The 57,671-nt window shown below is 36.8% G+C and carries 57 protein-coding genes (2 of these 57 running past the window's edge); 39 read left to right on the top strand and 18 right to left on the bottom strand.

All coding sequences use genetic code 11. The features are described from left to right. The 28 genes from rfbA to DRF61_RS16310 form a co-directional block, all read left to right on the top strand. Window positions 1-85 carry the end of a glucose-1-phosphate thymidylyltransferase RfbA gene (rfbA, locus tag DRF61_RS16445; RefSeq protein ID WP_111958994.1) on the top strand. 779 nt of this gene lie to the left of the window's left edge, so the window shows 85 of its 864 coding nt (coding positions 780-864); the start codon falls outside the window, past its left edge; its stop codon occupies window positions 83-85. 200 nt (window positions 86-285) lie between these two features. Continuing rightward, window positions 286-699 (top strand): sugar 3,4-ketoisomerase, encoded by a 414-nt coding sequence (locus tag DRF61_RS16440; protein ID WP_111958992.1) that lies wholly within the window; start codon window positions 286-288, stop codon window positions 697-699. Window positions 700-752: 53 nt separating this feature from the next. Continuing rightward, a complete protein-coding gene (locus DRF61_RS16435) occupies window positions 753-1,280 on the top strand; it encodes a GNAT family N-acetyltransferase (RefSeq protein WP_111958990.1) in 528 nt (175 codons plus the stop codon). 4 nt (window positions 1,281-1,284) lie between these two features. Further along, on the top strand, window positions 1,285-1,515 hold the full coding sequence (locus DRF61_RS16430) for an acyl carrier protein (protein ID WP_111958988.1): 231 nt from the start codon (window positions 1,285-1,287) through the stop codon (window positions 1,513-1,515). 10 nt (window positions 1,516-1,525) lie between these two features. Then, on the top strand, window positions 1,526-2,497 hold the full coding sequence (locus DRF61_RS16425) for a 3-oxoacyl-ACP synthase III family protein (RefSeq protein WP_111958986.1): 972 nt from the start codon (window positions 1,526-1,528) through the stop codon (window positions 2,495-2,497). A gap of 18 nt (window positions 2,498-2,515) precedes the next feature. Further along, the gene (locus DRF61_RS16420) at window positions 2,516-3,616 is read left to right on the top strand and encodes a DegT/DnrJ/EryC1/StrS family aminotransferase (RefSeq protein ID WP_111958984.1); all 1,101 of its coding nucleotides are present in this window, start codon (window positions 2,516-2,518) and stop codon (window positions 3,614-3,616) included. Between the two features lie 258 nt (window positions 3,617-3,874). After that, the gene (locus DRF61_RS16415; protein WP_111958982.1) at window positions 3,875-4,720 is read left to right on the top strand and encodes an ABC transporter permease; all 846 of its coding nucleotides are present in this window, start codon (window positions 3,875-3,877) and stop codon (window positions 4,718-4,720) included. A gap of 39 nt (window positions 4,721-4,759) precedes the next feature. After that, entirely contained in the window at window positions 4,760-5,995 is a 1,236-nt protein-coding gene (locus tag DRF61_RS16410; RefSeq protein WP_111958980.1) for an ABC transporter ATP-binding protein, read from the top strand. A 6-nt stretch (window positions 5,996-6,001) separates the two neighbouring features. Next, window positions 6,002-7,324, top strand: coding sequence for a glycosyltransferase (locus DRF61_RS16405; protein WP_111958978.1), 1,323 nt, complete (start codon window positions 6,002-6,004; stop codon window positions 7,322-7,324). Next, window positions 7,314-9,170 (top strand): DCC1-like thiol-disulfide oxidoreductase family protein, encoded by a 1,857-nt coding sequence (locus tag DRF61_RS16400; protein WP_111958976.1) that lies wholly within the window; start codon window positions 7,314-7,316, stop codon window positions 9,168-9,170. Before DRF61_RS16405 ends, DRF61_RS16400 begins: the two co-directional genes overlap by 11 nt. A gap of 38 nt (window positions 9,171-9,208) precedes the next feature. Continuing rightward, on the top strand, window positions 9,209-10,330 hold the full coding sequence (locus DRF61_RS16395; RefSeq protein ID WP_111958974.1) for an ATP-grasp domain-containing protein: 1,122 nt from the start codon (window positions 9,209-9,211) through the stop codon (window positions 10,328-10,330). Between the two features lie 50 nt (window positions 10,331-10,380). Continuing rightward, window positions 10,381-11,013, top strand: a complete 633-nt coding sequence (locus DRF61_RS16390; protein WP_111958972.1) for an acetyltransferase — start codon at window positions 10,381-10,383, stop codon at window positions 11,011-11,013. A 4-nt stretch (window positions 11,014-11,017) separates the two neighbouring features. After that, complete coding sequence (locus DRF61_RS23130; protein WP_111958970.1) at window positions 11,018-12,157, top strand: acyltransferase family protein; 1,140 nt, start codon at window positions 11,018-11,020, stop codon at window positions 12,155-12,157. Then, window positions 12,154-13,305, top strand: coding sequence for a dTDP-4-amino-4,6-dideoxygalactose transaminase (gene rffA / locus DRF61_RS16380; protein WP_111958968.1), 1,152 nt, complete (start codon window positions 12,154-12,156; stop codon window positions 13,303-13,305). The genes DRF61_RS23130 and rffA overlap by 4 nt, the downstream gene beginning before the upstream one ends. 11 nt (window positions 13,306-13,316) lie before the next feature. Beyond that, a complete protein-coding gene (locus tag DRF61_RS16375; RefSeq protein ID WP_111958966.1) occupies window positions 13,317-13,931 on the top strand; it encodes a DapH/DapD/GlmU-related protein in 615 nt (204 codons plus the stop codon). 3 nt (window positions 13,932-13,934) lie between these two features. Next, complete coding sequence (locus DRF61_RS16370) at window positions 13,935-15,059, top strand: glycosyltransferase WbsX family protein (RefSeq protein WP_111958964.1); 1,125 nt, start codon at window positions 13,935-13,937, stop codon at window positions 15,057-15,059. After that, the gene (locus DRF61_RS16365) at window positions 15,052-15,906 is read left to right on the top strand and encodes a glycosyltransferase family 2 protein (RefSeq protein ID WP_111958962.1); all 855 of its coding nucleotides are present in this window, start codon (window positions 15,052-15,054) and stop codon (window positions 15,904-15,906) included. Before DRF61_RS16370 ends, DRF61_RS16365 begins: the two co-directional genes overlap by 8 nt. Next, complete coding sequence (locus DRF61_RS16360; protein WP_111958960.1) at window positions 15,906-16,772, top strand: glycosyltransferase family 2 protein; 867 nt, start codon at window positions 15,906-15,908, stop codon at window positions 16,770-16,772. Before DRF61_RS16365 ends, DRF61_RS16360 begins: the two co-directional genes overlap by 1 nt. A gap of 14 nt (window positions 16,773-16,786) precedes the next feature. Then, on the top strand, window positions 16,787-17,713 hold the full coding sequence (locus tag DRF61_RS16355; protein WP_111958958.1) for a glycosyltransferase: 927 nt from the start codon (window positions 16,787-16,789) through the stop codon (window positions 17,711-17,713). A 75-nt stretch (window positions 17,714-17,788) separates the two neighbouring features. Beyond that, the gene (locus DRF61_RS16350) at window positions 17,789-18,457 is read left to right on the top strand and encodes an NAD-dependent epimerase/dehydratase family protein (RefSeq protein ID WP_111958956.1); all 669 of its coding nucleotides are present in this window, start codon (window positions 17,789-17,791) and stop codon (window positions 18,455-18,457) included. 7 nt (window positions 18,458-18,464) lie between these two features. After that, window positions 18,465-19,385 carry a glycosyltransferase family 2 protein gene (locus tag DRF61_RS16345; protein WP_111958954.1) on the top strand — a complete coding sequence of 307 codons (921 nt, stop codon included), beginning with the start codon at window positions 18,465-18,467 and terminating at the stop codon, window positions 19,383-19,385. Window positions 19,386-19,417: 32 nt separating this feature from the next. Then, complete coding sequence (locus DRF61_RS16340) at window positions 19,418-20,344, top strand: glycosyltransferase family 2 protein (protein ID WP_111958952.1); 927 nt, start codon at window positions 19,418-19,420, stop codon at window positions 20,342-20,344. A gap of 48 nt (window positions 20,345-20,392) precedes the next feature. Then, entirely contained in the window at window positions 20,393-21,181 is a 789-nt protein-coding gene (locus tag DRF61_RS16335; protein WP_111958950.1) for a class I SAM-dependent methyltransferase, read from the top strand. 5 nt (window positions 21,182-21,186) lie between these two features. Next, window positions 21,187-22,785, top strand: coding sequence for a hypothetical protein (locus tag DRF61_RS16330; RefSeq protein ID WP_111958948.1), 1,599 nt, complete (start codon window positions 21,187-21,189; stop codon window positions 22,783-22,785). 5 nt (window positions 22,786-22,790) lie between these two features. After that, window positions 22,791-24,593, top strand: coding sequence for an asparagine synthase (glutamine-hydrolyzing) (gene asnB / locus DRF61_RS16325; protein WP_111958946.1), 1,803 nt, complete (start codon window positions 22,791-22,793; stop codon window positions 24,591-24,593). Next, window positions 24,593-25,741 (top strand): glycosyltransferase family 4 protein, encoded by a 1,149-nt coding sequence (locus tag DRF61_RS16320; RefSeq protein ID WP_111958944.1) that lies wholly within the window; start codon window positions 24,593-24,595, stop codon window positions 25,739-25,741. The genes asnB and DRF61_RS16320 overlap by 1 nt, the downstream gene beginning before the upstream one ends. Continuing rightward, window positions 25,738-26,673: a glycosyltransferase family 2 protein gene (locus DRF61_RS16315; protein ID WP_111958942.1), complete on the top strand. Its 936-nt coding sequence runs from the start codon at window positions 25,738-25,740 to the stop codon at window positions 26,671-26,673. Before DRF61_RS16320 ends, DRF61_RS16315 begins: the two co-directional genes overlap by 4 nt. A 2-nt stretch (window positions 26,674-26,675) precedes the next feature. Continuing rightward, complete coding sequence (locus tag DRF61_RS16310; protein WP_111958940.1) at window positions 26,676-27,614, top strand: glycosyltransferase family 2 protein; 939 nt, start codon at window positions 26,676-26,678, stop codon at window positions 27,612-27,614. A 71-nt stretch (window positions 27,615-27,685) separates the two neighbouring features. Here the strand turns inward: DRF61_RS16310 and DRF61_RS16305 are convergent, their stop codons facing one another. From DRF61_RS16305 to DRF61_RS16275, 8 genes are all read right to left on the bottom strand, one after another. Next, entirely contained in the window at window positions 27,686-28,612 is a 927-nt protein-coding gene (locus tag DRF61_RS16305; RefSeq protein WP_228452684.1) for a hypothetical protein, read from the bottom strand. Window position 28,613: 1 nt separating this feature from the next. Then, entirely contained in the window at window positions 28,614-30,032 is a 1,419-nt protein-coding gene (locus tag DRF61_RS16300; RefSeq protein WP_111958936.1) for an MBOAT family O-acyltransferase, read from the bottom strand. Continuing rightward, a complete protein-coding gene (locus DRF61_RS16295; protein WP_111958934.1) occupies window positions 30,032-30,412 on the bottom strand; it encodes a VOC family protein in 381 nt (126 codons plus the stop codon). The genes DRF61_RS16300 and DRF61_RS16295 overlap by 1 nt, the downstream gene beginning before the upstream one ends. After that, window positions 30,412-30,651, bottom strand: a complete 240-nt coding sequence (locus DRF61_RS16290; protein WP_111958932.1) for an acyl carrier protein — start codon at window positions 30,649-30,651, stop codon at window positions 30,412-30,414. Before DRF61_RS16290 ends, DRF61_RS16295 begins: the two co-directional genes overlap by 1 nt. A gap of 7 nt (window positions 30,652-30,658) precedes the next feature. Then, window positions 30,659-32,386 carry an HAD-IIIC family phosphatase gene (locus DRF61_RS16285; protein ID WP_111958930.1) on the bottom strand — a complete coding sequence of 576 codons (1,728 nt, stop codon included), beginning with the start codon at window positions 32,384-32,386 and terminating at the stop codon, window positions 30,659-30,661. Window positions 32,387-32,394: 8 nt separating this feature from the next. Beyond that, a complete protein-coding gene (locus tag DRF61_RS23025) occupies window positions 32,395-32,526 on the bottom strand; it encodes a hypothetical protein (RefSeq protein ID WP_262510837.1) in 132 nt (43 codons plus the stop codon). A 30-nt stretch (window positions 32,527-32,556) separates the two neighbouring features. Then, window positions 32,557-33,585, bottom strand: coding sequence for an acyltransferase family protein (locus DRF61_RS16280; protein WP_111958928.1), 1,029 nt, complete (start codon window positions 33,583-33,585; stop codon window positions 32,557-32,559). Window positions 33,586-33,714: 129 nt separating this feature from the next. Continuing rightward, a complete protein-coding gene (locus DRF61_RS16275; RefSeq protein WP_111958926.1) occupies window positions 33,715-34,485 on the bottom strand; it encodes a class I SAM-dependent methyltransferase in 771 nt (256 codons plus the stop codon). Between the two features lie 105 nt (window positions 34,486-34,590). Here DRF61_RS16275 and DRF61_RS16270 point away from each other — a divergent pair, with 105 nt between their 5' ends. The 3 genes from DRF61_RS16270 to DRF61_RS16260 are packed head-to-tail and all read left to right on the top strand — an operon-like array spanning window position 34,591 to window position 37,145. Continuing rightward, complete coding sequence (locus DRF61_RS16270) at window positions 34,591-35,133, top strand: acyltransferase (protein WP_111958924.1); 543 nt, start codon at window positions 34,591-34,593, stop codon at window positions 35,131-35,133. A gap of 6 nt (window positions 35,134-35,139) precedes the next feature. After that, window positions 35,140-35,979, top strand: coding sequence for a glycosyltransferase family 2 protein (locus DRF61_RS16265; RefSeq protein ID WP_111958922.1), 840 nt, complete (start codon window positions 35,140-35,142; stop codon window positions 35,977-35,979). Beyond that, complete coding sequence (locus DRF61_RS16260) at window positions 35,979-37,145, top strand: glycosyltransferase (RefSeq protein ID WP_111958920.1); 1,167 nt, start codon at window positions 35,979-35,981, stop codon at window positions 37,143-37,145. Before DRF61_RS16265 ends, DRF61_RS16260 begins: the two co-directional genes overlap by 1 nt. Here DRF61_RS16260 and DRF61_RS16255 read toward each other — a convergent pair. Genes DRF61_RS16255 through DRF61_RS16245 form a run of 3 tightly spaced genes read right to left on the bottom strand, consistent with a single transcriptional unit; the run spans window position 37,142 to window position 39,138 of the window. Then, entirely contained in the window at window positions 37,142-37,900 is a 759-nt protein-coding gene (locus tag DRF61_RS16255) for an SDR family NAD(P)-dependent oxidoreductase (protein WP_111958918.1), read from the bottom strand. The genes DRF61_RS16260 and DRF61_RS16255 overlap by 4 nt on opposite strands. After that, window positions 37,900-38,133, bottom strand: coding sequence for a hypothetical protein (locus tag DRF61_RS16250; protein ID WP_111958916.1), 234 nt, complete (start codon window positions 38,131-38,133; stop codon window positions 37,900-37,902). Before DRF61_RS16250 ends, DRF61_RS16255 begins: the two co-directional genes overlap by 1 nt. Before the next feature lie 30 nt (window positions 38,134-38,163). Next, window positions 38,164-39,138 (bottom strand): 3-oxoacyl-ACP synthase III family protein, encoded by a 975-nt coding sequence (locus DRF61_RS16245; protein ID WP_111958914.1) that lies wholly within the window; start codon window positions 39,136-39,138, stop codon window positions 38,164-38,166. Window positions 39,139-39,182: 44 nt separating this feature from the next. Here DRF61_RS16245 and DRF61_RS16240 point away from each other — a divergent pair, with 44 nt between their 5' ends. From DRF61_RS16240 to DRF61_RS16205, 8 genes are all read left to right on the top strand, one after another. Next, a complete protein-coding gene (locus DRF61_RS16240; protein WP_111958912.1) occupies window positions 39,183-39,746 on the top strand; it encodes a DapH/DapD/GlmU-related protein in 564 nt (187 codons plus the stop codon). Continuing rightward, window positions 39,747-40,898, top strand: coding sequence for a glycosyltransferase (locus tag DRF61_RS16235; RefSeq protein ID WP_111958910.1), 1,152 nt, complete (start codon window positions 39,747-39,749; stop codon window positions 40,896-40,898). A gap of 11 nt (window positions 40,899-40,909) precedes the next feature. Continuing rightward, the gene (locus DRF61_RS16230) at window positions 40,910-41,461 is read left to right on the top strand and encodes a serine acetyltransferase (protein WP_111958908.1); all 552 of its coding nucleotides are present in this window, start codon (window positions 40,910-40,912) and stop codon (window positions 41,459-41,461) included. Window positions 41,462-41,898: 437 nt separating this feature from the next. Next, window positions 41,899-46,830 (top strand): T9SS type A sorting domain-containing protein, encoded by a 4,932-nt coding sequence (locus DRF61_RS16225; RefSeq protein WP_111958906.1) that lies wholly within the window; start codon window positions 41,899-41,901, stop codon window positions 46,828-46,830. A gap of 349 nt (window positions 46,831-47,179) precedes the next feature. Then, on the top strand, window positions 47,180-47,848 hold the full coding sequence (locus tag DRF61_RS16220; protein ID WP_111959041.1) for a carbonic anhydrase: 669 nt from the start codon (window positions 47,180-47,182) through the stop codon (window positions 47,846-47,848). Window positions 47,849-47,869: 21 nt separating this feature from the next. Next, the gene (locus DRF61_RS16215; RefSeq protein ID WP_040993425.1) at window positions 47,870-48,169 is read left to right on the top strand and encodes a hypothetical protein; all 300 of its coding nucleotides are present in this window, start codon (window positions 47,870-47,872) and stop codon (window positions 48,167-48,169) included. A 138-nt stretch (window positions 48,170-48,307) separates the two neighbouring features. Continuing rightward, window positions 48,308-49,900, top strand: coding sequence for a SulP family inorganic anion transporter (locus DRF61_RS16210; RefSeq protein ID WP_111958904.1), 1,593 nt, complete (start codon window positions 48,308-48,310; stop codon window positions 49,898-49,900). Between the two features lie 43 nt (window positions 49,901-49,943). Then, window positions 49,944-50,579, top strand: a complete 636-nt coding sequence (locus DRF61_RS16205; RefSeq protein ID WP_111958902.1) for a carbonic anhydrase — start codon at window positions 49,944-49,946, stop codon at window positions 50,577-50,579. Window positions 50,580-50,712: 133 nt separating this feature from the next. On the opposite strand, the gene pth is transcribed toward DRF61_RS16205, so the two are convergent. The 7 genes from pth to mfd form a co-directional block, all read right to left on the bottom strand. Further along, complete coding sequence (pth, locus tag DRF61_RS16200) at window positions 50,713-51,276, bottom strand: aminoacyl-tRNA hydrolase (protein WP_111958900.1); 564 nt, start codon at window positions 51,274-51,276, stop codon at window positions 50,713-50,715. 85 nt (window positions 51,277-51,361) lie between these two features. Beyond that, the gene (locus DRF61_RS16195) at window positions 51,362-52,294 is read right to left on the bottom strand and encodes a hypothetical protein (RefSeq protein WP_111958898.1); all 933 of its coding nucleotides are present in this window, start codon (window positions 52,292-52,294) and stop codon (window positions 51,362-51,364) included. A 98-nt stretch (window positions 52,295-52,392) separates the two neighbouring features. After that, window positions 52,393-53,265 (bottom strand): hypothetical protein, encoded by an 873-nt coding sequence (locus DRF61_RS16190; RefSeq protein ID WP_111958896.1) that lies wholly within the window; start codon window positions 53,263-53,265, stop codon window positions 52,393-52,395. Between the two features lie 151 nt (window positions 53,266-53,416). Continuing rightward, window positions 53,417-54,160, bottom strand: a complete 744-nt coding sequence (locus DRF61_RS16185) for a hypothetical protein (protein WP_111958894.1) — start codon at window positions 54,158-54,160, stop codon at window positions 53,417-53,419. 7 nt (window positions 54,161-54,167) lie between these two features. Further along, window positions 54,168-54,983 carry a hypothetical protein gene (locus DRF61_RS16180; protein WP_111958892.1) on the bottom strand — a complete coding sequence of 272 codons (816 nt, stop codon included), beginning with the start codon at window positions 54,981-54,983 and terminating at the stop codon, window positions 54,168-54,170. 5 nt (window positions 54,984-54,988) lie between these two features. Beyond that, window positions 54,989-55,807: a hypothetical protein gene (locus DRF61_RS16175; protein ID WP_111958890.1), complete on the bottom strand. Its 819-nt coding sequence runs from the start codon at window positions 55,805-55,807 to the stop codon at window positions 54,989-54,991. A 355-nt stretch (window positions 55,808-56,162) separates the two neighbouring features. Beyond that, window positions 56,163-57,671, bottom strand: the 3' end of a protein-coding gene (gene mfd, locus DRF61_RS16170) for a transcription-repair coupling factor (protein ID WP_111958888.1). Its footprint extends 1,860 nt past the window's final position; only the last 1,509 of its 3,369 coding nucleotides appear in the window; its start codon lies beyond the right edge, outside the window; it ends in the stop codon at window positions 56,163-56,165.

The raw sequence follows: 57,671 nt of genomic DNA, 5'->3' as shown, positions 1-57,671 counted from the left end.
CAACGAAGAAAAATTGCTTGAAACTGCTGAAAAATATGGCAAAAGCGGCTACGGCGAATACCTTAAGAAGCTCGTCAGAAAGTAACATTATCATATTCTGAACTTCATAACAACTATTGGCTTTATAGCCGATAGTTTTTTAATGTAAAAAATCTTATATTTTCTTTAATCCGAAAGACTTATTTGATGTAAATTTTCATACATAATTACATAATATTAACAGGCTGTACTCCGATAGTAATTTTATAATTAACTTTGAGGGCTTAAAGAATTTTTATAACATTAATGGAATACAATAAACCGCAAATTATTACATTCGATAAAATAGGATCATCCCATTTGGGTTATATTACTATAGCAGAGACTCAGAAAAATGTTCCTTTTGAGATAAAACGTGTCTACTGGACATATTATACGCCTCATGATGTAACAAGGGGAGGACATGCCCATAAGGCACTGCAGCAGTTCATATTTGCTGTTTCAGGAACCATCATCTTTAATACTGAGGATAAAGATGGCCATAAGGAAACTTTTACTTTAGACCACCCTACAAAAGGTTTATATATCCCCAAACTGGTATGGCGAGATATTCAGTTTTCCCATAATGCAGTTCTGTTGTGTTTGGCTTCGGAAGTATATGACGAAGAAGATTACTTCAGGGACTATGAAAGCTTTAAGGAAGCAGCGAAGAAGAAATAAGCTATCCTACACTTCACCTGGATGGTGGCGGTACTAAATATAAATAACATACGATGGTAATTGAATATAAAGGAATTAAACTAAGATTTGTTGAAGCTGATGATGCTTCATTTATAGTATCCATCAGGAATAATGAAAAAAAATCCAGATTTATCTCAAAAACTTCTCAGGATGTAGAAGCTCAGAAACAATGGATCTCGGATTATAAAAAACGGGAACAGCAGAAAAAAGAGTTTTATTTTATTGCAGTTGATGAAAACAATGAAGATTATGCAACCTACAGGGTTTATAAAATAGATTCCGGACTTCCCGAAATTGGCAGCTGGGTTTCCAAACCGGACTATTCCAACATCAAAAATTCAATAAAAGTAGATATTGCGGTGAAAGACTTTGTGCTGAACGAATTAAATTTTGACATCTTGCAATTTGAAGTAAGAAAACAAAATGCTTCAGTCAACAGCTATCACAAACTCTTTCAGCCGGAGCTGATAAGAAGCGACGATGAAAATAATTATTATTTATTAAAAAGAGACACCTTTAATACAATACTTCCAGATATTCTGAAAAAATTTAAAATATAAACTTATGTCAATAAATGAATTTATAAAGAACTTCCAGTCACAGCTGGAAAATACAGATACAGTTATAGAACCTGAAACAGCATATAGCCAAGAAAGCTACTGGGACTCGCTTACCGCAATGGTGATCAAAGTAATGATAGAAGACGAATATGGTGTAGATGTTGAGCCTGAACAGATTACCTCCTTCAAAGATATCAACGAACTATATTCTTTTATTGTTGAGAAAAAACAGTAAATATTAAATAATGGCTTTTATAAAACATATTTCAACATATATTCCTGAGAAGGTCATTTCCAATGAGGAAATTTCAAAAAAATTTCCTGACTGGGAAAGTGATAAAATTCTTGAAAAAATAGGGATCAGAAACAGGAATATTACCGGAGAGGATGAATTCACTTCAGATATTGCTGTTAAAGCTCTTAATAAACTTGTTGAAGAACATCAAATTGATAAGTCTGCGATAGATTATCTGATCGTATGCACGCAGAGTCCGGATTATTTCCTTCCCGCAACAGCCTGCCTTGTACAGGCTCAGGCCGGCTTAAATACAACCTGCGGAGCCATAGACATCAATCAGGGATGTTCAGGATATATTTACGGACTATCTCTAGCCAATGCCCTTATTGATTCTAAGATGATGAAGAATGTTGTTCTGATAACGGCAGAAACCTATTCAAAACACATTCATGAAGGTGATAAAGGAAATATCAGCCTTTTTGGGGACGCAGCTGCTGCAACCCTTATCTCCGAAGACGGGGACTATGAAATTCTGAAGTTTTCCGTAGGAACGGATGGAGAAGGTGCCAAAAACCTGATTGTTAAAAATGGTGCTGTCAGAAATAAAAATACTGGCGATCCGGAAGACAGGGATAATTATCTTCATATGGATGGTCCTAAGATCTTTGATTTCACTTCAAAAGCCATTCCCGGCCTTGTAGAAGAAAATTTAAAATTAAACGGATTTGAAAAAAGCGACATTGATACTTTTATATTTCATCAGGCCAATACATTCATGCTCGATTTCTTAAGAAAAAGAATTAAAATTCCTCAGGAGAATTTCGTCATCGACATGCTGGATTACGGCAATACCGTATCTTCTACCATTCCTATTGCTTTTAAAAATTCACTTACGGCAAGAGACCCCAAAAATGTAATGCTTGTCGGTTTTGGAGTAGGATATTCCTGGGGAGCAGTCTGTTTAAGAAAAAATAATTGAGCGTTAAAAAATAGCATTATGATAAAATTTCTTGATCTTCAGAAGATCAATTTACAGCATCAGGAAGAAATTGAGAACAAACTTTTAAGTGTATTCCGTAGTGGTTGGTATTTGTTGGGAAATGAGCTTAAAAATTTTGAAACCAACCTTTCCTCATATATCGGTTCAGAATATGCTTTAGGTGTAGCCAACGGGCTAGATGCCCTTCGTCTTATCTTCCGTGCTTATATAGAACTAGGGGTAATGAAACCGGGCGACGAAGTGCTTGTTCCGGCCAACACATATATCGCTTCAGTTCTTGCTTTATCAGACAATGGGCTTATTCCTGTATTTGTAGAACCGGATGTCAATACGTACAATATTGATGTTTCGAAAATTGAAGAAAAAATAACGCCGAAAACGAAAGCCATCCTCATTGTCCATCTTCAGGGAAGAATTGTTTTTTCTGAAGAGCTTAAAAATATCGCAGCAAAGTACAATCTAAAGATCGTAGAAGACAATGCACAGGCAATAGGCGCAGAGTGGAACGGTATTAAATCAGGAAACCTTGGTGATGCTGCAGGTTTCAGCTTCTATCCCGGGAAAAACCTTGGAGCTTTAGGTGATGCAGGAGCCGTAACCACGAATAACAAAGAAGTATTCGATGCCATACGTGCTATAGCCAACTACGGTTCAAACCAGAAATATATTAACATTTATAAAGGATTAAACTCCAGGCTGGATGAAATTCAGGCCGCTGTTTTGGATGTGAAGCTGAAGTATATCGGCCACGAAAATGGTACCCGACGAGAAATCGCCAAAAGATTCATCGCAGAGATCAACAATCCAAAGATCATCCTTCCTGAAAATCCTGCAGACGAAAAAGAACACGTATGGCATGTTTTCGTCATAAGAACAGAAAAGAGAGATGAGCTTCAGGCTTATTTAACGGAAAAAGGTATCAGTACCATTATCCACTATCCTATTCCGCCTCACAAGCAGGAAGCATACAAAGAATACAGCCACCTTTCATTCCCTATTACAGAGAAAATGCATGATGAAGTACTGAGCCTTCCGATTTCTTCTGTTTTGGAAGAGGAAGAAATACAGGCTATTATCAAAGCTGTTAACGAATTTTAAATTAAAGAATATCTGTAATGCGTTTAAAACCTATTTCAGGCAAGATGCTTCACAATGAATATCCTAAACAATCCGTCAACAAATAAGATTCTTATTATAAATTTCAAGAACTATTAGCTTTATGGCTAATAGTTTTTTGTTCATAATAACAAATATTAATATATTAGTTGTTGTTTTCGGATTTATGTGAATAATTATTCACTAATTAAAAATACTAAATAAGAATTAAATATTTTAAATTTGCAAAAACTTACACAAATGAATGAACCACAGCAGAAGTGGACAGAAACGATTGATGCCGATCATTCTTTATTGGACTTAAAACTTAAAGAGGTCTGGAGATATAAAGATTTAGTCTATATGTTTATTAAAAGAGACTTTGTTTCCAGCTTTAAACAAACTGTATTAGGCCCGGTTTGGTTTTTTATTAACCCTATTTTGACTACGGTTGTATATCTTGTAGTTTTTGGTAAAATAGCTAAACTTCCCACAGATGGACCTCCCCTTTTATTTTACCTTGCAGGAGTTACCCTCTGGAATTATTTTTCGACCTCACTTATTGCAACGTCTAATACATTTGCCGGGAATGCTGGTATTTTTGGAAAAGTTTATTTTCCAAGACTCGTAACCCCTTTGTCAATAGTAATATCCAATCTGATGCGGTTTACAGTACAATTCCTTTTATTCATCCTGGCCTGGATATATTACCTTACCAAAGGAGAAGTTCATCCTAACATCTGGGTTCTTGCCACACCATTCCTTATCATCCTGATGGCTTTTTTCGCTTTAGGAGTTGGAATGATTTTTTCTTCACTTACTACCAAATACAAAGACCTCAGCATGTTGTTGGGATTCGGGATAAGCCTGTATATGTACGCAACTCCGGTAATTTATCCGGTATCTGCCTTACAGGGTATTTTCAGAAAACTGGCTTACTATAATCCACTGACAGGCATTTTTGAATGTTTTAAATATGCATGGATCGGTTCCGGAGATTTTTCACCTGCAATGCTGGGAGTCAGCTCAGTGATCATTTTGGTCCTTCTGATGATAGGCGTTGTTGTTTTTAATAAGGTTGAAAAAACTTTCATGGACACCGTTTAGGAACACCATCTTTTATTAATTTTAAATTCCAATTAAACTATGCTGGCTTTAAAAGCAGAAAATATATCAAAACAATACCGTCTCGGACAAGTGGGAACAGGTACGCTTTCTCACGACCTGAACAGGTTTTGGCACAAAGTAAGGGGTAAGGAAGATCCATATTTAAAAATCGGAGAAGCCAACGACAGAGCAACAAAAGGAAATTCTGAATATGTATGGTCACTCCGTGATATCGATTTTGAAATCGAGCAAGGCAGTGCTGTAGGAATCATCGGAAGAAACGGGGCCGGAAAATCTACCCTGCTGAAAATCCTGAGTAAGGTAACCAAGCCTACCACCGGAAGAATACACACCAACGGCAGAATTGCTTCTTTACTGGAAGTTGGTACAGGTTTTCACCCTGAAATGACGGGGCGTGAAAATGTCTTTCTCAACGGTGCTATTCTCGGAATGACTCGAAAAGAGATTACCAGAAAATTTGACGAGATCGTTGCTTTCTCAGGAGTGGAAAGATATATAGACACTCCGGTAAAAAGATATTCTTCGGGGATGTATGTGCGTCTTGCATTCGCAGTTGCCGCACACCTTGAATCTGAAATCCTGATCGTTGACGAGGTTTTGGCCGTAGGAGATGCGGATTTCCAGAAAAAATGTATTGGAAAAATGGGCGATGTTACCAGAGGAGAGGGAAGGACCATTTTATTTGTAAGCCATAATATGGCTGCCGTAAAACAGTTATGTAATAGCGGTATTCTTATGAAGAACGGTATGCTTGCAGACCAAGGAAGTATCAATCAGGTTCTGGAAAACTATATCATCCATGAATTATCTCCAAACTCTGAATTCAAATACATTGAAGACCTGAGTAAAAAGGCTCAGATTCACAATGTCAAAATTTTCAATAATAAGAATATTGAGACCATGGAGTTCAGTCATACCGATGATATTAACATCAATATAGACTATATCAACAGAAGCGTTACTAAGGGAGTACGCGTCAATATTGCCATCTTAGACAAGTTTGAAAATGTTATTTTCATTACAAGAAAAACATTTGACGATATGCATGAGAACAGCCTGTCTATACAGATCGAGGGCAACAAGCTTATCCCCAACACGTATATACTTTCTGTAGCATTAGATACTCCGGGGGTCGAACTTTATGATTATATAAAGGGAGGCATCCAGATCAGTATCGTTGAAACAGGGCATGAAAACTTTCTTACGGGAGATACTGATAATGGCATCATTCATCCTCCTGTACTATGGATGTAAGTACTTATGAAAAAGATATTAGTTTTATCTACAGGCGATGTAAACGGCGCCTATGAAGCCATGTACAAAGTAGCTCATATTTTAAAAAATATGGGACATGAAGTGGTGATGTGTGTAAAGAATAAAACGAAAGCGGATGATTTTATAAAACCTTATATTCCTATACAGCATCCTCCTGTTACTAAAAATTTATCTTTAACAGAGAGGGCAATACGGAAAATAAAAACAAAATTGACACAGCCTCAGGCTGTAGTAAAAAAAGCATTGATAACAGAAAGTAAGTATTCTTTTTTGAGCAAAGATGAAATTACAGAACATATCAATGTGGAAAGTCTGTTAAAATCTGTGGGCTTCGTCCCGGATTATATTTTTACCGGTATGACCATTGATTTTCTTAACAGTACGGATCTTTTCAACATTCAAAAAGCCACGCGGGCAAAAATATACAATATCACAGTGGATATGAACCATTTTACAGGAGGATGTCATTTTTCCTGGGGATGTGAAGGCTATATGAACAATTGTGATCACTGTCCGGCAATTCCCGATGAATCTCAAAAACACGTAGCAAAAGATAATCTGGAAAGAAAATATCAAAATGCCCAAAAAGCTTCTTTTCAAATTATTGCGGGATCGGGTTTAACCCTGGAACAGGCAAAAAAATCAAAAATCTACAGGGAGCAGGAGGTCATCTACAATATCAACAGCCTGATAGATACTACCCTGCTCAACGATAAGAACAAAAATATCGCTAAAAATATTTTCTCTTTATCGGAGGATAATTTTTATATCCTTACCGGAGCACAGAACATGGAAGATCCCCGTAAAGGTTTTAAATATCTTCTTGAAGCTTTAGAAATCCTGGATCAGGAGCTTCCGGAAGATCTGAAAAATAAAATAAATCTTTTAGTTGTTTCCAACAGTATAAATAAAGAATTCGATAGGGTTACTTTTAAGAAGCAGAAAATAGATTATATCAAGGACTACAGACTGTTATCATTATTGTATCAGGCAACGGACGTTTTTGTCAACTCTTCTATTGAAGATTCCGGCCCGATGATGGTTTCGGAAGCTTTAGCCTGTGGAACCCCCGTTGTAGGCTTCAACACAGGAGTATTAACCAATATGGTCATTGACGATTACAACGGATATAAAATCCCTATGAAAGACAGCCGCCAGCTGGCAGAAGGGATCAAAAAAATATTTGATCTGGATAAAAACCAATATGCAGCTTTTTCAAAAAATGCGGTACAGCAGGTTCAGGAATTTTCATCATATGAATATGCAGAAGAAATTTTTACAAAAATTTTAGGACAGAATGATCAATAGACTTTATAATAAAAAAATTTCCGGGCTTGGGCTTTCCATTTTCAGAATTGCCTACACATTGGTGTTATTCTGTGAAGTCGTCCAGTTCAATTATTTCAAACATCTGATCTTTGACAAGATTCCTTTTATAAGACCTGCCGAAATCGACTTTGGAATTCCTATAAAAATATGGATGATTGCCATTATTTTTGTCACGCTCGGACTTTTTACAAGACTGGCAACCATCATTAATTATTTAATGACCATTATTCTGTTGGGAAGCATAAATACTTATGAATACCATATGTTTTATGCTTATCTCGGAATGAATTTCCTCCTGATGTTTCTTCCTATATCCAGGAATCTTTCCCTGGACCGCCTTCTGCTGAAATATAAATATTCAAATACCAGGTTCCAATATAACCCTCCTAAAAAAGTAAGTGTTTTAGCTTACCTTATACCTGTTTTTGTTGGAATGGGTTTTGTGTATTTCGATTCCATATTTTATAAATTTACATCGGCATACTGGACAGTAGGGTTGGGAATGTGGTATCCCAGCAGTATTCCGTTTACCAATTATATCTCTATTCCCACTATACTGGATCAGAAATACCTGATGCTTTTCCTTGGGTACTTAACCATGGGTTTTGAATTAATTTTCATTTTTACTTTTTTTAGAAAGAAATGGCGGATCCCCCTACTCATCATCGGATTAGGCTTACATCTGGGTATATTGATTTGTTATCCCATTCCCTGGTTCGGATTGGGAATGTGTGCCATTTACCTTCTGATGGTTCCCGTTTCCTGGTGGGAAAAATTATTTAAAAGCTCCGAAAAACCGGCAAAACTCATCTTTTACTATGATGGAGACTGCCCTCTGTGTAACCGTACCAAGATAACAATACAACATTTTGATGTTGCAAAAAGAATTGATTTCAAAACGGTACAGTATTATGCAGAACAAAATGAGTTATTGAAGAATATACCCACAGATACTCTTCTGGATGACATTCATTCAGTACGAAATGGGAAAGTGTATAAAGGACTGGATACCTATATTCAGGTTTTAAATGCCATTACTTACTTAAAACCGCTAAGCTGGACCTTACGTATCCCCGGAATTTATCACACCGGAAGGGCAGTCTACCAATATATAGCCAAAAACAGAAATACAGAACGCTGTACAGAAGAAAACTGTGGCTATACCCCTCCAGTAACTCCTCCTGATGAAGATCAATTAAAAATCCTTCAAAATTATACCCTTAAAGATCTTAAAATTTCTCTTATCAAAACAGGTCTGTACATCATCATATTGCTGCAGGTGATTGTTTCTTATAATTCGATACAGAAAAAAGGAGGTTTTGAAAACACATTTTTAGGAAAAGAAATGGCCAAAACCTCAGATGCAGTAGAAAAACCATCAAAAACCTATCTGGGAATTACCCATCATGCTGTTTTTATGGATTATCATTTTAATGCATACAATCATATTATTTCCGTTGTTTACGTTGATAAAACAGGCCACGAAGTTTGGCTGCCTATTATTGACAAAGACGGTACCGCCGGAAACTATCTTAAGGGGCCCATATGGATCAAGTGGTGCTTCCGTACTGCAGACAACAATATTAACCAGGAAAATCTAAAAAGGGGAATCAGAGACTTTACAGCATTTTGGGCTAAGATGAATGGAGTAGGTTTAAAAAATGCCAAGTTTATAATAAAAGTCAAAAAAATTGATACTCTGCCTAATCACTGGGAAAAAGGATTCTTAAAAAGACAAATGGAAAAGCCTTGGATGGATGTGGGTATTGTAACATGGCTTAATAAGAAATATTCTATAGACATTAAGGAAATTGAAAGATTATAACATTTTCTAAACATCATCTCAAATTTAAAAGATAAACAATGAAAAAAATCGCAATCTTAGGAGCTAGCTATTTACAATTGCCTCTCGTTCAAAAAGCAAAAGAAAACGGACTGGAAGTTCATTGTTTTGCATGGGATGACGGCAAAGCTGTTTGTAAAGATATTGCTGATTATTTTTATGATATTTCTGTTTTAGAAAAGGAAATTATTCTCGAAGAATGTAAAAAAATAGGAATACATGGAATTCTTACGATAGCTACGGACATCTGTATTCCCAGTATAGCTTATATAGCCAGCAATTTGGGATTACCCGGAAACAGTATTGAATGTTCATTGCTGACCACCAATAAATCCTTAATGAGGAAATGCTTTAAAGAAAATAATATAGAATCCCCTCAATCTGTTACTGTTTCCGAATTCAACATAACAGACTTTGAATCGTTCACTTACCCTATTATTATAAAGCCCTCTGACAGATCAGGAAGCTTGGGTGTGATAAAAGCAACCTCTCCAGAAGAATGCAAAAAAGCAATAGAAAATGCAGTACATGTTTCTTTTTCTAAAACCTGTGTAGCGGAAGAATTTATCAAGGGAAAAGAAGTAAGTATAGAAACAATTAGCTACAAAGGTAAGCACCTTATAATTACCATAACAGATAAAGAAATAACGGAAGAACCTTATTTTGTAGAGTTGGCACACCATCAGCCAAGTGCATTTTCTGAAGAAATTAAAAATAAAATCCATGAGGTCAGTTATCATATACTGAACGCTACAAAAGTTGAAAATGGAGCATCTCATATAGAACTTATGATTACTGAAGACGGAAAAGTTTACCCAATAGAAATAGGAAGCAGAATGGGAGGAGATTTTATTGGCTCCGATCTTGTTCAGCTATCCACAGGATATGATTATTTGCAGGCCGTACTGGATATAGCACTAGGTCAGTATATTTTACCTGAAAGCGTGCAGTCAATAGCTTATTCCGGTGTTTACTTTTTATCGGAGGAAACAGAGTTTCTTCTTCCTGTTATCAATAGTAATAATGTAGATTATATTGTCAAAAAAGAAATTTTATCAGACATTCTTAAACCCGCTCACTCTAGCAACGATAGATCCGGCTATCTGATTTACAAATCTGATCATAAAATAATTTTAGAATGATAAAATTGATGTAATTTACCACACAGTATCAATATAAATCTATAAACATCATGAAACGAATTGCCATCATAGGATCGGGACATTTAGGACAGCAGATTGCGTATCATATCCATCATGATTCCAGCGATAAGGTGGTTGCTTTCTTTGATGAGTTTCAGCCGCTGAATACTATTATTGATCAAATTCCAGTTATTGGAGGAAACCAAGATGTAATTACAAAATATCAGCAAAATGAATTTGATGTAATTCTAATCGCCATTGGCTATAAACATCTTGATGCAAAAAAAGAACTGTTTCAAAACCTTGAAGGAAAAGTTCCGTTTCATACATTTATTCATTCCTCCTGTTATAGAGATCAGTCTGCATCCATTGGACAGGGATCGGTCATATATCCCGGCTGTGTTATTGACCAGAATGTAACGATTGAAGATAATGTATTAATGAATATTTCATGCACGGTGGCTCATGACACAGTGATAGGAAAACATTCTTTTCTGTCTCCATCTGTTGCTATTGCAGGTTTTGTAAACGTGAAAGAACAGTGCATTATAGGTATTAATTCCACTATTATAGATAATATTACAATGACTGCCAAAACCCAGATCGGAGGCGGCGGTGTTGTGATCAAAGACATTGATGAACCGGGATTATATGTAGGAAATCCTGTAAAATTTATACGATAAGTAGATGGACTCAAAAAAACACATTTTTTTTGGTGGATTAAATGAATTAAGAGCAATTGCTGCTTTTTCTGTCATTATGCACCATATTGAGTTATTCAAATATCGGGACAAATTAGCTTCCTTATTTGATTCAAAATATACAGCCTATTTCATCGAACACTTAGGTAAGAACGGTGTACATCTATTCTTTGTACTCAGTGGTTTTCTGATCACGTATCTTTTGTTATCAGAAAAAAAGAAAAACAACCGCATAGATTTTAAAAAATTCTATCTGAGAAGGATATTCAGAATATGGCCTTTATACTATATTATCTTTCTTATATCTTTTATTTTAATACCCATTTTAGTCAATTCTTTTACACTATTTTCCAACACTTCATCTTACTATAGTTTAGTTATTAGCTTATCGGATTATGATTTAAAAACGATACTTCTTTATGCTTTATTTCTCCCTAATGTTGCTTTACACCAAGGAAAAGTTATTGTAGGAGCATCCCAATCCTGGTCTGTAGGGGTAGAAGAACAATTTTATATAATATGGCCTCTCATCGTTTCTTTTTTTAGCCGGAAAATTATCGCAGTTGTTTTTGGAGCTATTTTGATAACCTTCATAATGATTAATTTTAAGTTTTACAATTCTATATTTAGTACAATAGCCGCTATTATTCCATTTGAATATATGGCTATTGGTTCATTGGGAGGTTATTTTTATTCAGAATATTCTGATTTTATAACAAAATATACAAAGAGTAGATTTATCTATATAGCTGCACTGCTGTTGATAGGATTCTTCATTACAGTTCCTGTTTTCAAACTGTATATTCAGAATCTTATTTTAGGGTTTATATTTCTACTGTTGATCCTAATAAGCATCAATCAGTATAACCCACTTAACTTTAGAAACAAATATTTTTCATATCTGGGAAACATTTCTTATGGAATTTATATGTACCATCCTTTTGTGATGTTTTTGCTATTCCCTATTTTTTATAAGATATTAGCATTTTATAATAATATATTTGCATTTAATATCGGAATATATATTGGTATTCCGGCTTTAACTGTTTTCATCAGTTACATTTCTTTCACCTATATTGAAAAAAGATTTATAAAAATTAAAGATTCAAAATTTAAAACACTATGATCCCATTTAATAAGCCATTTATAGTAGGAAACGAACTTAAATATATTGAAGAAGCGGTAAAAAGCGGTAAGATTTCCGGGGACGGAATTTTCACAAAGAAGTGCCATTCCTTTTTTGAAGAAAAATTTGGCTTTCAAAAAGTACTGCTTACCACATCATGCACTGATGCATTGGAAATGGCTGCTATTTTATGTGATATTCAGCCCGGAGATGAAGTAATTGTTCCCAGCTATACCTTCGTTTCATCTGCCAATGCTTTCGTTTTGCGTGGTGCCAGAATAGTTTTCGTAGATTCATATCCCGATAATCCCAATATAGATCCTGCAGAAATAGAAAAGCATATTACTGAAAAAACAAAAGTAATCGTTCCCGTACATTATGCGGGTATTGCCTGTGATATGGAAAAAATCATGGAACTGGCCAAAAAGCACAACCTTTTTGTTGTAGAAGATGCTGCACAGGCTATTGACAGTTATTATACTTTTTCCGACGGCACCAAAAAAGCATTAGGCTCCATTGGAGATTTCGCTGCTTTCTCATTTCACGAAACCAAGAATATCATTTGTGGAGAAGGGGGAATGCTCGTTATCAATAATCCTGAATATAATGTACGTGCTGAGATTATCCGTGAAAAAGGGACTAACAGAAGTGCATTTTTCAGAGGGGAAGTCAATAAATACGGCTGGGTAGATCTTGGATCATCATTTCTCCCGTCAGAAATACTCTCTGCTTTTTTATATGCACAGCTTGAAAACCTGGGTACCATCCAGGAAAAAAGAATCACGATCTGGAATGAGTATTACAGCAATCTATTACCGTTACAAGATAAAGGATTTATAACACTGCCGGAAATACCGGCTTATGCAACCAATAATGCACATATGTTCTTTATCATCTGCAGAAGCTATGAAGAAAGATCCAACCTCATTCAGTTCTTAAAAACAAAAGATATTCATCCTGTGTTCCACTATCTGAGTCTGAACAAAAGCGAATTCTTTTTAAAAGACAACTCTCCTATTGATATTCCGAACTCAGATCATTTTACAGACTGCCTTTTGAGACTTCCGTTCTATTATGAACTCGAAGAAGCAGAACAAAGAAATATCAACAGCCTGATTCACGAGTATTATTCATCACTGGAAAAGTAGACCTGAAAAATATGAGCTTTATAAAAAAACATATCATTAAATTTTTATTCGGAATTTTGCATTCTGAAGCTTATAAAAAATATAAACAGCAGCAGAATAACAATTGGGCAAAAACTCATTTCAAAGCTTTCGGAAAGCAATCAAGCCTTCCAGAAACATATTGGATCAAAAATCCTCAATATATTAGCATAGGTGATAATTTCAGCTCATTATTCAACTTAAGGCTTGAGACCTGGGACCGTTTTTACGGAAAATCTTTCCAGCCGGAAATTCATATTGGAAACAATGTGAATTTTAATTCTGATGTTCACATCGGAGCCATTGATAAGATCAGTATTGGCAATAATGTGCTTATGGCAAGCAGGATATACATTTCGGACCATTATCATGGAAATATCAGTGCTGAAGATCTGGGCTGGGTTCCTGCTGAAAGACCTCTGTCTTCCAAAGGTCCGGTAATTATTGAAGACAATGTATGGATCGGAGAAGGAGTCTGCATATTACCCGGGGTTACTATTGGTGAAAACTCTATCATAGGAGCTAATTCTGTTGTTAACAAAAGTTTTCCAAAGAACTCTGTGATTGCAGGAATACCTGCCAAACTGATAAAAACACTAGAAAAATAATTTATGAAACAAATAAAAACGCTTGCATTTTACCTTCCTCAGTACCATCCCATCCCTGAAAATGATGAATGGTGGGGAAAAGGATTTACAGAATGGACCAATGTAGGAAAGGCGAAACCTTTATTTGAAGGACATGAGCAGCCTATCTGCCCTGCAGATCTGGGATATTATGATCTGCGCGTTCCCGAAGTGAGAGAACAGCAGGCCCAGATGGCACGCGATTATGGAGTACACGGTTTTATTTATTACCATTATTGGTTTGGAAACGGAGTACAGCTGCTTGAGCGTATTGCCAATGAAGTACTGGAATCCGGAAAACCGGACTTTCCATTCTGTTTCTGCTGGGCTAACGAAACCTGGTCAGGAATCTGGCATGGCTTAAAAAATAAAATACTAGCTGAGCAGGTATATCCTACCGATGAAGATTTAACAGCCCATTTCCAATATCTTCTGCCTTTCTTCAAAGATGAAAGATATATTAAAGTAGATAATAAACCTGTTTTCATCGTTTATGATCCAATCAACATCCATGAAAAGGCTCCGGACTATCTTGAAAAATTCAGAAGTCTCGCCAAGGAAAATGGATTTGATGATCTTTATTTAATAGGGAGCAACAAAACAGAAGACGATTACGGATATAAGACATTAGGATATCAGGGGAAGATATCAAATGCCTTTTTACGAGCATGGCGCCCGTACATGAATAAAAAGCCTTTAATTACTGCAAAACAGTATTACACCAACAGAATTAAAGGTCTTTTGGGACTTAAAACAACTGACTTTCAAAAACCTGTGGATATTCAGAATGCACCGGATGTAATTAATGATCTTCATTTTGGTGAAACGGATGTTGATACTTTCCCATGTCTTATTTCCAATTGGGATAATACCCCGAGAAGTGGTAACCGCGGTATTATTTTAGGTAATAACAGCCCGGCACTTTTTGAAAAACAGGTAGAAAAAGCAACAACTTTTCTGAAAGATAAAAATTATCCCGAAAAATTTTTAGTGGTAAAATCCTGGAATGAGTGGGCAGAAGGAAATATCCTGGAACCGGACCGTAAAAATGGATTCGGTTATCTGGAAGCCCTGAAAAAAATATTATCAAAAGAAAGCAGCAATGACTAAAATAACTGTTTTAATCGCCAATTATAATAACGGACGTTTTTTCAAAGAATGTTTTGACAGTTTGCTTTCCCAAACCCTTACAGACTGGGAAGCTATAATTTTAGATGATGCTTCTACAGACAATTCTCTGGAACTTATCAGAAATATAACTGAAAAAGATTCCCGCTTTAAGATTTTCACCAATGACAGCAATAAAGGAATAGGATTTACGAAAAGAAAACTTATTGAACTAAGCGGTTCCGAAATATGTGGTTTCCTGGATCCTGATGACGCACTGATCAGTACTGCACTCGAAACGGTATTTAATGTACACATACAGAATCCGGAGGTAGGTTTGGTATATTCCAATTTTGTTTACTGTGATGACCAGTTAAACAAGGTAAGAGTTCACAAGGCAGCTCAAATTACCGCCTTAGATGAAAAATACCTGAACTTTAATGCTGAGATTACCAGTTTTGCCACGTTAAAAAAATCTGTTTACAATAAAACATCAGGGATAGACCCTTATCTCAAAATTGCCGAAGATAAAGACTGGTACATGAAGATGTGTGAGGTAGCTCCCGTAAAATACATAGACGAAGACCTTTATCTCTACAGGGTGCATAAAGGAGGAATCTCCAACAAAAGTGAAGACCAGGCGGCTTTCTGGCATTGGGTGGCCCTTATAAAGATGGCCGAACGGAGAGGGATTAATATAGAAGAGCAATTTTTAGAAAGTTATGTACTCCGCAGAAAATACGATAAGGAAGTCACCCACAATACCAATCTGAAAAAGCAAATCAAAAACTCCCGATGGGTAAAGCTGGGCAACATGCTGGGTTTATGCAAATTTTATAAATACCTGTAATGAGCAATACTGCAATCTCCATAATCGTTCCTTGTTACAATCAGGCAGCCTATCTTGATGAATGTCTGCAGTCTTTGGCAGATCAGACCTTTACTGGCTGGGAGTGCATTATTGTGAATGACGGTTCCGGTGACAATACTGAAGAAATTGCTCAAAGATGGGTAGAAAAAGACAGACGTTTTCAATACATCAGTAAAGAGAATGGGGGAATTTCCTCCGCAAGGAATGCAGGGCTTCAACGGGCTTCAGGAGACTATATACAGTTCCTGGATTCTGATGACACTTTACACCGTGAAAAGTTTGCAAAAAGCCTTGCCGGTGCAAAAAAATATCCATTGATTCTAAGCCAATTCACGATTTACAAAAACAAAACTCATTTTCCGGGATACAACCGCATTGAAAAAGATTTTGCCACCTTTGAAAATATCGTGTTCGGGTGGAACCTTAAATTTACAATTCCCATACACTGTGCTCTGATTTCCAGAAAACTTCTTGAAGGATTTACGTTTGATACTTCCTTAAGTATTAATGAAGACTGGCTGATGTGGATGTATATTACAAGAAACAATCCTGAGGTACTTCTGATTGATGAACCGCTGGCCCATTACCGTAAAGAAGACGATAAAAAAAGTTTATCTTCCGATCCTTATAAAGTTCTGCGTCAAAGAACAAGCCTCCTTCCCATATTAAAAAAATTATATGGAGATGAGCTTCACGACAGGCTTGCCTATCATATGATTGACGTTCATATGACCCAGCTTTCACAGCTGAAGCATGAATTCAATAAAGCAACCGGTGGTAAAGTTGTTTCGGGATATCTTGCCCTGAAAAGATATTATTACACTCTTTTTCAGAAAAAAAACTGAGAAATCTATATACTATGACCTCATCTGTAGCACTATGTACCTATAATGGCGAAGCTTATATTGCCGAACAGCTGGACAGTATTCTGAACCAGGCTCTGTCGGTTTCTGAAATCATTATCTGTGATGATGGCTCTACAGATAATACATTGCCAATACTTTCCGGCTATGCAGAACAATACCCGGAGATCATCAAGGTATATCAGAATATGGAGAATCTGGGGTATGTACGTAATTTTGAAAAAGCCATGAGCTTATGTTCCGGTGATATTGTATTACTATGCGATCAGGATGACCGCTGGTATGACAATAAAACGGAAGTGATCACAGAAATTTTTGAAAAACATAAGAAGATCAATACGGTATGCCACAATATTAAACTTTTCGGTGAATCCCTGGATAACAAGGAAAACCTGAATTATTGGGACATCGAAAACTTTAACCCCGAACATTTCAGAGCCCTCCAGGAAATAGTCAAACGTTTGCTATATCAGGGAAATGTATTCCCCGGAATGAGTATGGCGGTCCGTAATACCTTTCTAAAAAAACATCTGCCGTTAAAAAGAGTAAATGAAACAATTATCCACGATTATGAACTTCTCCTTTTGGCTGCCGATACCAATTCGGTTTGGATAGAAGATTCGGTTCTGGGAGAATACAGGATTCATCCACAGCAGAATATCGGATTTAATAAATTTTCAAAGTTCACTGCCGAAGAAGAAAATCCATTGACCCGTGAAGAGGTTTTTGTTATATTCAAGAGGTATTCTTTTGTGAAAAATGCAGTTTCCGGATTAAATTTAAATACTGAACTAAGTAAAGAATACATCAATTACTGCCACAGGAAGTATAAAGACTATCTGATGAAACTCTCTTTTCCTGATCGTTTTATAACCAGGATAAAAATGAAATACTATTTTCATATCTTTGATTTTTTAAGATAAAGCCATTTGATTCACAAGTCATAATATGAAATTTTGCTCCCCTTATATAACACATTTAATGAAAAAACACAACGTATGATTATCGGAAATGGTATGATAGCCAATGCTGTAAAATCTTATGACAGAAACGACACGGTTTTCTTTGCTTCCGGAGTGTCAAACTCACTGGAAACAAGAGCTGCAGAATTTGAAAGAGAGTTTTCTCTTTTAAAATCTGTATATGAAGAAAATAAAGAAAAAAAATTGGTCTATTTCTCTACATTAAGCATTCATGACCAATCTAAACAGGACAGTGCTTATGTAATACACAAAAAGTCAGTGGAAAATTATATCGAAAACAATGCTGACAGCTTCCTTATCCTTAGGGTAGGAAATGTGGTAGGTAAAGGAGGAAATCCGAATACCCTTTTTAATTTTCTTAAAACGCAGATTGCAAACAAAAAGGAATTCTCCCTGCATCTTAAAGCAAGAAGACTTCTTTTAGATATTGAGGATATTTCAAAATTTCTGGATTCCCACTGTTTAGGTTTTAGCAACAGAACAGTCAACTTTGCCTTTCCTTATTATTATGATCTGAAAGAGATTATCTCTTCCATTGAAAAAGAAACAGGAAATACAGCGCTCTATTCACAGGTAGATGAAGGAGATTTTTATAAAGTAGATTTTGATGAAGATACACAGACATTTTTCTCAGGAATACATCCCCAGGAATATCTGGAATCTATAACCCGAAAGTATATTTAGAACCGCCATGCTCAGTATTCACGTTATTATCGTTACGTACAATGCCATGAAATGGGCCGAAAGATGTTTTACCAGTTTAAGACAGTCATCAGTTCCGTTACAGTGCATCGTTGTGGACAACGGCTCTTCGGACGGAACTCAGGATTATATAAAAAAACATTTTCCTGAAGTACATTTCATACAGTCTGGGCAGAATCTTGGATTCGGGAAAGCCAATAATACCGGTATAGAAGCAGCCTACCAAAAAGGAGCAGATTTTTTTTACCTTATGAATCAGGATGCATGGCTCTATGAAGACAGCATTGAAAAACTTCTGGAAATATATCATGATCATCCCCATCAAGAAGAAGTTGGAATCATAAGTCCTGTCCATGTAGATGGAACAGAAAAGAAGCTTGATATATTTTTAGATAAATATATTGCTCATAACTGGGAAAAGACCAGACTGATATCTGATCTGTATTTCCAGACACTGAAACCTTACTATGAAATCAGTTTTGTGAATGCCGCACACTGGCTATTGCCTAAAAAAACGATAGAAACCGTTGGAGGATTCAACCCTTATTTCTTTCATTACGGTGAAGATAACGAATATGTGAACAGGCTACATTTTCACAAAAAGAAAGTGATTCTCGCCCCGGGCAGCAAGGTAGTACATGATGGTAAACAGTTTCTTGATAAAGTAGATTATACCCGATATAAAGATCTGACTCTTGAAACCAAAATCATGAATCCCAATCTTCCGGATGCACTGAAATTAGAAAAAAAAGCTTTGATCCAAAGTATCTTTAAAAATTCGGCACTGGGTAAACTTAGTGTTTCAAAGCAGCTGATGGAAAAATATAAAAAAATATCCGGAGAGGCCGATATTCTGAATAAAATAAAAGCAGAAGTAAGTCAGGAAGGACCTACGTTTTTAAAAATATAATTATTTTATGTATTTTTAAACTTTATTACACAATGAATCGAAAAATAACCCTCGTAATACCGGTTTATCGTTCGGCCAAATTTCTTCACAAAACCATAGAAGCCGTTGACATCCAAAAAAAGGAGTCCGGCTGGGATTTGGAAGTTGTTCTGGTAGAAGACGGAAGCCCGGATAATAGTTTCGAAGTGGTAGAAGAGCTTTCCAGGAAGTACCCCTATATCAAAGGAATTAAACTTTCAAGAAACTTTGGCCACCAGATCGCTGTAAAAACAGGTCTCCATTATGCTACTGGCGATTATATTGCTATTATTGATGATGATTTACAGGATCCCCCATCCTTGCTTCCCCGTTTTTTCACCCAACTAGATCTGGGGTATGAAGTTGCCTATGGCATTAGAAAAAAAAGAAAGGAAAGCAGATTAAAAAAATTGGCCTATACGGGATTTTACAGACTCCTTGATTCGATAAGTGAAACAAAAATACCCTTAGATTCCGGCGACTTCTGTGTCATGACAAAGAATGTAAAAGATAAAATGCTAACCCTTAATGAACAGAATCCTTATCTGAGAGGAATAAGGGCCTGGGTGGGCTTTAAACAGATCGGTCTGGAATATGACAGAAGTGGAAGAATAGAGGGCCAATCTGGCTATTCTTTAAAAAAACTTATTAACATTGCTAAAGACGGAATTTTTTCTTTTTCATCCCTTCCTCTTCAAATCATTAGTATATTAGGAAATATCGGTTTGCTGATCTCAATAGTATTCAGCCTTTTTACAATCATAAGATATTTTACAAATGAGATTGAAGTAGCTGGTTATACCACTATTATCATTATTATTCTTTTCTTCAATTCTATCCTGCTGATCAGTTTAGGAATTATTGGAGAATATATTTACAGAATTTATAATGAGGTGAGAAACAGGCCGTATACCATTATCGAAAAAACGGTCAACACTTAAAATTATCAGTATCCCCAATATTATATATCCCTTAAACGTTAAACACAGATGAAAGACAAAATAGAATCAATTATTGATACCGCTAAGTTTAATTATGAATACAAAAACGGAAAATTTGTATTTCTTGAATTCGATGAAGACATTGTTTCTGATTCTTTAGACAAGATCAAAACATTTTTCAAAAAATATGTATGGTTATATGAACTTCTCATTTATATCATTGCCCCTTTATATCCTTCAAGATATTTTTTCTTAAGTAGGGTTCTTAAAAAAACCAAAAATACTGATAAAGTTGTTGTCAATCTAGGAAGCGGATATACGGACCTAAGAGATGATATCATCAATGTTGACCTTATCCCCTACAATCCGGTGAATGTCGTTTGCGATATTACCAAGCTTCCTTTTAAAGATAATTCTATAGATCAGATCATCAATATTGCTGTTCTGGAGCACGTTCCGGATCCTCAGGCGGTAATTGCAGAGATCCACAGGGTTTTGAAGCCTGGCGGAGAACTCTTATGCGAGATTCCTTTTATGCAGGCTTTTCACGCCTCTCCATATGACTTCCAAAGATATACCTATGAGGGGATCAAAGTACAGTTCGCTGCCTTTAAAGACCTTAAAATCCACTCCATAAGCCCTACAGGAGGAATGCTCTGGCCTTTACAGGAATGGATTGTCATGTTATTTTCTTTTGGTATTAAACCTCTGCACAATATTTTACTGATCATTGTGATGTGCCTTACCTTCCCTATTAAATTTCTGGATGTGATTTTACAGTATCACCCGATGAGTAAGAATATTGCTTCCGCCTTTATTTTTGAATGTAAAAAATAGCCGGTATGAATAAATCACTTCCCAATCCCCTTCAGATACTTATTTATTTTGTATTTGCGGCTGGGGCCGTATTATTGGCATATCTTACCTATGCCAATCTTGACAAGGGATTTATTTTTAATGATGAAGCTTATTATTTGTCATATTATAAAAATAAAGGAGAGAGCCTAAGTTTTGACAGAACCAATTTTTTCAGAATATTTAAATTTCTCTATACCCCGAATATTTACCATTTCAGGATTATCTCTATAACCACGTTGGTGCTGAGCAATTTTTTGCTTTGCTTCTCCGTCTTCAAATACCTTAATTTAAAAGGCAACATTTTTATAGTAAGCCTTTTAGGTATTTTTCTCGGATTTGAAAGCTGGGCTATCAGTAACCTTATTATTCATCAGTATATTGGCAATACCATATTGGTCAATACCGGCGTTTCACTGATATTGATCTCATTGATGACCCAAAAACAGGTTATTCAGGTTTTAGCCGGATTTGTTCTATCCTTTGTTTTGTTCAACGGGAATTCTCATAGCATTGTTATAGCCCCTATATTTGTTTTTATCATTCTGTGTGACCTGAAGCGCTGGAAAGCTATTACCATCTGGTTCCTGGCAGGTTTTATTACCGGAATCATTGTATATTTCACTTTTCTCGATACTCTGGATAATTTTATTTATCAGTTCAGATTCCTTAAAGACTATCTTGGCTTTCATAAAAAGCAGCACTCTAAAACCTTTATGGTATTCTGGTGCATTTATCTTTTCCTGAATGCAGTTTTACCTGCTGCAATAGCTTATTTCTTATTATGGAAATCCAGATTTTCGGAGAATTCCGTTAAAATTCTGGATAAAGTTTTAGCAGTTATAGGGATCATTACTTTAGGATTATTTATATGCTCAAGCGAGTATTATATTTTTGCTTTTATTGTGTTCACCCACCTCCTTGTTGTAAGGTTCTGGACCAGCAAAACAGAATCCAGAGAAAACAAATACCTGGTTCTGCTAATTCTGATCATTCCTTATTGTCTTGCATTTGGTTCCCAAACCTGGTTTCATTTGCGGCTTCCTGCTTACAAATATTATTATTTCGTCCTTATATTCATATGCCTGATAAGACTGTACAAAAATATACTTTGGATTTCAGGCTACCTTCTTGCAGTTTCTTTTATGATCTATAGTTTTCCGGATACTCTTAAAACAAAAGGCTGGAAAGATTTCATATTTACGGAGCAGACAGAAAAGGTAAAAGTGAACGGCTACGATCTGTATCTGGATAAACAAAGGAAAAAAGACATTGAAGATTTGCGTCCTTACCTGCAGAATCAGTCCAACGTAATTTATTCCAGCAATCACCTGATAGGATATCTGTATATTCTTGATGCTCATCCTCCTATCTTTTATTACTTCCCATTAAAAGATTATATGCATTATATCATTAAAAAAGTGGGGAAAACCCCGGACGATTATATTTATCTTGAAAGTAACGACTATCCTTTCAGCCCGAAAGAATTCGTACCTTTAAAATTCGTAAATCATCCTGAACAGTATAAAGTGATAAAAGCAGGTAGATTTACCTTATATCTTCCCTCTCAATATCAAAAAAAGTAAAACAAATGTGCGGAATAGCCGGAATCATAACCCATAATGCCAGAAACTATCAAAGTGAAATTCAAAGGATGACAGATGCCATCGCATATCGTGGTCCGGATTCTTCACACCATGAATTTTATGATAATGCGGCTTTAGGCCATCGCCGACTTTCGATTATAGATCTGTCTGAAAACGGAAAACAACCCATGTTTTCCAGTACAAAAAAAGAATGCATCGTGCTGAATGGCGAAATTTACGGTTACCAGGCCATAAAAGATCAGTATTCTGATTATTCTTATCACGGAAGTTCAGATACCGAAGTGGTGCTTGCCATGTATCAGAAAAAAGAGAAAAATCTGATCCATGATCTTCCGGGAATGTTTGCTTTTGCAATTTGGGATGAAGAAAAACAGGAATTGTTCTGCGCAAGAGACCGTTTCGGAGAGAAGCCATTTTATTATGCTGTCGGAAAAAACGGTGAGTTCATCTTTGCCTCCGAAATCAAAGCCATTCTTGCATCAGGATTAATAAAACCTGAGATTGATAAAGCACAGATTGCCTATTATTTAAAAAACGGTTACATTCATCCTCATAAAACCATTTACAAGAATATTTTCAACCTCAAACCTGCTCATACGCTGGTCTATAAAGAAGGAAAAATAGATATAAAACCTTACTGGACTATTCCTACCGAAACTTCCAAACTGAGTATGGATGAGAGTATTGAAAAATTTAAATATCTTTTAGATAATGCTATAAAAAAACAGATGATAGCTGATGTTCCCGTAGGTTCTTTCCTTTCAGGAGGTTTGGATTCCAGTACCATCGTTGCCGTTGCCTCAAAATATAAAGAAAATATAAAAACATTGGTGTACGGTTACGAAAGTGGAGATCTTAACGAGATGCCTTATGCACAGGCTATTGCAGATAAATATAAAACCGATCATCATATTCTTTTAGATAAAAAACAGAAGATTTCCGAAACTTTACAGGAAGTTTACTCCTATATGGATGAGCCGCTAATGGACTCTTCCCTACTCCCTACCCATCTCATTTTCAAAGAAGCAGCGAAAGATCTTAAGGTGATCCTTTCCGGTGATGTAGGTGACGAGCTTTTTGGAGGCTATACTTTTTATAAATACAACATCAACCTTTCCCAAAAAGGCTTTTACCCGGACTATCTTTCAAAGATGATTCTTTTAGCCGGTAAATTCAGGGATATGGGTTCCGAAAGACGCATAAGGGCAGAATATCGCGACACTATAGATTACCATCAGAATAAGGTCCGGAATTACTTTACCGTTTCTGAAATCAGACAACTGGGAATTACCGAGGAAATTCCAGGACAGGAATTCAGCTTTAAGCCTACTAATACAGATTTTAATGATCTGATGCGAATCGATTTGGAGAAGTATGTTCCGGCCAATATGCTATTGAAAGGCGACAGAACTTCCATGTATAATTCTGTAGAGGTAAGGATCCCTTTTCTGGATATTGATTTTGCGGAATTCTGTATTCAAATGCCATGGCAATACAAAGTTAATTCTACAGAAGATAAAATTATATTGAGAAAGGCTTATTCCAAAGCCTGGACAGAAGAAATTGCAGTCCGTAAAAAGAACGGCTTTGGAGCTTCTGTAAAAGAATGGTTCAAAGAAACTGAACTTCAGGATCTAAGTAAAGAACTTCTTGAAAATAAGGAAAGCTATATATTTAATTTTTTAGATTTTAACGAAGTGCAGAAAAAGCTTAACAGACATCACCAACATTGGAATCTGTTGATTCTTGCGCTTTGGTTTCAGAACAATAAAAATCATTTACAGTAATGAAAATAGGACTGACACAAAATGACTATCCCATTAAAAGAAATATTTTAAATAAAGTTTCTGGATGTGAATATGTTTTTTTAAGAAAGAACAACAATCTTTTTCATTCACTGTCTACCGTAAAAAAAATCTTATTAAGAAAAAAGACGGATATTGAAGGAAGATATTTCTTTTATCAGAAACCTAAAATTGATATTCTTCACCTTTATAACGACATCAATTATTCTTCCCAGAAATGGGTGACTTCTTTTGAAACCCTGGTACCACGTTTTCCTGAAACCAAAAATGATCATCAGAAAAGCGAACCTCAGCACATTCGCAATGAGAAAACAGAAAATGCCCTCAAACAGATTGGCAAAAGGAACTGCCTGGGAATTATCTCAATTTCAAATGCAGCTGCCAATATTCAGCTGGAGCTTCTAAAAAATTACCCTGAATTTCAGGAAATCATAAAATCAAAGCTTTCAGTAATCCACCCTTCTCAGGAAATTATTCCGAGAAATTCACAGGAGATTTACCAAAACACGGAAATCTTTAATCTTATTTTCGTAGGAACACAGTTTCACCTGAAGGGAGGCCCTGAAATGATAGGGGTTTTAAAGAAATTAAGACAGAAATACAATTTCAGGCTTAGTATTGTTTCGTCATTTAAAACAGACAATTATGTAACCAAGGTGACTGAAAAAGAAGCACTGGAAACTAAAGAAATACTAAAAAAAGAAGACTGGATTGAAATTTTTGAAAATATCCCTAATGAAAAAGTGCTGGAACTGATTAAGCAGTCTCATATTGGTCTTTTGCCCACCTGGTCGGATACCTATGGGTTTTCTGTTCTGGAGATGCAGGCAGCCGGCGTTCCTGTGATTACGACAGATATACGTGCCTTGCCGGAAATCAATAATGAAGACTGCGGCTGGCTTATTCATCTTCCTCAAAACCGTTTGAAACAAGCCCTTTATTTTACAGATGAACAGCGTGAAGAACTAAAAAAAACCTTGAAAGTACAGCTTGAAAATATTTTGGAGAGTATTTTTACCAACCCGGAACAGCTGCCTGAAAAATCAGCCAATTCTCTGGAAAGAATCAAAAAGAATCACGATCCCCTTATGGTCAGTGAAAAATTAAAAGCCATATACAGCAAGGCATGAATATCTCTGTAATTATACCTGTTTACAATGCATCCGAGTTTTTGGGGAAAGCGGTAGATTCTGCTTTACAGTTTGAAGAAGTAAAAGAAATTCTATTGGTTGAGGATAAATCCACCGACAATTCATTAGAAGTCTGCCAAAAACTGATCTTAAAAGATTCAAGGATTCAATTATATCAACATCCGGACAAAGGAAATCATGGAGCTGGAGCCACAAGAAATTTAGGCCTTGAAAAAGCCGGCTGTGAGTTTATATCTTTTCTGGATGCTGATGATTATTATCTTCCCACTCGTTTTGATGTGGAAAAAGAAGCTTTTAAAGAACAAAAAAACGAAGGCGTTTTCGGGGCTATCGGTGTAGAATATTTATCTGAAAAAGGCAGAAAAGAGTTTCAGGATAAATTTAAAGAGGTCTCATTGACCACCGTTAATTTTCCTGCGGAAGGTGAAACTGTTTTGAAGGGATTATTAGGGCTGACTTCTCAAGTTTTTGGAACATTCTTCCATCTGAATACACTTACCCTCAGAAAATCAGTGCTGGTGAAGAATAATCTGCGCTTCAACGAAAATCTTCGTGTACATCAGGATTCCGATTTTATCATCAAACTGGCCTATCACGGTTATTTAAAATCCGGGATTATAGATAAAGCTATTGCCATAAGAGGGGTCCATGATCATAACAGGATTACAAAAATTATAAGATATTCACCGCAGTATAATCAGAGACAGTTTCTTTTATGGAAATCATTACATGAATGGGCAGATTCCAATCCGTTGCCTTCAGACTGTAAAAGAAAGATTTATTTAACTTATAAATCATTTGATTTATCCTTAAAAACAGGATTAAATAAATATTTTTGTATCTTTTTAGAGGTAATCAAAAACCCTCAAATATTAAAAACACAATACCGTTTTACGTATCTTAACCGATAATAATGAAAATATCCGTAATCATTCCCGTTTATAATGCTGAAGAATATGTCTCACAGGCTGTAGAATCAGCTCTTCAGTTCGAAGAAGTATATGAAGTTGTTTTAGTTGAAGACAAGTCTCCGGATAATGCTCTTCATGTTTGCCGGGAACTCGCCGCAAAATATGACAGGATTAAGCTTTTCCAGCATCCTGACAAAGGAAATCATGGTGCGGGAGCTTCCAGAAATTTAGGAATGGAAAAAGCAACAGGAGATTTTATCGCCTTTCTGGATGCGGATGACTATTATTTGCCCAACAGATTCGATGCGGAAAGAGAGCTTTTTAAAAATCCTGATGTAGAAGGTGTGTATGGGGCAATCGGGGTAAAATATTATTCAGAAAAGGCCAGAGAACAGTACTATCCTATTTATAAAGATAAACTGGATACCGTATATAAAAAAACCAATCCCGAAGATGTTTATCAGGGACTGATAAGTTTACGCGGAACTTTCGGGCTTATTCATCTAGATACTTTAACTCTAAGGAAATCCTCACTGTCTAAAATGGACAGATTTTTCGAAACCTCTCTCCGACTTCATCAAGACTCGGAGATCGTGATAAGATTCGCTTATTACCTTAAGCTTTATACAGGTATTAATGATGAAGCTATTGCCTTAAGAGGCGTACATGAGAACAACAGAATTACTAAAGTAGATTCAGGGAAAATAAATCCTGCCAAAACGCGTGTTATGCTTTGGAGAGAATTAAATAAATGGGCTGAAAATGAGAAAACCGTTCCACAACATGTAAAAATTCACATCAATAGAATGCTTCGCAGTTTTGAGATCGCCATTGCACCGACTTTCAAAAAATGGGGAATGATTGCTAAATATCTGGTTACAGATTACCCAAGTATCCGTTCAGGCTTATTTAATATTAATTTCCGGAAAAACCTGTTTTAAGCAGGAAGCCTACAGTAACTTCCGGCATCCATCTTCACTCTTCCTGTCTTTATTCAAAACAGGATAGGATATCAGTTATTTTTTTTCTTATCCAGAAGAATAGAATCGGCTATCTGGGCAGTAAATACTTTCCCGGATTCTTTGTACATATGGTTTCCGTCTGTATAGACATACTTATCATATTGTGAAGAAAAGTCAAGAAATTTCACATTATTTTTCTTAGCGATAGATCCTATTATTTCATTAAAATCCGGAGAAAATGCATTTTCTATATCCATAACTCCCTTAAATCCTGGAATTCTGACAATATAAACAGTCCCTTTAGTCTCAAGGTATTGAATGATGTCTTGCAGGGCATCCAGTCTGTATTGTGATATTTTTTGGGTGCTTTCAAATTCTTTGTACTGGATTATTTTACTGGCCTCTCGCTTCCTTAAATCAGCAGGATTGACATCAACCGTTACTTCCATCCAGCCATTTTTATGCAGATAGGTATTGGACCTTCCCCCTGCTTCCCTGTCTTTGTAGATATTAAACCAGCTTTTAGGATAATGCTTTAAAAGATACTCATAATTAGGTGCCATTTCATAAAAATGCATATCTGCCAATGCGGAAGTATTCTCAGTATATTCTTTAGCATCTTTTACATCTTTACCTGTAGATACATTCCAGGGATTAACAGTCAGGATGAAGATGCCATCCTTTGTATCAGGATGAAGCTTTTTCTTTACCGCTTCAAGATAGATCTGGCCGTAAGGTGACTCAGTAAGATTGAGAGAAAAATTATCAAATTTCCTGTCCTTAAATTTCCTGTCCAGAACATCCGGTACCAAAGCCTGGGAACCGCGGGAATCTCCCATAATTATATTGGAAGGTTTAGGACCTGTAAAATGTCTGTAATTATCATCCGTATTACCATCTGCATAACTTCCCAGCAACAATAGAACGGCAACAATTGCAACAATATAAAAGGATATTTTAAATAAAAACTTTTTCATATCAGAACTGTTCATAGATGAAACTACTATTACCAAATACACCGAAATATAAAATCATGAAAATAAGAAATACATAAAAAACTCTTCTCGTAACAGGTTTAAACCTGCTGATTTCAAGACCGTGTTCTTTATCTTTATTCAGCCAGTCCATCAATATTATAATTCCTATTAATCCTAAAATTTTAATTTTTATATACTCCGGAACTGAAAAAACGGATAAACTGAAAATTCTTCTGTACATTCCCAATGCATCACTAAGTGTTGGAGCAACGAAAAGGACCAAGGCAAAACAAACCATCGTCATCGTCAGCAAAATATTTCCAAATTCCTGAAAGGTAGGAACAGTCTTTGAAAACTTTTTCTTCTTGTTCAGTTTATCTTTTAAAATCAATGGGACATAATAAAGTCCGTGCAGCAGTCCAAACAGCACAAACGTAAATCTTGGTCCATGCCAGGCTCCGATTAATATAAAGTTTAAAATAATGGCAGCAATCAGTCCCTTCTTTTCATAATCTCTGAACTGAATGACTAAGGGAGTAAAAACATATTCCGTTAACCAGGAAGTGAGTGAAATATGCCATTTTCTCCAATATTCTGCAATATTCTGCGCAAATAGCGGAAAGGCAAAGTTTTTCGTGATCTTGAATCCCAAAAGCTTGGCAAAGCCAATTGCCATATCAGAATATCCGGAAAAATCCGCATACATCTCAAAAAGGAATAAAATCATTCCATAAGCAACAGTACTGCCTGAAAGATGATCATAGTTCTGAAATATTTCCTGAGTAATGGGGCTGATACTGTTAGCAACAACTAATTTTTTAAATGCCCCCAAAAGAATCTGCCGGGCAGCATCTGAACCGTTTTCTAATGTAAAAACCCTTTCTTTCTTCAGTTGTGGTAATAGCAAACCGGCCTTATCAATAGGTCCGGAAGTCATACTCGGAAAAAAAGCGATATAATTAAAAAATGCAAGCACATCTGTCTCTGCCTTCAATTTATTATTCTTGATATCAAGCAGATAGCTTATCATCCTAAAGGTATAAAAACTGATTCCCAAAGGAAGAATTATTGTTAAAGTAAGTGTACTTTTAATATTGAACAGCTGTGCAAAAGAATCTATGAAAAAATTAAAATATTTAAAGTAAAACAGGGTTCCAATGGAGAAAAGAAGCCCGAGATTAACTAAAAATTTCTTTCTTCCAGGAGTTTTACTCTCAGAGATTTTTAATCCCAAATAATAACTAACCCCTGAGCTTATGATCAAAAGTATTAAAAACCTCCAGTCCCAATTTGCATAAAATACATAGCTGGCCAATAATAAAAATATATTCTGAGCTTTAAGCCTTTTACCTAAAACCCACCAATACACAGCAAATACAACTGAGAAAAAAAGGATGAATACTAATGATGTAAACTGCATTAGTTACTGTTTAAAAGTTCAACAATTCCATAAGAAAGCATCAGGAAAGCCACTTTCCGGTTATTAAAAAGAATAGCTTCTTTAGGAGGAGAAATAAGCATGCCTCCGTTTTGGGTAAGATGTTCTATTGTTTTTTCAATATCTTCAACTTCATAGCAGATATGGTAATATGAAATTCTCTTTTTCAAAAGATTTTCTACAGGTTTTCCGGAAACCAACTCAATGTTTAAACCATCTTCCACGGTTACCATGCAAAGCTCCGCTTGCTGATTGACATCAAAAACCACAGGAGTTTCTTCAATAATTTTATGGAGCGTTCGTATATTCTGGAGCTCTGCCTGTATATCTTTACAGGCAACTCCAACATGATGAAATTTCATTATAGTTTTGAAGCTATAGAATCAGCCATTTCACCTACATTATTCCATCCCTGAATTTCAGAAGAGGTAAAACGGATTCCAAAAGCTTTTTCCACCGCAACAATTAACTGAATGTGGGAAAGGGAATCCCATTCTTCAACATCTTCGGCTGTAGTTTCTGCGTTTAATACAATATCTTCATTATCCAATTCGTCACGGAAGACATTGGTAAGCTTAGACAAAATTTCGTTCTTATCCATGTTTTATTTAATTTTTATTAATAATATATACTTCTTTTGACTGATATTCGTCGACATTTAGAATCCACTGTCCATTATGCTCGGTAAACCCTAATCTTTCATAATGATCTTTTACCATCTGGTTTTTTGCCGTAGGAAGATATTCTCCCACAACCTTTTTAAATCCATGTTTTCTTGCGGTTTCCACAATAGTATTGAGCGTAAAATCTTCCATTCCTCTCTTCAATACACGGCAGCTCATCAGCCACGTATCTATAAAAAGAGTTTCCGGATCTTTCTTTTCCAAAACAATTACACAGATCAATCCATTATCGCCATATTTATCTTCCAGTGTGAAGGAAATGGTGTAATGATTCCCGGAATTGATCAAGCTGTCGATATCCTGTTCCGTGTATCTCACCGTTCTTAAATTAAACTGATTGGAACGCTGTGTCAGCTGTGAAACTCTAGGTTTTGAAAAGCTGTTGAAAGATTTCACATCTGAAACCATATTCATGCTTTTCAGAAAATCTTTCACATTGGTAAAGCTGTCCAGATCAACTGCTCTCTGTGCTTCAACCTGGTATTGTTTGGTCCGTTCCGCATCATTCTCCGAGAAGCTGGATGTTTCAAAAAGGTTCAGCCCGTATAAATATTCCAGATATTCTGCCGGATCTTCAGGCAATTCGGGAACGCAGACTTCAGGAAGGTTTTCGCGTACGATATTTCTTTCAAACGGATTGTCATCAAGAAACACCATGGAATCAAATCCGATATTAAGAATACTTTGGATTTTCCTGATATTATCCGCTTTATTGTCCCAATTAGCCACAAAAACAGCAATATCATCCAGTTTAAGGACCATATCGGGATGCTTTTCAAAAGGCTCTTTAGCTTTATCTTCATCATTCTTGCTGCAAACAGCCAGGATTACACCCCTTCTCTGAAGTGCTTTGATCCAGTACTGAAACTCAGTGAATGCTTTTCCTATTCCCAAACTCCCTATCTGAATATTTTCCAGGCCGTCATCTCCGATAATTCCGCCCCATGTGGTATTGTCCAGATCCAGAATCAGACATTTCTTAAACTTTCCTTCAAGAGAGGAAATAATATTGTTAATATGGTGGGCAACAATTGGAAGGGCATCCAGGGAAAGCACCATTTCTGTGTTCACATAAATGTTCGGAGAGAACATAAAATCTCTTCCCCACTTATTCTGGATCGAAAGTAGATCTGCAATAAAAAAATTATCATTCTTGATCGCCAGTTCCGCCGAAAGCAAGTAATTGAGTTTATTCAGCTGGAAAACAAAGGATGACTCTACCTTATTGGAAAAGTTACCAAAGATCTGATTATTGATCGCCGGAAAATTACAGTAAATCACCCTACTTTTAGTTCTGTTCTGAATCGTGCGGTAAAGATCCTCAATATAAGAAATCTTGGTTTCCGCAAAAGCAGTCTGTGTATCGTAGGACTTATAATACTGGCTCAATAATTTATGAGAAGATTCAAAGATGGTGGTATAATCTGCGTTGAACTCATAATATTCCGAAGTAGGATCTAAGATCTGCCGTGAAATCTGACCGAAATCAGCTTCAAAAATTTCAAGTTCAAAGCCTTCGTTCATAGCGGTCCCTTTCAAAGCAACATTGAGAAACTGTGTAGCAGTATCACCCAGTAATGCCACCTTGATCTTTTTAAGATGTGGGATATCTCTTCGGAGGCCTTTTTTCAGTTCTGAAAACGTTTTGTACATGAATTCTTTTATTTTATTAAAAATATGAATGTACCAGTCCTCAATGCTGCCAGTTCCGTATTATTTCTTTTAAAGGCTTCCGGATCTTTAGTGTGTCTGTATTCTCTACATGCTTTGGGAACATTCGTATTTTTTTTCATTGTGTTTGTTTTGCTGCAAAAATAAAGATTTTATCTGAGATTTAATTTTTTAAGATAATCTCTAAGTGGTTTTTCAATAAATTGATAGAACAGCATCGAGGTAATGATAAGTACAGCCAGATAAATCCAGAACACACTGTTAATATCAAATTTATAATTTTGTCGTTTCAGAATTTCCCTCAGGATATACAGAATAGGGATATGGGTAATATATACCGCATAACTCGCTTCACCCAAATATTCCAATGGCTTTAACGCCAAAATTTTTGTCACCAGCCCGTTATTCCAGGAAATTAAAAGAATCAGCGGAATAAAAAGCACTGCCATAAGTCCGTTATGATAAAAAAGAGGAACAAAGATGAGTGAAAGCATTACAGATGCAAAGACCAGAATTACAGGAATATCATAATTTTTCTGCTTAAAATTATTCACAAAGAATAATCCGGCAAGGTTTCCCACCAAAAATTCACTTACATGCATCAGCGGGAAATAATATAGAAATTCATGGCTTTCCGTATGTGGACCTTTGTAGGATGGTGAAGCTTCATAGAGATGGGAGAATACCTGAGTAATAATCCACAGCACAATACCTGCCACCCAGATGCTTTTATTTTTTTTGGAGTAAAAATAATTATACAGCACCGGGAAAATCAGATAAAAAAGAAATTCCACAGAAATAGACCATCCCGGAAAATTCAGGATCATTGCCTTACCCGGAATCCAGCTCTGCAGCCCGAACAGATATAAAAAAACATTGATAATGCTGAAATTTGAATATCTGGTGACCAGGTAGAGCAGCAGTCCCACTACATATAACGGATAGATCCTTGCAAACCTGTTTTTATAATATTCAATATAGTCTATTTTTTCTTTTTTATGATAGGCTACGATCATAATAAATCCAGAAAGAATAAAAAAGTAGCTTACCCCAACATTCGCCTTTAAAAAGATATTTGAAATATAATCTGTTTTATAAACAAACATATCTTTATTAAAATGAGAAATAACTATAGCTATAGCTGCAAGGAATCTGGTAAAGGTAATCTGGCTTATCTTCATTCACAAGAACTGTTCAACAGTTTTATAATAATATTAGTTAGGGATAAAAATATTAGAAGACCTTTAAACACTTTCCCGCCCGTCATGAAAATACGGCCGGACATCCCGAACAATTAATCTTCTTTAAAACTATTTGACAAAAACCCCGATATACTTCCCTTCATATTCCACTACCGTTGTTTCTATACTGTTTTTTTCACAGAAATCCTGGTAAGCAGAATTGTCACCAATATCGTCACTGATGAAAACGCCTCCTTTTTTCAGATGCTTATACAGCTCATCATAGGCCCACATTCTCCCGTTGTAACTCTTATCAGAATCGTAATGAAGGACATCAAAAACTGAGTTTTCAGCAAAAATCTTAGGCAGCGATTCTTTATCTGCAAAACGGAATAATTTCCAATTTTTTTTAAGGTTTTGCGGCACCACGTAGCCTACATATTGATCTCCATCCTGTGCCAGGTATGGCATATCCGAACTATACAGTGTTCCGTCTCTTTTTGTAAGAGACAGAAGTGAGGCCAGCGATGACCATCCATATGCTACACCTGTTTCCACGACATGCTTTGCATTGGAAAATTCACATGCATAATACATCAGCTCCAAAGCACCGGGACCACCCATTTTTACAGGACATGCCTTTTCCTTTTGTTCTGCAGTTTTTAATACTTCTGCATAATCTTTACGAAAAGCATCTATATCAAACCCAAACAATTTTGAAACAGCCTCTGCCTGGGAAACAGCTTTTCCGGCAGCCCAGGAATTTGTTTTTTCCTTTCCTTTGAAAGCATTGCCTCTGTTGACTGTATTTTTAATTATTTTCCGGCCCAGTTCCGGATAAAGATCAGGTCTTTTCAAATACCCTATAAATGTCTTGAGAACCCTTGTTATTTCACTCACTGTGTTGTATTTAATACCGCAAAAATAAATATTTTTTTCTCAATTATGTAAAAACAGATTATATTTGTGAGGCCCAAGTGAAATAAAAAAATTAAAAACTCCTGTATGTTCTACAATTTTTTCGAAAAAATATACAGAAGGCAGCAGCTTTCTATTCTGAAAAAAAACCCTAAAGTATTTTTTGAAAATATCAGATTGGGCGTGGGTGGACGCTTTATCCTGGATAAGGATATAAAAAGCATGAGCATCGGAAAGTCTGTGGAATTCAGAAATTACACTTGTATCCTGATGATGAAAGATGCCAACTTAGAAATAGGTAACCATTTTTTCATGAATAACTTCTGCTCGATCAACTGTCTTGAACATATTTCAATTGGTGAAAATACATTGTTTGGTGAAAATGTCAGACTTTATGATCATAACCATACCTATGACACTTCTCCTACCTTCAAGCTCCATTCTTCTAAATTTACTAAAGCTCCCATAAAAATAGGCAGCAACTGCTGGCTGGGAAGTAATGTTACAGTGCTGAAAGGTGTTACAATAGGTGACAACTGCATTATCGGAGCAGGATGTACCATATTCAAAGATGTTCCTGCCAATACGCAGGTTGTTAACAAGCAGGATTTAGTATTCAATTCCCTTTAAATTCAGATGAAATTCTCAATACTTATTGCCCATTACAATAATGCTATGCTGTTCAAAGACTGTTACAGCTCATTACTTGCCCAGACCTACAAAAATTGGGAAGCCATCATTCTGGACGATGCCTCGTCTGATGAAGAAAAGACACAGATAAAAGCCATCATTGCCGGTGACGAACGGTTTAAATTCTTCGAAAATGAACAAAATTCCGGCGTGGGAGTTACCAAAAGTAAACTTATTGATCTTGCTTCGGGAGACATCTGCGGCTTTGTAGACCCTGACGATGCTATTCTTCCTCATGCTATTGAAAAGGCAATAAATGTATTCGTGCAGAAAAAGAACGTAGTATTGGCCTATTCGCGATTTATGAGCTGTGATAAGGATCTGAAGCCTATCGCTCCGTTTAAATCTGCCATGCAGGTACAGAATAAAGATCCGTATTTTTTTAATTATCCTATTCAGATTGCTCATTTTGTGACGTTCAGAAAAGATATTTATGAACAGACTGAGAAAATGAATGCTGCGCTGAAAATCTCTGAGGATCAGGATCTCTATTTAAAGATGTATGAAAAAGGCGATGTTTATTTTATCGACGACACCAATTATCTTTACAGAACCCATACAGGCGGAATTTCACAAAACGAGAATAAAGCAAAATCTTACGAATATTTTGCCCAGGTGGTTTTCAATGCGATGAAGCGAAGGAATATTAAAAGCATAAACGGGATGAAAATTCCGGAAACTTATACCGGACAGCAGGAAATTTTCAAACTATTGGAATACCAGAATTCGGTTCCATATAGGATAAAAAGAAAAATCTCTATTACTTTACAAAAACTTTTCAGGTAATGCCAGCAGAAAATCAGAAAATAAAAGTCCTTTTCAGACACCGTTCCATGGAAATGGGCGGCGTGGAAAAAGTAATCCTCAGTATTCTTAATAATCTCAGTCCTGAAAAATTTGATATAACCGTATGTCTGAATCTGAATCAGGGTGAGCTAAGGGATGAATTCCCTAAACACGTTAAAAAGGTATATTTTGCTGACGGAAAAGAAGATTTATCCAAAAATCCTTTGATCCAAAAAATCCAATTGATTCGCAGAAGGTTAAAACTTTCCCGCGCACTGAAAAGCCATACAATCTCTGACCGTCTTTTAGGAAACAAAAAATTCGATATAGAGATCGCTCCTACTTATTCAGCATTTTCATCTGTTATCAATTCCAGCAACAAAGCCTCTAAGAAATTAGGATGGTTTCACTCTGAAATTAATCTTCCTAAATTACAGCCACTGGTTCCTGATATTCTGGATAATTTCTCACAGTTTGACCATATGATTTACTGTTCGCAGAAAATCAAGGATCTGATGCATACCTATTATCCGGAACTGAAGTATCCTGAAGAAAGTGTAGTGATCAATGCCATTCCTATTGACGAAATCAAGAGAAAAGCACAGGAAAAAATAGAAACTCTTCCTCAGGGCCCTGTTTTTGTTTCCGTAGGACGTCTTCACGACAGAAAAGGATACCATAAACTTATTGATGCCCACAAAAGATTAATTGATGAAGGCTACCATCATAATATTATCGTTATAGGCAGCGGTGAAGAAATGAAAAACCTTACCGAGCAGATCCGGATAAATAATGTTCAGGATACGTTTATTTTGAGTGGTAATAAGATGAATCCCTATCCTTATGTAAAAAATGCGGACTATTTTATTCTGCCTTCCGAATCTGAAGCCTGGCCGCTGGTAATCGCTGAAGCTTTAATACTTCAGAAGCCTATTATTGCTACCGATACAGGAGATGTAGGAGTGATGATCAAAGACCGAGAAACCGGTTACCTCATCAATTATGAAACGAATGAGATGTATGCTGCCATGAAGACTTTTCTTACAGATCCGGAGCTTATTGCCAGGATCAGAAAAAACCTGGAAACTATAGAAGACCAGTTTGACAATCAGAAAATCTTTAGTGCAGTGGAAGGAATTCTTGAAGATCTCTACAAAAAAAATTAATGGGCGGAATATCCTCCGTCCACGACAAGATTCGAGCCTGTAATCCATTTTGAGGCATCCGAAAGCAGGAAAATACAAGCGTTGGCTACATCTTCAGGCTGCCCTATTCCCAACGGATGTTTTTTAATGATCTCTTCTGCAGCCTCCTCACCAACGTTTTCAAACATTTTTTCCAGTATTGGCGTATTTACCATTGCCGGACTTATGCTGTTCACCCTTATTCCACTTCTTGAAAGCTCCATAGCCATAGACCGGGCGCCTGCGATCACGGCACCTTTACTTGCTGAATAAGCTGATTTTCCTATTTCGCCCACCATTCCTGCTACTGAGGAAATGAAGACAAAACTGGCAACTTCACTTTTATATTTTTTGAGGGATAAATTTTTGGCAATTTCAAAACCAGATATGGCATTGACTGCAAAAATATCTGCATAAAGCTGGGGAGTATGTTTTTTCAGAGGAAGTGTTTTTTCTATCCCCGCACAGTGGATGAATCCTGAGATTTTACCTAAAACCGATACTTTTTCAGCGATCAGTTCTTCAAGATTTTCAGCTCTGGTGATATCTGCAATAATGGTTTCAGCTTTGCTATCCGGAGCCAGCAGAGATACTGTTTTCTGCAGCTCTTCTTCGTTTCTGGCAATAAGGATAAGATCTGCTCCGCTCTTGCTGCATTCTACAGAACAGCTTCTCCCGATACCGGAAGAAGCTCCTGTAATAAGAATTATTTTGTCTTTTAAAGAAAACTGATTCACTAATCTTCGAAGTTTTCTTTACCGATAATATTCATAAGATCAGAAACAGTTTCTATATCTTTAAAATAATTTGAATCAATTTTCTTATCGAAACTCTCATCAACAAATGCAATTACAGAAAGCAGGCTGATGGAATCATAGCTTTCCAGCTGTTTTAAGTTTGTTTCGATTGTTAATGTTTCCTTTTCTTCTAATTCTTCTTGCAATTTCTCTAAAAAAACGGATGTCTTCATATATTTTATTTTACTACATTATATTCTATTTCAAGTTTCCAGCACGGTTGCTCCCCAGGAATATCCTACTCCAAAACCTGCCATCAATACCCTGTCTCCTTTTTTCAGCCTTCCCTTTTCCATCATATCTTTCAGGGCAATTGGAATGGTTGCCGAAACAGTATTTCCAGTGTTTTCCATATCGATATAAAACTTTTCTGCCGGTATTTTAGTTTTCTTCCTTAAATAATTCAGCATAAAAGAATTGGCCTGATGGAAAACAAAATGATCAATATCTTCCATCGTCAGCCCATTTGTTTCCAAGGTTTCCTTTACCAGTCCCGGAATATTTTCGATGGTAAAATTAAAAATTTCGGGTCCGTTCATGTAAAGATTCTCCGGATCAAAATCATTTTCAGGATTAAGTTCAAAATCTTTTTTGAAAGCTCCTTTCTTTACAATAAGATTTTCGGCACCACTCCCGTCTGTACCCAGGCAGAACTGATAATCCTTAGCATTTTCATCCTTCTCTACAATTACAGAAGCTGATGCGTCCCCGAATATGCTTCGGTTGGCTTTATCTTTTGGATTGATATGCTTTGTATAGGTTTCTGATGTGATCAGTAAAATACTTTTCGCAATACCGGCTGCTACCAATCCTTTAGCAAAAGCCAGTCCATAAATGAATCCGGAGCATCCAAGATTAAAATCCATTGCTCCGATATTCCTTCTAAGGCCCAGTCTATCCTGAAGAATACAGGCGGTAGTGGGAAGAAAATAATCCGGACTCTGGGTACAAAAGAGAATAAAATCGACCTTATTCCTGTCATAGTTCGCGAAAAGTTTTTCTGAAGATTTTACAGCAAGCTCAAGAACAGTTTCGTTGTCTGAAGAAATATGGCGCTGTCTGATCCCTATTTTTTCATGAATTCTATCAGAGCTCCAGTCAGGAAATTCTTTCTCAAGATCCTCGTTGGTCAGAACCTTATCGGGCAAATAATATTCTATTTTGGAAACTTTTATCATAGAAATTCTTTTTCTTTGTAAAAATAAAAAACAAATTCACAATAATGATGCTCCTATTTAGAATCATATTGAAAATCCGTTCCCTGTATGAAGACTTAGTGAAAAATGCTGCTATAAAAGTAGCCATTCATCGAGGAATGAAAGTTGGTAACAATCTGTATGTTCAAGGTATTCCAAACTTTGGCTCAGAATGTTTTCTTATAGAAATGGGTGATAATGTAACGATTGCAGAAGGTGTTTCTTTCATCAATCACGGCGGAGATGGCCGGGTAACCAAAAGAATTGAGAAATATAAAAACGGAAGAACTTTCGGAAGAATAAAAATCGGCAACAATACTTTTATTGGAAAAGGCACTATTCTTTTACCCGGGGTTTCTATCGGAAGCAATTGTATTGTAGGTTCATTAAGTGTTGTCAGCAGTTCCATTCCTGATAATTCAGTGTATGCAGGAGCTCCTGCAAAATTTATCTGTACCATTGAGCAGTATGGCGAAAAATTATTAGACAACAATACGGTTTACCCTTTAGAGCTGGAAGCTGACCGATCTGCTTTAGAAAAATACCTCATCAAAAATCTCCCTCACAATTATAAACCCGTAAAAAAATAAATGTCACAAAAAAAGAAAGTTCTTATTCGTATAGGCTCTCTCCGGCATGGCGGTGCAGAAAAAGTTCTCATCAACTTTCTCAAAAACCTTCCTGAAGATAAATATGAAATAGACCTGCTGATCAATCTTTATACAGGAATGTATATCAAGGAGGTTCCGTCATGGGTCAATCTGCAATATCTTCTTAAGGGTGAGATGATTACCACCAACAGACCTCACGAAATCCCTGTGAAAGCATTCAGAGTGCTTTATCAGAAGCTATTTCTCTGGTTTCCGGCTCTTCTTTACCGGTTTATTCTGAAAAATAAAAAGTACGATGTGGAAATAGCAGCTATTCACGGAATGTACAGAGAACTTCTTTCCAGTCCTCAAAAGGATTCAAAAAAAATTATCTGGATACAGAACGACATTTTTAATCTGAAAGAATATACGCCGGATGTGATCAGACAGCTTTTCCGCTTTGACAGGATACTGGTTATTTCCAATAAGCTGAAAGAGGAAATGCAGAAGGTGGCAAAAACTGATATGGAAAAGCAGGCGGTTATTAAAATTTATAACCCGATAGATAAAGATGATACTCTCAACAAGGCAAATACAGCAATTGATGATTATCCCTTTTCCAGTAGTCTTCCTACTTTTATCACCATTGGAACGGTTTATCCGCAGAAAGGCTACGACAGGCTTCTGGAAGTGCATAAAAAACTGATCGACGAGGGACTGAAACACCAGATTATCATTATTGGTGATGGTTTTGATTTTGAAAATATTCAGGCCAAGCTTAACCAATTGGGTCTTCAGGAAACTGTGAAGATGCTAGGCTTTAGAAGTAATCCCTACCCTTATCTGAAAAGGGCAGATTTTTATGTGATGTCTTCAAGACATGAAGGTTTCCCTACCATTATCGCGGAAGCTTTGATTTTGAACAAACCAATTGTCTCTACAGATGTTTCTGGAATAAAAGATCTTCTCCAGGAAGGAAAATTGGGTGTCATTATTCCAAATTCAGAGGATGGAATTTATGAGGGGATGAAGAAGCTTCTTACCAACCATGAGCTTGCAGCTCACTATGAAAAAGAAATTGCAATGACTGATCTGCCTTTTGTACTGCAGAAATCTGTGGCACAGCTTCAGGAAATCATTGATGAATTATAAAAAAACTTAAAATGGATTATACTGTCATACAAAAGGATTTTTACAGGGAAAGCGGAAAATGGCTCTCTTCATTTGAGATCTTGAAAAAATGTATCAATCCGAATCTGCATTTTATTTATATCCTAAGAAAAGCTCAGAAATATAATAAAAAGCCTGTTTTAGGAATATTCTGGAAGTTTGTCCTCAGACATTATCAAATAAAATACGGCTATCAGATTTATCCCGAAACGGAAATTGGAGAAGGGTTTTACTTAGGCCACTGGGGAAGCTTAGTGATCAATCCTAAAGCTAAAATCGGGAAAAACTGCAATATTGCGCAAGGCGTTACGATCGGCCAACAAAACAGAGGTAAGCTTCAAGGTTTCCCTACAATTTGTGATGAAGTATGGATAGGAGCCAATGCCGTAATTGTAGGTGGAATTACTATCGGAAACAATGTTTTAATTGCACCCAATTCGTATGTTAATTTTGATGTTCCTGCCAATTCTGTGGTAGTTGGAAATCCCGGAACAATTTACCCGACAGAAAGTGCTACGGAAGCTTATATCAATAATAAAATATAAAAAATCCTTGTTATAAATTTATAAATCTATATAACATTTTCCTTAAAATTTAATTCCCCTATTGTAGGGAAATATTTTTTTATCGACTTTTGTTAAAAAGTTTTTAAGATTTGAGCAAGCTTAAAATTTTAAACTCTTTTCAAAAAAACACAATATAACTTTAAAACACAACAACATGGAAAAAAATTCACTTTCTAAGCATGGCGCAGTTTTCTATATTGCCCCATTTTTATCATTCCTGAAACCTGTTTTCACGAATCTGATCTAAATCACCAACCTAGTCTTTAATATAAGAAACGGTAAATATTTTATTTATTGCAAAGCTCCATTTACCAATAACCAGGTTGGGATTAGAATATTGTTGTTTTTAGTTATTCACTACAGCTTATTAAGCCTAGTATCCTATTTCGCACAAAAACACTTTTAATTTTATACGTATGAAAAAAAAATCGACACTAAAGATTTTTGCTGCAGTATTTTATATTGCATCGTCTCATGCTTTCCCGAGGGCAATTCCCGTTCCCGGACATCATGAGACCAGTATTGGATTCAAATACAGGGCACCTCTCCCACCGAGTGTCTATGATCTGGATCCTCTTATCGTCATTCCACAAAATGTGAATGAAAAGGGGTTAGTGGTTATTAAAGGAAACTTCCAGAAACCCAATACCGCCGGAGATGTAAAAGTTACCATCAAGTACAAAGACGCCCAAAACAACTGGGTCTCTTTATGGTGTAAGACTTTTGCCGGAAACTATGAATATAATGAAGAGCTTACAGCCAATTTTGAATTACCTCAATCGGCTTTGAATATGCACTCCGTTAAGGTTGAATTAAGCTCAGACGCCACCATTACCAACTGGCAGTCCGTCATTTGGGACAAAACCGTAAGCCATTACAAACAATCGAATTATGCTTACGCCAATTGCGACCTGGATGAAAATCAATACACTATTCTATTCACGCCTAAAAAAAACGGAACCGTTTTATACAACTCCAACGGAACCGTTTCGGGAGTAAAAGACAGGGTGACTTCGCAGCATTTGGCAAGAAAGCTGGATGACATTGTTTTATCTTTCCAGGGAAATGCAGCATTGGATAATGCCAACGCTAATTCACCGGTTGTTAATATTACAAACCCTAATAATCTTGCTACTATTGCAAGTTCCCAAAAATATATTTATCAGAATAGTGATACAAGTCCCTTTGAGTTCTCTTATCACGATCCTGTTTATATGTTTGCAGGAAAATTTTCTAATGAAAGTTTCTTTATTAACTTCAGTAACTGGTTCTTACCTCCGGAAGAAGGAGGAGAAGACTGGGGAAGAGGATATTTAGACTTTACCAATCCTAATTCTCTTCTTAACAGATACTACAACCTTTATAATTACATCAATGAAAAGCTGGGTGATGTTTTCACCAATCAGCAGCCGGTAGTTATTGTAATTAGTAAGATTACTGGATTAAGAGTTTATAAAGCTAATGGACAATACGTTTCCCTTACTGCCATAAGCAACTATAATACTACTGATGATTTTGGCTACCCTCCACTTAATAACAAACAAAGAGGGCCGGGTTCTGAGAACTTTTCATTAAGTAATACTTCCCAGGCTTCGCTGTATGGTGTTGGAGCTATTAGAAACCGAAAAGTGATCACTGGCTGGAATGGTCCGTCCAGACCTTTGATGGATATAGAAAGTGAGATCAACAAATTTATAAAATATGTAGGAATTTTCGGAAATCCAACCACGGAGGATTGTCCTGTTACCTGCTTTACTATAAATGCCGGCGCTCAATCTGATTATGCAGACTGGACCAAAGCTCCGAACAGTTATATCTTCACAGGTAAGGATCCAAAAAACAATACTAATGTGGACGGTCTTTATATTCCTGTGAAAAAAGCTCACGAAATGTGGTCCAAAGGTGGAGATTTTATGAAGGATGACAGTGGCAACTATACACCTATTCCTGAGCAGGGACTTGCAAAGGCAGGACTATATTGGGAAGATGAACCAGGACTTATAAAATCCGTTGCTTTAGAAGGGACAGGAGAAAATGCCAGGATCAAGGTAATGGTCAACAAAGTAAAAGAAGGTAATGCAGTAATATCATACAAAGTAAATGACAAAATCTACTGGTCATGGCACGTATGGGTTACCGATGATCCGGGAATCAATGGAAGTACCTACCATCATGGTTTTGAAAAGAATAAAGATGGAAATACCGTGACGAACTGGAAATGGATGGACAGAAACCTGGGTGCTACCAATGCAAGTTTCGTTGGAAACGACTGGCATAAATCCGCCGGACTTCAATATCAGTGGGGAAGAAAAGACCCGTTCCCGCCATTCGGACTTAAAGACTTAAGCCTGTATCCTATTAATGGAGAGATCAATTTAAATTATAATGATCCGGCTTTCCAGTCTAAATTCATAAAAGTAAGAGGTAATAAATATTCTACCCAAATCAATACGGGGACAGATACGCCAAACGGAAACATCCGGTTTTCCATTCAAAACCCTATCAGCTTTATTGCAACACCAATTTTTGTTGCTACAAAAGACCAGACATTATCAAATGATGGTGAAGACTTTTTAAAACAGAACGGTGATAACAGCTGGACATCAGTAGGAATCACCACATGGTTCTCGAAACAAAAATATAAGAAATATGAACCTCCTTACCGTGAAAATATAATCGCGTGGGATCTTTGGGGAGATACACGTCAGGGTAACTATTCCGATATAGACGATGCTGTTGTTGGGGAAGCCAGTACCAGATACGCATTGAAATCATCATATGACCCATGTCCGTGTAACTGGAGAGTCCCTTCAAGTTATTTTTCAGGAGGAAGAAATTCCGGAACTCCAATGCCGGATGAAAACAGATACAGCCCTTGGGGAAAACATACCGGAAATACCGTTAACCCGGAATTCAATGCTACTACATTAAACGCAGACTATCCGGGCATAAAGGTTTATCCTCAGTTTGGATTCGATTTTTCAGGGGTTTCAGGAATGAATCTGGGCAAATTCCCTATTAATGGAAATTATGAATCATACCCAAATGGAACAGGTCCATTAAAATACGGAACTGGATGGATCACACCAGTTCTTAATTTCCAGGATCAGAGTGCTGATGGAGGTTTATTAACTTCTACATTCATGACTGCCTCTGAAGTTATCAATGGCGTACGTTATCCTTCATTCGGAGCTGCCGGACTGGCTTTAATATCAGATCCTTTGAGCGGATCCAAGCCAAGACCGGGATGGCACAGATTCTCAAGCAGTGCTTATACAGGCAGCGGTGGTGTTCGTTGTATTTATGACCCTAACGCCGCTTCTATGTCGCAGGAATTTGACACTCAATATGTTTATTCAGGAAGCGAGATTTATTCTACTGAAACTTTAAAATCATGGACCAAACTTCCAAACAGTTATGTAGAATATACCAATTCTGACCTGGTAACACCCAATCCAAACGGAAATAATATAGATCCAAACAGGGATAATGACAGGATTATTGATATCCCTTTAAGAAAGGCATATGCAATGTATAAACTCCATTTAAGTACGGACTTCTCTTTCCCGGCAGACGGCACGAAAACCTCATCCGTAGTCTGGACCACCAATACGGGTCTGATCAAAACAATGGAAATTATAGGTGGAGACGGCCCTATAGAGAGCGCCATATTAAGAGTTACCTTAAATTCAAAAACATATGGTAATGCTGTGGTTGCGTTCCACATGGGTAGTGGAACCTGGTCAGCAAACAAGCATAATGATCCGGTATTATGGAGCTGGCATATATGGGCACCAAGATCCATAATCACAAAGTATGATGTAGATCCTGAAAACGCTGGGAATGGAGGGGTTATTCCTGCTAACGAGCAGTTTGTAGATCCAATGACCAGTGCAGGTGTACCAATGAAAACGACCTTTATGGACAGGGATCTCGGAGCCAAAGATAAGCTGGTGAATGAGCATATTTATGAACCTTCTGGTTCCGTATTTGCATCAGGTCTGGCTGCTCCTACTACAGCTAGCTTTCCTACAGGAAATCCTGCCGTATTAGCCAGACTAGCTCAAATAAGTGAAAGTGGAGGTTTACACTATCAATGGGGCAGAAAAGATCCATTGCCAGTGTTTTACAATCCGGGACCGTCTTATTATAACTATGGGACCAATTACGCTGCATATAATGTATTCAGACAAAATAACCCTGCCAATGCTACTACCGGGGCAATACCTTATACAGCTAATATGCCTGAATCAGATTATTTAACTTCTTATACTCAGGCTTATCCTACCTATTCAGCTGCCGCTAATGTTTCTACATCCGATTCAAAAGCAGATAAACTGAAGAAAATAGTAAAGTATTCTGTTAACAACCCACTAAATTATCTATATCAAACCGATACAGCAAAATTAGACTGGGTTTCTGATGAGAATGGAAACATGCCGGAAAGATGGGGGCATGCTACCGAAAAATCTGCATACGATCCATGTCCTGCAGGCTGGAGAATAGTAGATCTTGAAAGCGTTTCTACTGGAATTATCCTTGGTAATTTTATTTCAAAAGGAAATACACCTTGGTTCTATAATAAGCAATTTAATACTGCTTATGGTGTAGATCCGGGAGATATCAATGCACTGGTGAAATATGAAAATTATGACCCGGCTAAATATAACTATATCGGCGGTACTCTATATGCCTATTATTCAGGAAAAGGAGCCGTAGTTTACGGATATATATTAAATAGACCAGAATACAATATAGGTTTATTTCCTAATACGGGTATAAGAGGTTTTAACGGAGGTAATGCGATGAGCGATTATCTTAATGGTACCTCAGGTTTAAAGGCTTTCCAGTATTCTGGTATCTGGACATCTGCCAGCCAGGGTAGCGGTGGAAGCTCTTTAGGGATGCTATTTAAAACAACTTCCAATCCTTATTATTTCTTAACGCCAACATTCGGTTTCCGTCCTCAGGCAGCTATGTCCTGCCGTTGTGCCGAAATTAAATACGATGCCAATGGAAATGAAATAGGAAGGTATGAACCGTTCACCATCCCAGTTGCGCCAAATGCTTTAGCTAAGGCAAACGATGTTCTTTCAAAAACAGTGATCAAGGAAAAAGTAGCTCAGAACAAACTTGAGTTCTTCCCGAATCCTGTGAAGAATATGCTGTATATCAAAGGAAATGATATCGCTAAAGAATATTATTATCAGATTTACAACCTATCCGGTCAGCTGGTAAAATCAGGTAAGTTTGAAAACGAAAGAACAGATCTTTCATCTTTAATATCCGGAATTTATTTAGTAAGAATCAATAATTCTGAAACAATAGTGAAAATTATTAAACAATAACAGATAACAACTGGTTAAAATTTGAACCGCCTCAAAAATGAGGCGGTTTTTTTATAGAATTAAGAATATTTTAATCCTCAATTTTAATGTTTATCATTTATAGTTTGTAATTTTATCCAAGTTTCTTGAAGTGTGAATAATCATTTTTTCTAAAGAAATTGTATGGAAACACCATGTAGCAGCCATTTTAAACATGATTTTAAGCATATTTTAATATTAAATTTTGTTAAAAGTAGCTGCTTTTTCGGCAAAAATTATATTTTTGCATAATTATTGATTTAATCTATTGAAATTTGAAAATAATTTAAACGAAATAAATAATTATAAACCTTTTTTAATTTTTAAAATTATGTCACAGTCGTACGAAATTATTTTCGAAAACAACAGAAAATGGGTAGAGTCTAAAATTTCACAAGACCCGGAATTCTTTCACGAGCTGGCAAAAACTCAGAATCCTGATTATTTATATATCGGATGTTCAGACAGCAGAGCTACAGCGGAAGAGATTATGGGTGCAAAACCTGGAGAAGTTTTTGTCCACAGAAACATTGCTAATGTTGTAAATACTTTAGACATGAGCTCCACAGCGGTGATTCAATATGCTGTAGAACACCTTAAAGTAAAACACATTATCGTATGCGGACACTACAACTGTGGCGGAGTAAAAGCAGCGATGACTCCTCAGGATCTTGGGTTATTAAACCCTTGGTTAAGGAACATCCGTGATGTTTACAGATTGCACCAGACTGAATTAGACGCTATCGAAGATGAAGGAAAACGTTATGACAAACTTGTAGAACTGAATGTTCAGGAGCAGTGCATCAACGTGATTAAAATGGCCTGCGTACAGGAAAGATACATCATAGATGAATATCCTATTGTACATGGCTGGGTATTTGACCTTAGAACAGGTAAGATCATTGATTTGGAAATTGATTTCGAGAAAATTCTGAAAGACATCCAAAAAATCTACAACCTTACAAGTTCTGATTGGGTAATGAGCAGAAAAACAGATTAGTTTTTCTAAAATGAATGTAAGATGAAATTCTGGAGTATTATTGTATTGACCTTCTTCCTAAACTTCACAGCACTGCCGGGCATTGCTGCGGTTGCAGGCTGGGATATAGCAAGGACCAATGTAATCATCAATGAAGAAGAACCACATTCTCACCCATCATCCTTTATTGTTTACGAAAAGACCCTTCCGAAAACTTTGGACGTATTCGATTACGTGAAGTTTTCCGAGCCTGATCTTCAGGGGGTATCTTTTGAGCTGATAGATGATTCCTTTCATCTGTCGCCGCTACTTACCATATTTTCTCCGCCTCCGGAAGCTTAATTTTTAAGTATCATTAGGTTTCATAGTATTCATATCAACGCTGATATCGGATACCTGTGCTTTAAAATTAAATTTCCAATCTTTTATAATTGATTATCTAAAGACAGATCAATCGGTTATAGTATTTTTCAAAACATCATGAAAAAAACATCATTTATAGGAGGAATCAAGGAGAATTTCCCTTCTGGGCTCGTTGTATTCTTAGTCGCGCTTCCATTATGTCTCGGAATCGCTTTAGCATCAGGGGCACCACCTTTGTCGGGTGTAATTGCCGGAATTGTAGGAGGAATAGTGGTGGGATTTCTCAGTAATTCAAATATATCGGTATCTGGTCCTGCAGCCGGTCTTACAGCTATTGTTCTAACAGCTATTACAGATCTGGGAGCTTTTGAGCTTTTCCTTTGTGCAGGAATCATTGCCGGACTTATCCAGTTAATCCTGGGATTCATCAGAGCCGGAAGTATATCCAATTATTTCCCGAATAATGTTATAGAGGGAATGCTTGCTGCTATCGGTATCATCATTATTTTGAAACAAATCCCACATGCCATGGGATTCGATAAAGATTACGAAGGTCATGAATCTATTTTTGACAATGGTTTAAATCTCGGATACTTTACAGAATTATTCGGAGCCATACACATAGGAGCTATCCTGGTAACGCTGGTTTCTGTAGGTATTCTTATTGCATGGGATAAAATTCCAGCTTTAAAAAGAATGAAAATGCTTCCCGGAGCATTGGTTGCAGTAGTGGCAGGAATACTTCTGAATGAAGCATTCAAACTGTCCGGCAGCTCTTTGGCGATCAATACTCAGCATTTGGTTTCATTACCGGTACCGCAGTCCTTGGATGATTTCAAAAATCTTGTTACGATGCCTGATTTTAATGGATTCACCAATCCTAAGGTATGGATAGTCGGGGCAACTATTGCCATTGTAGCTTCTATTGAAACCCTGCTTTGTATTGAGGCTTCAGATAGGTTAGATAAGCAGAGAAGAATTACCGACACCAATCTTGAGCTTAAAGCACAGGGAATCGGAAATTTAATAAGTTCATTTATCGGAGGCCTGCCAATGACGTCTGTGGTGGTAAGGAGTTCTGCCAATGCCAACGCCGGTGCCACTTCAAAACTTTCAGCCGTGATCCACGGTGTCCTTTTATTGGTATGTGTGCTTACTATTCCATTCATACTGAATTTAATACCGCTTGCTACACTTGCTGCAGTATTGATTCTTGTAGGATATAAACTGGCAAAACCTGCCACATTCAAGCATTTCTGGCATTTGGGTAAATTCCAGTTCATTCCTTTTGTCGCTACTGTTGTAGCTGTTGTGGCAACCGATCTTCTTAAAGGAGTGGGTATTGGCCTGGCTATTTCCGTATTCTATATCCTACAGGGAAATATGAAGCGTGCTTATTATCTGAGCAGAGAAAAGCTGAATGATGCCGATGAAATCAATATTAAGCTTGCTGAAGAAGTTTCTTTCCTGAATAAGGCAGCCATCAAAAAAACATTAAAAAATGTGAAGCCCAATTCTACTGTGACCATCGATGCAAGGGGAACTTCATATATTGCTACAGACGTACTGGAAATGATCCAGGATTTCGCCAATATCCGGGCCAAAGAAGAAGATATTAATGTGGAACTTTTAGGCTTCAAAACTTCATACAAGGATTATGAAACAGATGAAGACTCTCACATCCTTATCACCCACAGAAGAGCTATGTAAGCTCATTACAGTAATTTTTAATTTAAAAGAATAAATCAATCATATGAAAGCACATACATACGAAACCCAATCTACCATTAATCCTGAAAAAGCATTAAATTTTCTAAAAGACGGAAACCAAAGGTTTGTGAACAACCTAAAAGCAAACAGAGATCTTTTAGAACAAGTTAATGCAACACGTGAAGGCCAGTGGCCTTTTGCAGTAGTTTTAAGCTGTATAGACAGCCGTACTTCTGCGGAACTTATCTTTGATCAGGGATTAGGAGATATTTTCAGTATCAGAATTGCCGGTAATTTTGTCAATCAGGATATTTTAGGCTCAATGGAATTTGGCTGTAACGTTGCAGGTTCCAAGCTTGTTGTCGTTTTAGGACACACTAAATGCGGTGCATTAAAAGGTGGTCTGGACGCTGCGCAAATTCAGGGGATGGGAATGGATAATCTCAACCATTTAATCAATCATTTCGATCCCATCATTAATGAAATCATTGAAGAAGGCGAAGAACGTTCATCAAAAAACGGTTCACTTTTGGAAAGACTGAATCAGCAAAACGTAAAAAATGCCATCGAAGATATCCGTACGCAAAGTTCAACACTTAAAAAGCTTGAAGACGAAGGTAAAATCAAAATAGTCGGAGCCAATTACGATGTTGAAACCGGAGTTGTTACCTGGCTTTAAGAAATAGAAATCTGTACATTTTTATTACATATAAATAAAAAATCATGTTATAGTTAGATTGGAAATTGATTTTTAAAATACAACAAAAGACCATCGGATGTTCCGATGGTCTTTTGTTGTATTTTAGTTATTCCTATTTTCCGTTGAATGCTGACATTGTATTATTAATGCCGGCAAATACAAAAGACAGACTGGCTTTAGAAAATTTTTCAATTCTTTCGCCCAGCTTTTCAGATTCTTCCTCATTCCAGGTCCCTAGCACATAATCTACCTGGCGGCCTTCGGAAAAGTCTGCAGAAATCCCAAACCTCAGCCTTGCATAATTCTGGGTATTAAGTGTTTCATTAATACTTTTCAGTCCGTTGTGGCCGGCATCAGAACCTTTCATCTTCATCCGTAAGGTCCCGAACGGAAGGGCCAGATCATCTGTAATGATCAGCACATTTTCCAATGGGATATTTTCTTTCTGCATCCAGTATCTCACAGCGTTTCCTGAAAGATTCATATAGGTATCCGGCTTTAGAATGAGAACCTTTCTTCCTTTATATTTCCCCTCTGCCATCCAGCCGAAATTGGTCGTATTAAATGAAGCTTCCAATGTTTCAGCTATTTTCTCAGCTACTTTGAATCCTATATTGTGGCGTGTATTTTCGTATTCAGGACCTTTATTTCCAAGTCCGACTATTAAATATTTCATTCAGAAATTTTTTGCAAAATTAAGGGATAAAAAATAAAAAGCCCAATCTTACAAAAGATTGGGCTTATATATTGTAAAGATTCTTTTAAAAAGGTTTATAAATGTAGTTTACACCAAATCCTTTTGTCATATAAGTCTGCGGATCGTAGTTGTAGTTGGTTGTCCAGTTAATCGGGGACGGAATAGGAGGTATAAGATCTGTTACCGATCTTTTCTTAGGGTTGTTCGGGGATAAGATATGACTTTCCTTATCATTAATTTCAGTTGATAAAAGCCTTGAAATTTTGTATGCTGAAGGAAGCAGTGTAAATGGACTGATCTCAGTATCGTAATTAACGAAATCGTATGCAAATCTGGTGGTAGGTCTTCCAAATACCCCTGCGGCCATAGGTCCATAATTTCTTACTACCCTAGATACATTATCTCCCAAATAAGTATATCCGGTTTTAGAATAACTGATAAATGCAAACTGCGTTCCTGAAACATCAGGACCATTTTTCATAATAATAGAATCCAGTTTAGCAGTAGAACCGTTATACTTTAGCTCATAATGGGTTTTTGTTTTTCTTAACAGAGTCTGTGGACCAGGATTAGTTGCCGGTGGCACCGGTGGAGGTCTTCTGAAAACAGAACGGTTTTCAGAAATAACTACCAGTTTATCATTAGGCCCATAAGTAAATAACTGGCTGTAAGAAACGCTATCTTTATCAAGCTTTCCGTTTCCATCCAGATCCAAAAATCCATTGAAGTCAATTTGGCTTACTTTGTCGCCGCTGTATGCAATATTGGTGATTGAAGCACTGTCTGTGATTACTTTCGTTACCAAAAGTCCACTGTAGTGATATTCTGCTAATGTATCCTTATCTGTAATTTCTCTGTATAATGCTCTTGGACCGATAAGCCCTCCTGTTTCATTCAGGTCCAATAAAGGATCTCCGTCTTCGTCTAGCATGTCTTTACAGGAATGTATTGATGAAAATCCTGCTATTAATAAAATAAAGTAGAAAAGCTGTTTCATTTCCAGGTAATTGTTTATTTTTTGACAAATATAACTTTTTTTTGAACAAAAGTTATGTTTTTATTTATATTCCAGTAAAACTGATAACCAATTGGGCTTTACAGAGTTCTGTAAGTATATTTAAGAATTTGATCTTTATCCGAAACGGGATAGTTATAACCATCGTAAAGATAGGTCATAGGTGTATTTACTGCCGGTGCGGGAGATGGCGGCATCACATATACCGAGGTCGGGTTATTCGGAGAAATTCTATAAAAATTCTCAGGGCGGACAAGACTCCAGGCAGTAAAGAATGTTTTAGGAAGCGTAGAGAACGGGTTAACTTTAGAGTCATAGTTCTGATAGCTGTAAACAGTCATTTTTGCAGTAGCCATATTAGGCGCTCCGGTTGCTGTCAGTGTTCCTTTCGCACATTCAGCTTTAAAAATATTATCTCCCATATAGGTAAAGGTGCTTTCCGTGAATAAGCTGTATGCTGTATTTCCAGCCACCTTTCTTTTTTCAAGGATTTTCACAAGTTTTTTACCGCTGGCATCATAAGTAAATATGTAATCACTTACAAAAGAGTCTATTGCAGTAGCAGCGGTACCGGTACACGTTGCACTGTAAACATTGCCTTTGCTGTCTTCACTTACGCTAAAATCATAAGTCATGCTTCCTGCCAGGCTTCCAAGGAACTTTATTTTTCCAATTTTATTGCTGATGTAGGTTACAGTGCCCGTATAATAATTACTGGTATTCCCATCTCTAAGCATGCCTTTCTGAAAAGCAGTACCGTTGACTGTATATTCTTCCTGGATAGCACCATTTAACGTAATCTTTTCCAGAACTCTTGCTGGAGGGGGTGGTGTATTCCCATTGTTTCCTGTATTGGCACTGGGCTCGAATTGATCTGAAGAAGAATTGTCACATGAAACCATCAGTCCGAAAAATACCCCGGCAATGATTTTAAAAAGGTAGTTTTTTCCCATGAAAAAATATTTTAGTGAGTTGACAAATATAATTCATTTTTTTGACGAAAACATTTACTTATTCAACAAATTCATAACAATCTATATCTTTTTACAAAAAAAACCTAAAAACATAGTGTCTTCAGGTCTTTATTTATGATATATCATGAAATTAATAAGGCTGCAGGACAGATGTCGTTAAAACAGACTGAGCCATTTCATTGTTCAGATAATCTGTGTTTACTGCCCTTCCTATTCCCAATGTTCCTGAATTAAGGTTTCTTTTTGTACAGGCCACCTTCACGTTATAATTATTTTTAGGTGTAAGGTTGGTAAGTGTTGCGTTAAGGTTGAAAATCTTATAACTTCCTTCCGAGCCTATTAAAACATCTGTCCTCACTGCTCTGAGTGAATTGTCTACGAAGATACCGCATGCAAAACCTGTTGAAGCATTCGAGTTTCCCGTTTTTTGGGCAGTGGTCTGAAAGGTAAACGCCACTTTATTCACAGCATTGGTAATGGAAAAAGTGTCAACAGTTCCCGGGAGAACCGTCCATTCAGAGGTAATCGTTGTCCCTTCCGAATAAGGAGAGGTGGAACCGTTAGGATTAGAAAAGCTTGCTCCAGTCTGATCTGCAACGGTATTCAATGAAAACACAGACATACTTCCCTGCCCATCGGCAATTTTTATACTTTTCCAGTCATTCACATTCAGCTCTGAATTGTTATGAAGAATAGTTCCCGCAGATCCGGCAGATCCTCTCAGCAGATTCGTTCCACCGGTTCTGATTTCTCTTGTAACATTTAAGTCACCGTTTATATCCAGCATGTTCACGGGATTTGGCGTGTTCACTCCTACTTGCGCAGTTGCCCATACTGCAAAAAATAAAGACTTTATGATAATAATTTTTTTCATGCCTTGATTAATTTATAATTGGATTAAATACCTGAGGAACCTCATACACATCAACTTTCAGGGAAGACTGAGTAATAAAACTGTTAATGTTGGTATCTGCATTTATTCCTATAGCCAATACAATATCACTTGCTGTTCTGTAAGATCCGAGCCTTGAGCAGGCAACACTTACATCGTGCTGTCCTTTGGAAAGATTGGTTACTATCCCGATCTGATTGTGAGTAATAAAGGTACTTCCGGCACTACTTGCCTTTAAGTTTCTCTGTCTGAGATTAACCAGCTTATTATCCACAAAAATACCGCATGCATAATCTATGGAAATATCGGGCGTCCCGTTTACAGGAAGATTAGCCTGTACCACAGTTTCAAACTGAAAATACGTTTTACTTTCCGTGCTGAATACACTGATAGGCTGTGACAGGCCTGTGATTTTCTTAAATCCCGGGAGGCTTGAAATATCTGCTCCTTTAGTAAAAGCCGTATTTTTGGCAGTAATACTGGATTGTTCACTATTGGTAAATTTTACTCCGGTTCTGTCTGAAAAGGAGTTATTGAAGATAAGATAAAACTTATTCGGCTCATATTCAGGAATACGCAGTGACTTCCATATCGGAGGATAACCTTCTCCCTGAGAAACAAGAATCTGGTCATTATTACCCTGAGACAGAGTATTATCTGTAACGTTAAGAACAACGATTTTATTCCTTAGATTCATATCACCGTTTACATCAAGCTTCGCTTTTGGTGAATCCGTTTTAATTCCCACTTGGGCAGAAAGAGACAGCCCTGTCATAAAAAACAGGATCGAAATAATATTTTTCATCACAATTAATTGCTTTTATAAGTTACGTATTCAATAACATCAATCTTCATAACAGACTCAAGAGTAAATGCATTGGAAACCGTGTTGGTATCGGATACATTACGCCCGATTGTAAACTGTGAACTTAGATTTGAGGAATTGATTTTTCTACAGGCCACCTCAAGCTTCTGTGCGCCTAGTGGAACATTCTGCTCTGTATAATTAAGGGTGAAAATATAATCCTGAATCCCCAGCTTCTCTGTATTATTGTTCGAAACGATCTTATCCGGACGTACCGCTACCAATTTGCCATTTCTGAAAACCCCGCAGGTAAAAGTGACAGACTGGGAAGTTGTTGCAGATGGAGCCTTCATTTCAATACCTGTCTGAAACTGATAGGTAAGCCTGTTTCTTCCGTTTTTGATAATAAAATTGTTTTCAAGTCCGGCAATTTTTGACCATTTCCCTTTCGTGACATCGGTAATATCATCCCCAACATTGTTCTTGTAAACATTATCTGCTGCAATACCATTTGAAAGTTCTGTAATACCAGCCTGATCGGATGACAGGTATGAATTGATCAGTTTGTACTGTCCTTCCTCCATAAAGGAAACATTCAACGATTTCCAGGCTGGGGGCAGACCTTCTCCCTGTGACACCAAAACCTGGCCGTTCAGTCCTGCATTTCCAACCTGGGCGGATGTGCCGCCTACTCTAAGTTCTTTTCTTAAGGTGGTTTTCCCGTTGACATCGAGAGTAGATTTAGGAGCAGATGTCCCAATTCCCACCTGCGCGTTCACACAAAGCGATAAAAGCCCGGCTGCGCAATAAATAATTCTTTTCATAATAAGGGCTGCAAAGGTATGAATTTAAATCATAAAAAACCATTTACAAACCCGTAAACCCGTACTAATAAAGCGATTATACTGTAGAATTTAATGTACTAAAAAGTAGAATTATTACTACAAAAAATACTTTTAAAACCAGTCCTGATGAGATTGCATCAGTTAAACCCAATGTCAGCCGATGATTCAGTATTATTTTTTATCATCATATTGTGACTTCAAATGCTTCTAAATCCGCATGATACCCTATTTTTTTCGTGTAAAAATCATGTTTTTTTTCAATAAAAAAAGACCTTAAAAAGTAAATTTTTAGGCCTTCCTTGTTTTTTGATTATTAAAATGAGGTATTTCCCTTTTAATTATGTCCGATAATCGTTTTCAAAAGTACATTAACCTCATCCACATTTTTCACTTTTTCCTTTCTCATCATCAGCAGATTTCCATCTTTCCCGATCTTCTCTTTAAGCTGAGCTTCCTTTGGATTTTGGGTTAAATAACTGATAATATGCCTGAACCTGTCTGTCTGATAGAACTTGTCCTGAGGATTTGCAGGAAAATATCCTAAAAATACTCCATTTTTCATGACAATCTTTTCAAATCCTATGTCTGCGGCAAGCCATTTCAAGGCAACACTCTTCAATAGATTCACCGCTTCTTTTGGCAAAGCTCCGAAACGGTCGATCAGTTCAATCTCAAATTGATAGAGCTCCTTTTCATTACCAATCTCTGCAAGCTTCTGATACAGCAATAACCTTTCTTCCGTATTGGAGATATAAAAATCCGGAAGCATTAGCTCAAGATCAGTATCAATATTGACATCTTTTACAGATTTGAACAGCTTCTGTCTGTCTTCCTCATTGTCGAACAGGTTTTCAAAATCCGCATCATCCTTTAATTCTTCCAATGCTTCCTGCATCAGTTTCTGGTAGGTCTCAAAGCCCATTTCATTGATAAATCCACTCTGTTCCGCCCCGAGAAGATCTCCCGCTCCACGGATTTCAAGATCCTTCATAGCAATCTGGAAACCGCTTCCAAGGTCTGAAAACTGCTCAATAGCCTCAAGACGCTTTCTGGCATCAGAGGTTATCATATCATAAGGAGGCGTGATTAAATAACAGAAAGCCTTTCTGTTACTACGCCCTACCCTTCCCCTCATCTGGTGAAGATCTGCCATCCCGAACCTTTGAGCATCATTAATGAATATGGTGTTCGCATTAGGAACATCCACCCCACTTTCAACAATCGTTGTAGAAACAAGAACATCATATTTGCCTTCCATGAAATCGAGCACATTCTTTTCCAGCTGCTTACCTTCCATCTGTCCGTGCCCTGTAATAACTCTTGCATCCGGAACCAGCCTCTGGATAAGTCCGGCAATATCTTTAAGGTTTTCAATCCTGTTATTGATAAAATATACCTGCCCGTCCCTCTGAATCTCATAAGAAACAGCATCTCTGATGGTTTCCTCATTAAAACCTATCAGCTGTGTATCAACAGGCTGTCTGTTAGGCGGTGGTGTTTTGATCACTGAAAGATCTCTAGCCGCCATCAGGGAGAACTGCAGTGTTCTCGGGATGGGAGTAGCCGTTAGCGTAAGGGTATCTACATTGCTTTTCAATGTTTTCAGCTTATCTTTCACCGAAACCCCGAATTTATGTTCCTCATCAATGATCAGCAGTCCAAGATCTTTGAACTTTACGGAACTGCTTACCAGCTGATGGGTTCCTATTATAATATCCACCTTCCCGTTTTTAAGGCCGTCTAAAGCCTCTGCTTTCTGTTTGGCTGTTCTGAATCTGTTGACATAAGAAACGTTCACCGGAAAATCTTTCAGTCTTTCTTTAAAGCTTCTGTAATGCTGAAA

The sequence above is a fragment of the Chryseobacterium lathyri genome (assembly GCF_003290185.1).
In the GTDB taxonomy this organism is placed as follows: domain Bacteria; phylum Bacteroidota; class Bacteroidia; order Flavobacteriales; family Weeksellaceae; genus Chryseobacterium; species Chryseobacterium lathyri.
The sequence above is the reverse complement of the archived record's forward strand: the minus strand, read 5'-3'. Positions and strand labels throughout refer to the sequence as shown.

Coding starts and splice junctions, on each gene's coding strand:
- DRF61_RS16440 (WP_111958992.1), top strand. CDS start 286: ATGGAATACAATAAACCGCAAATTATTACATTCGATAAAATAGGATCA.
- DRF61_RS16435 (WP_111958990.1), top strand. CDS start 753: ATGGTAATTGAATATAAAGGAATTAAACTAAGATTTGTTGAAGCTGAT.
- DRF61_RS16430 (WP_111958988.1), top strand. CDS start 1,285: ATGTCAATAAATGAATTTATAAAGAACTTCCAGTCACAGCTGGAAAAT.
- DRF61_RS16425 (WP_111958986.1), top strand. CDS start 1,526: ATGGCTTTTATAAAACATATTTCAACATATATTCCTGAGAAGGTCATT.
- DRF61_RS16420 (WP_111958984.1), top strand. CDS start 2,516: ATGATAAAATTTCTTGATCTTCAGAAGATCAATTTACAGCATCAGGAA.
- DRF61_RS16415 (WP_111958982.1), top strand. CDS start 3,875: ATGAATGAACCACAGCAGAAGTGGACAGAAACGATTGATGCCGATCAT.
- DRF61_RS16410 (WP_111958980.1), top strand. CDS start 4,760: ATGCTGGCTTTAAAAGCAGAAAATATATCAAAACAATACCGTCTCGGA.
- DRF61_RS16405 (WP_111958978.1), top strand. CDS start 6,002: ATGAAAAAGATATTAGTTTTATCTACAGGCGATGTAAACGGCGCCTAT.
- DRF61_RS16400 (WP_111958976.1), top strand. CDS start 7,314: ATGATCAATAGACTTTATAATAAAAAAATTTCCGGGCTTGGGCTTTCC.
- DRF61_RS16395 (WP_111958974.1), top strand. CDS start 9,209: ATGAAAAAAATCGCAATCTTAGGAGCTAGCTATTTACAATTGCCTCTC.
- DRF61_RS16390 (WP_111958972.1), top strand. CDS start 10,381: ATGAAACGAATTGCCATCATAGGATCGGGACATTTAGGACAGCAGATT.
- DRF61_RS23130 (WP_111958970.1), top strand. CDS start 11,018: ATGGACTCAAAAAAACACATTTTTTTTGGTGGATTAAATGAATTAAGA.
- rffA (WP_111958968.1), top strand. CDS start 12,154: ATGATCCCATTTAATAAGCCATTTATAGTAGGAAACGAACTTAAATAT.
- DRF61_RS16375 (WP_111958966.1), top strand. CDS start 13,317: ATGAGCTTTATAAAAAAACATATCATTAAATTTTTATTCGGAATTTTG.
- DRF61_RS16370 (WP_111958964.1), top strand. CDS start 13,935: ATGAAACAAATAAAAACGCTTGCATTTTACCTTCCTCAGTACCATCCC.
- DRF61_RS16365 (WP_111958962.1), top strand. CDS start 15,052: ATGACTAAAATAACTGTTTTAATCGCCAATTATAATAACGGACGTTTT.
- DRF61_RS16360 (WP_111958960.1), top strand. CDS start 15,906: ATGAGCAATACTGCAATCTCCATAATCGTTCCTTGTTACAATCAGGCA.
- DRF61_RS16355 (WP_111958958.1), top strand. CDS start 16,787: ATGACCTCATCTGTAGCACTATGTACCTATAATGGCGAAGCTTATATT.
- DRF61_RS16350 (WP_111958956.1), top strand. CDS start 17,789: ATGATTATCGGAAATGGTATGATAGCCAATGCTGTAAAATCTTATGAC.
- DRF61_RS16345 (WP_111958954.1), top strand. CDS start 18,465: ATGCTCAGTATTCACGTTATTATCGTTACGTACAATGCCATGAAATGG.
- DRF61_RS16340 (WP_111958952.1), top strand. CDS start 19,418: ATGAATCGAAAAATAACCCTCGTAATACCGGTTTATCGTTCGGCCAAA.
- DRF61_RS16335 (WP_111958950.1), top strand. CDS start 20,393: ATGAAAGACAAAATAGAATCAATTATTGATACCGCTAAGTTTAATTAT.
- DRF61_RS16330 (WP_111958948.1), top strand. CDS start 21,187: ATGAATAAATCACTTCCCAATCCCCTTCAGATACTTATTTATTTTGTA.
- asnB (WP_111958946.1), top strand. CDS start 22,791: ATGTGCGGAATAGCCGGAATCATAACCCATAATGCCAGAAACTATCAA.
- DRF61_RS16320 (WP_111958944.1), top strand. CDS start 24,593: ATGAAAATAGGACTGACACAAAATGACTATCCCATTAAAAGAAATATT.
- DRF61_RS16315 (WP_111958942.1), top strand. CDS start 25,738: ATGAATATCTCTGTAATTATACCTGTTTACAATGCATCCGAGTTTTTG.
- DRF61_RS16310 (WP_111958940.1), top strand. CDS start 26,676: ATGAAAATATCCGTAATCATTCCCGTTTATAATGCTGAAGAATATGTC.
- DRF61_RS16305 (WP_228452684.1), bottom strand. CDS start 28,612: ATGAAAAAGTTTTTATTTAAAATATCCTTTTATATTGTTGCAATTGTT.
- DRF61_RS16300 (WP_111958936.1), bottom strand. CDS start 30,032: ATGCAGTTTACATCATTAGTATTCATCCTTTTTTTCTCAGTTGTATTT.
- DRF61_RS16295 (WP_111958934.1), bottom strand. CDS start 30,412: ATGAAATTTCATCATGTTGGAGTTGCCTGTAAAGATATACAGGCAGAG.
- DRF61_RS16290 (WP_111958932.1), bottom strand. CDS start 30,651: ATGGATAAGAACGAAATTTTGTCTAAGCTTACCAATGTCTTCCGTGAC.
- DRF61_RS16285 (WP_111958930.1), bottom strand. CDS start 32,386: ATGTACAAAACGTTTTCAGAACTGAAAAAAGGCCTCCGAAGAGATATC.
- DRF61_RS23025 (WP_262510837.1), bottom strand. CDS start 32,526: ATGAAAAAAAATACGAATGTTCCCAAAGCATGTAGAGAATACAGACAC.
- DRF61_RS16280 (WP_111958928.1), bottom strand. CDS start 33,585: ATGAAGATAAGCCAGATTACCTTTACCAGATTCCTTGCAGCTATAGCT.
- DRF61_RS16270 (WP_111958924.1), top strand. CDS start 34,591: ATGTTCTACAATTTTTTCGAAAAAATATACAGAAGGCAGCAGCTTTCT.
- DRF61_RS16265 (WP_111958922.1), top strand. CDS start 35,140: ATGAAATTCTCAATACTTATTGCCCATTACAATAATGCTATGCTGTTC.
- DRF61_RS16260 (WP_111958920.1), top strand. CDS start 35,979: ATGCCAGCAGAAAATCAGAAAATAAAAGTCCTTTTCAGACACCGTTCC.
- DRF61_RS16250 (WP_111958916.1), bottom strand. CDS start 38,133: ATGAAGACATCCGTTTTTTTAGAGAAATTGCAAGAAGAATTAGAAGAA.
- DRF61_RS16245 (WP_111958914.1), bottom strand. CDS start 39,138: ATGATAAAAGTTTCCAAAATAGAATATTATTTGCCCGATAAGGTTCTG.
- DRF61_RS16240 (WP_111958912.1), top strand. CDS start 39,183: ATGATGCTCCTATTTAGAATCATATTGAAAATCCGTTCCCTGTATGAA.
- DRF61_RS16235 (WP_111958910.1), top strand. CDS start 39,747: ATGTCACAAAAAAAGAAAGTTCTTATTCGTATAGGCTCTCTCCGGCAT.
- DRF61_RS16230 (WP_111958908.1), top strand. CDS start 40,910: ATGGATTATACTGTCATACAAAAGGATTTTTACAGGGAAAGCGGAAAA.
- DRF61_RS16225 (WP_111958906.1), top strand. CDS start 41,899: ATGAAAAAAAAATCGACACTAAAGATTTTTGCTGCAGTATTTTATATT.
- DRF61_RS16220 (WP_111959041.1), top strand. CDS start 47,180: ATGTCACAGTCGTACGAAATTATTTTCGAAAACAACAGAAAATGGGTA.
- DRF61_RS16215 (WP_040993425.1), top strand. CDS start 47,870: ATGAAATTCTGGAGTATTATTGTATTGACCTTCTTCCTAAACTTCACA.
- DRF61_RS16210 (WP_111958904.1), top strand. CDS start 48,308: ATGAAAAAAACATCATTTATAGGAGGAATCAAGGAGAATTTCCCTTCT.
- DRF61_RS16205 (WP_111958902.1), top strand. CDS start 49,944: ATGAAAGCACATACATACGAAACCCAATCTACCATTAATCCTGAAAAA.
- pth (WP_111958900.1), bottom strand. CDS start 51,276: ATGAAATATTTAATAGTCGGACTTGGAAATAAAGGTCCTGAATACGAA.
- DRF61_RS16195 (WP_111958898.1), bottom strand. CDS start 52,294: ATGAAACAGCTTTTCTACTTTATTTTATTAATAGCAGGATTTTCATCA.
- DRF61_RS16190 (WP_111958896.1), bottom strand. CDS start 53,265: ATGGGAAAAAACTACCTTTTTAAAATCATTGCCGGGGTATTTTTCGGA.
- DRF61_RS16185 (WP_111958894.1), bottom strand. CDS start 54,160: ATGAAAAAAATTATTATCATAAAGTCTTTATTTTTTGCAGTATGGGCA.
- DRF61_RS16180 (WP_111958892.1), bottom strand. CDS start 54,983: ATGAAAAATATTATTTCGATCCTGTTTTTTATGACAGGGCTGTCTCTT.
- DRF61_RS16175 (WP_111958890.1), bottom strand. CDS start 55,807: ATGAAAAGAATTATTTATTGCGCAGCCGGGCTTTTATCGCTTTGTGTG.